Consider the following 56,509-nt stretch of genomic DNA (forward strand, 5'->3'; position numbering starts at 1 on the left):
CGGGCGCGGCGGCCGCGGTGGCCGCGCGGACCATGCCGCCGGAACGCGGGGACTGGCAGCCGCTGCTCACCGCCGCGTTCGCGCTCGACTCCCGCGCGGTGTCGGCGCAGCTGACCGCGCACCTGGCGGCCTACGGGGTCCTGGACACCTGGAATCTGTTGTGCCGCCCGGCATTCGCGGAGATCGTCGCGCGCCAGCTCGGTGGTGAGGGCTGCATCGACGTCGAGCATCTGCTGTCCTGGTCGATCGCGGCGGCACTGCACGCGGGCACACCGCCCGCCGTCTCGGGGCAGACGCCCGCCGCGGTGCTCGCCTGCACGAGCGGCGAGACACACGCCCTCGCCTTGGAAGCTCTGCGGGCCGCGCTCGTCGAACGCGGCGTGAACGCGTGGATGCTTGGCGCCGATGTACCGACTGTCGCGATCGCGGACGCGATCGCGCGTATCGACGGCCATCCCGATGTGGTGCTGTGGTCGCAGCAGGAATCCACGGCGCTGACCTCGGCCATCCGGGTCTGCGCGGAGGCGGGCGCCAGGGTGCTGGTCGGCGGCCCTGGCTGGGACGAGGTGATACTGCCGGACGGGGCGAGCGCGGTCCACACCCTCGAGGACGCGGTCGAGCGAATCGCCGGGCCCCTCGCCTGACTTACCCGACGCGGGGTGGGGCCGGAGCGACCGGCCCCACCCGCAGCGATGCGCCGCGAACTACCGCGCGGGCGGCATCAGCACCTGGTCGATGAGATAGACCGTCGCATTGGCGGTCTGGACGCCGCCGCAGACGACAGACGCCTGGTTGACGGAGATGTTGTCGCCGTTCTTGGTCACGGTGACATCGGAACCCTCGACAGTGGTGTGGGTGCCCGCGATGTCGTTCGGAGCGATCCGGCCCGGCACCGCGTGGTACGTCAGGATCGAGGTCAGTGCCGCCGAGTCGGTCTTCAGTCCTTCGACGGTGGCCGGATCGAGCGCCGCGAACGCGCTGTCCACCGGCGCGAAGATCGTGAACTCACCGCCGTCGAGGGTGGCGGCGAGATTCACCTGCGGATTGAGCTGACCGGAGACGGCCGCGGTGAGCGTTTTCAGCACCGGGCTGTCGGCCGCGGCCGCCGTCACCGGTTGCGTGGCCATCGACTCCAGGGAGCCGGGGCCACTCGGCACCTGTTCTGCGTATCCGGCGCAGCCGGGGCCGACCGGCGCGGCGGCCGTCGCGCCCTGCCCCTGCGTCGACTGCGTCGACATGGTCGTCGACGCCGCGCGGCTGCTGGTGGTGCTGCCGCTGTCCGACGTCGATGTGCCGTCGTTGCTACAGGCGGCACCGGCGATCGCGATCGCCGAAAGCGCCGCGATCAGCGCTGCGCGAGATGTACGAGTCCTCATGTCGGGCCTTTCTCGTAGGGCGGGGTCAGGAATCGATCTGCCCGCTGCATCGATTTTGCATCATTTGTCGAGTATTGTGAAGTCCGCAGGAGAAATCCGAGCTGAGCCCGAGTACCCAATCAGCACGATCCATCACAAGGAGAACGCCATGCTTCCCAGCACGACCACCCGCTCGCTCGGATCGCCGGTGAGCGCCGGAGCCGCATCGCCGGCGGCCTTCGCCGGGGATTTCCGGACCCCGCAGGGATGCGTGTCGTCGGACTGAGATCGGAAGACTCCGAGCGGCGAAAGGGGTGAACAGTGGCCCGACCCGGTCTCGACGAGGGCAAGGATGCCGAGGCCGGGCTCACCGTGAGCGCGGTGGCCCGGACGCTGGGCATCCCGGTCGCGACCTTGCGCAGTTGGAACCAGCGCTACGACCTGGGGCCGTCGGATCGGCGACCGGGCAGGCACCGCAGCTACTCACCGCGCGACATCGCGGTGCTCGCCCGGATGGTCGAGCTGGTCAGAACGGGCGTCAGCGCGGCCAACGCGGCGACAGCGGCCAGGGCCGCAGCCGACCCCGTACCCGAACTCGGCGACGTGCGGGCGGTGCTGACCGCGGCCGAGGGTCTGCGCGCCACCGAACTACTCGCCCTGCTCACCGCCCATTTCGCGCACTACGGCGTGGCGGATACGTGGAATCGGCTGTGCCGTCCGGCATTCGCCGATCTGGTGACCCGCCAGCTCCGCGAGGAAGGGCTGATCGACGTGGAGCACGTGCTGTCCTGGGCGATCACCACCGCGCTGCACCGCGCGAAACCGCCCGTGCGTGACTCCCGAGGACGCACCCCCGTCCTACTCGCCTGCACCGCGGGCGAGAACCACGTGCTGCCGCTGGAGATCCTGCGCGCCGCGCTGGCCGAGACCGAGATCCCGGCGCTGCTGCTCGGCGCCTCGGTGCCGGGCTCCGCGCTCGCCGACGCCGTGGGCAAGCAGCCACACCGCCCCATCGTGGTGCTGTGGTCGCAGAGCGAGCGCACGGCGAAGGACGTTTCCGCCCTGACCCCGGCGCCTGCGCTGCTGCTCCTGGCCGGCCCGGGATGGGCCGGGAAAGAGCCCTGCGCGGGAGCCCGCCGGGTGCACACCCTCGAAGACGCCGTCCACCGCATCGACCGCGCCGTGCGCGCCGCCCCCGCGGTCGCCGAGCGTGGCGACCGGCCACCGAGCCGCCGAACACGAAAGACGTCAAATGAGTAAATTCGACTCAGAAACGATGCAATCTGCGACGAAGTGTGTCAGGCTCGGAACTGTGAACGGACCACGAACCGCCCAACTGATCCGAACCGACCAGCCCGGCATCGGCGAACCGGCATGGTTCGACCGGGTCCGGAATTCGCTACGCGAGCACACCACCGAGTTCGTGGCCGCCCGCTGTGCGGAAGAACTCGCGCCACTCGGGTTCGACGAGCCGATCCGCGCGCTGGGCACTGTCGTCGCGGGCGGCAAGGCGCTGCGACCGACGTTCATGTATCTCGGCTGGTTGTGCGGAGCCGCAGAATCCGAGGCGGCATTACGGGCGGCCGCGAGCCTGGAGTTGTTGCACGCTTTCGCGCTGTTGCAGGACGACGTGATGGACGAATCCGACTCCCGCCGGGGCAGGCCCGCCGCACACGTCCGGCTGGCCCGATGGCATGCCGGCCAGCAGCGCTCGGGTTCGCCGTCGCGGTTCGGCGAGTCCGCGGCGGTGCTGCTGGGCGACCTGTGCCTGGTGTGGGCCGAACGAATGCTTCGCGAAAGCGGTGTGGGCGCGGCGGCAGCGGCGCGGGTGTGGCCGCACTACGACGCGATGCGCGCCGAGCTGGCGGTCGGACAACTCGCCGACCTGCTCAACGACGCGGCGCGCCTGCCCACGCTGGAGCAGGTTCTCGACATCGCACGCCGGAAGTCCGGGAACTACACCGTGCGCAGGCCGCTGGAACTGGGCGCGGCGATGGCCGGTTGCGCGGCGCCGGTGCTCGAGGCGCTGGGCGACTACGGCACGCTCATCGGCGAAGCCTTCCAGATCCGCGACGACCTGCTCGGCCTGTTCGGCGATCCCGCGATCACCGGCAAGCCCGCGGGCGCCGACCTGCGCGAGCGCAAGGCCACCACGGTCGTCGTCCTGGCGGAGCATCTCGCTTCGCCCGCCGAGCGCGCCCGGCTGCACCAACTCTGGGCACGTGGCGAATTCGACGACGAGGCGGTGACGGCGGCGCTGGCCGTGATCGTGGACAGCGGCGCACCGCGGCGAGCCGAGCAGATGATCAGCGAACGCCTGCAGCGCGCGGAATCGGTGCTCGACCGCAGCGGTATCGACCCCGTGGTCGCCTCGGCACTGCAGCGGATGGCGCTGGTGAGCACCGACCGCTGCCACTGACCGTCGCATCGGGCCATCGTCGTCCCGAAGCGGCGCGGCTCCAGCGCGTAGTCGATGCGCAGCGACGCCATCTCTACGCGCTGGCGCCCCCCGGCCCCGCAGACGACCGGGGTGCCGGCCGCGAATGGATTTCGCGGGTCGTCCACTCCGGCCGTGCGGTCGACCGAATGCCGGCGGGCGGCGCAGCGGCGCGACGCTCGCCGCGCGGTCGGGCCTCTCGGTGCCGGGGCTCTCAGTGGTGTGCAGGCACCCGATGGTCGCGTCGGTCGACGAGGTCGACGGCGCCGATGCCGGTGGTGAATTCGTGGACGCGCCACCGCCCGCCGGCGTGGGCGTCCAGCGGTGGCGTGTCGCCGCCCGCATCGGTCCGCAGCCCGAGCAGCAGTTCCCGCAGGGCCTCGTCGGCGGTGAAGCGCGGCGTCCAGCCCAGTTCGGCGCGGGCCCGGCCGGTGTCGAGCAGCGGCAGGTGCATGAAGGCGTCGAACAGTTCGGGCGGCGCGGGCACCATGCGGGCGTGCCATGCCGTGGCCAGGGCAGCGCGCACCACGCGGTACGGCAGGCGCACCGTGCGTGCGCCGAACAGCTCGCCCAGCGCGGCGGCGTCGATGACCGGTTCGGCCGCGAGGTTGACCGGGCCACGCGCATCCGAGACGATCGCGGTGGCGAAGGCGCGGCCGATATCGGCCGAGTGCACGGCTTGGAAACGCAGTCCGTCCGGCAGCGGCAGAATCGGCCCGAGCCCGGTCGCACGAGCCGGTTCGGCACCAGCGGCCCCATGAACAGGCGGCGCTGCTCGCCCGCGGTTCGCTTCCGTCTGCGTCGATACCGAGCGGCGCCGACCGGCGCGGGTTCATGCGCGTTCGACCGCCTCCGCCGGATGCCGGTAGCGCGGATAGGTGAGGTACCCCTCGTCGCCGCCCTGGTAGTAGGTGGCCTCGTCGGCGACGGCCAGCGGAAGTCCGTCGCGAAGCCGCTCGACCAGGTCCGGATTGGCGAGATAGGCCCGGCCGAAGCTGATGAGGTCGGCGCCGAGCCCGAGCCAGTGACGGGCTTCGGCCGGTCCGGCGATCGCCGGGCCCATCGGCACGACCGGATTCATGATGAGCGTGCCCGGCCAGCGCCGGCGCAGTCCGAGCAGCACGTCTTCGGGAGCAGTGGCCTCGAGGTGCACGTATGCCGGTTCCAGGCGAGCGAGTTCGGCGAGCAGTGCCCCGTAGAGGGCGGGGGTCTCGCTCTCCTGGACGCCCCAGAACGTGCCGCCCGGCGAGAGGCGGATGCCGGTCCTGGCGGCGCCCACGGCATCGACGGTCGCGCTCACGGCCTCGACCGCGAAGCGGATGCGGTTGGCGACCGAGCCGCCGTAACGGTCGGTGCGCAGATTGGCGTTCGAGGAGAGGAACTGGGAGATCAGGTAGCCGTTCGCCCCGTGCAGCTCCACGCCGTCGAATCCGGCGTCGATCGCCCGGAGTGCCGCTCGCGCATAGGATTCGGCGTGTTCGGCCACTTCGTCTGTGGTCAATGCCCGCGGGATCGGTGCGGGCCGTGGGCCGTTCGGGGTGAAGACCTCCCCGGCGGCGGGCACGGCCGACGGGCCGACCGGCTCCAGACCGGTCGTGTCGGGGTGGGAGACGCGGCCACTGTGCATGAGCTGAGCGAAGATCCGGCCGCCCGCGGTGTGCACGGCCTCGGTCACCGGACGCCACGAGGCGACCTGTTCGTCGGTGTGCAGACCCGGCGTTCCTGGGCTGGATTGCGCCACTCGGTCGGGCTGCACGCCCTCGGTCACGATCAGGCCCGCACTCGCGCGTTGCGCGTAATAGGTGGCCATCGACGGAGTGGCCCGACCGTCGGCGGTGGCCCTGACCCGAGTCATCGGGGCCATCACCACGCGGTTGGGCAGGGTCAGTTCACCGAGCCGGTAGCTGTCGAAGAGCGTCATGACAGCTACGCTAAAACCTGACATCAATGTGAGAGGCAAGTGCTATGCCGCGGATCACATCGGAGGCGGATATGCGGATCGGCGAACTCGCCGCCCGGACCGGCGTCAGCGTCCGGTCGCTGCGCTACTACGAAGAACAAGGGCTGCTCAGCAGCATTCGCAGCCCCAGCGGCCAGCGGCACTACACCGACGACGTGCTCGAACGCGTCGCCTTCATCCAGCGCCTCTACGCCGCGGGCCTGTCCAGCCGCACCATCGCCGAACTGCTCCCCTGCGTCGACTCACCGAGCGCCGAGAACACCGAGACCTCGCTCGCTCGCATGATCCACGAACGTGACCGCCTCTGCGAGCACATCGCCGAACTCCAGCGCACCCGCGAATCCCTGGACGGGCTCATCGCGGCGGCCCGCGCGCACCGGCAGCAACAGACGACAGCGAACAGCTGATCGATTCAGACCGGGACACGCGCCGCTTCGTGCGCCGGTGCGCCGCGCCGGGCGCGGGCGTGCCAGCGACCGCGGGTTCGGGTGACCTCGATGGGGTGCGCGAAGGCGCGCGTGATCGTGTCGGTGGTGACGGCTTCCTCGACCGCGCCGGTGGCGACGGCTCGTCCGTCCGCGAGGACGAGTGCGTGGCCGGTGGTCTCCGGCAGGTCCTCGAGGTGGTGGGTCACCAGGATCGAGGCGAGTTCCGGTGCGGTGCGGGGCAGGGCGTCGATGGTCTCCAGGAGTTGTTCGCGGGCGGCGACGTCGAGACCGGTGGTCGGTTCGTCGAGCAGCAGGAGCCGAGGTTCGGCGATCAGCGCGCGGGCGATCAGCGCGCGGCCGCGTTCACCTTGGGAGAGAGTCGGCCACAAGGCGTCCCGGCGCGCGGTGAGGCCGACTTCGGCGATCAGCGCGGTGGCCTTCTCGCGCTGCTCGACGGTCGGCTGCCAGCGCATCGGGGTCTCGATCGTGCCGGTGATGCCGGTCAGCACCACGGCCGGCACCGACAGCGGTGACCGCAGCGGGTGACGCGGATCGACGTGCCCGATGTCGCGTCGCAGCTCCTGCACGTCGACCCGGCCGAGGCGACGACCGAGCACGTCGACCGTGCCGGAGGTCGGGTGGGTTCGGGCGCCGCAGAAGCCGAGGATGGTGGACTTGCCCGCACCGTTGGGGCCGAGCAGCGCCCAGTGCTCACCCGCCCGGACCGTGAGATCCACGCCGTGCAAGATCTGGACGCCCTCGCGACGGAAGGTCACCTGGTGCAATTCGAGGACGGTGGCGCTCATGCGAGTCCTTCCTTCAGCGAGGCCAGGTGGGTGCGGCAGCGACGCGCGGCCGCGTCCTCGTCGCGCCCGGCGACCGCGTCGAAGAGCTCGACGTGTGCCTCGTGATCCGCATCGCTTCCGAATTCCTTTCGGATGCGCAGCATTTCGATCATCGCCTGGCGCACCCGTGGGGTGAATCCGTCGAACAGTTCCACGAGGATCGGGTTGTGCGCGGCGACGACGATGCTGCGGTGGAAGGCGGTGTCGGCGTCGACGTGCTCCTCGATGGTCGAGCGGTGTTCCGCCCGGCCGGCCAGGGCTCGGCGGATCGCGCGCAGGTCGGCGGGGGTGCGACGCCGGGCCGCGAGCGCGGCGGCCTCCGTCTCGATGGCGATGCGCGCCTCGATGACCGCGACGATATCGGCGCGGCGCAACACGGTGTCCCAGTCCTCGCGAGCGTCGAGCGCGGTGACGAACACGCCCGCGCCCTGCCGGGTGGCGAGCACACCCCGGCCCGCCAGCTGCCGGATCGCCTCGCGGACCGTGGAACGGCCGACGCCGAGCTGCGCGGCCAGCGTGGTCTCCCCCGGCAACCGCTCACCCAGACTCCATTCGCCGGACTTGATCCGCTCCAGCAGGAGATCGGCGGCCTGATCCGCCATGGAAGACCTTCGCACCTGCGCCATCGCACCACCATTTCTCTACTTGTCTGCGGAGTTATGGCAGATTCTAGCGCGTGTTCGGACATCGCTTCTTCCTCCTCCTTCGCTGCCACGGCGGGGTCTGGTCGGACCGGCTCCCGTCGTGGAGCTTGGTCGATCTGCGCGACGGCGATCAGGCGCTCGCCGAACCGATGGCCCCGGACCGCAAACGCCGCTTCTTCGAGCGACATCCGAGCGGCCGGTGATCCTGAATCTGCCCGCAACCGTGGAGGTCGCCACCCCGAACGTGTACGCCGACCAGATCGAGTACATGCACAAGAACATCGCCCGCCGCATCGAGGTGCACCCCCGGCATCCCTACGCGGGCGACCTCGTGCACACCGCTTTCAGCGGCACCCACCAGGACGCCGTCAAGAAGGGCTTCGCCGAGCACCGGGCCCGCGCCGCGGCCGAGCGCAGGCCCGAGCACGAACTGGAATGGCGGGTCCCCTATCTGCCGATCGACCCCGCCGACATCGGCCGCACCTACGACGCGGTGATCCGGGTGAACTCACAGTCCGGCAAGGGCGGCATCGCCTGCCGGCCCGCGACTACGGCATCGAGATGTCCCGTCGTCAGCAGATCGAATTCGCCCGGCACGTGCAGGCGCACACCGACACGACCGGGCGGGAAGTCACCTCGGCCGAACTGTTCGAGATCTTCCGGCGGGTGTATCCGCTCCCGGCGACCGTTACGGCGGCTCAGCCGACGTAACGGCGCGCGGGCGAGCGGCGCCGGGAATCCTCCAGCAGCACGAGTCCCGCCTCCACCTGCGCGGGCACGACGCTGCGCGCGCAGCACCCAGGGCGACCCGGCGACTGCCTCCAGCACGGCGGCGATCGCGGTCCGGTCGGTCGGCGCCGATCGCAGGACGACGGCGATCCGCCGGGCGGCGCTGCGGGCCGGGCGGCGCAACCACAACGTCCACAGGGTGTTTCGGATGCCGAGTCCGCGGCGACGGGTCGAGTCGCGGGCACGGGACGGCTCGTGGTGGATGATCATGTCCTCCAACCAGCACATCCACCAGCCGTTCATCGCGAGGTCCAAGGCGAGCAGGTCCTCTTCGCCGCCGAACCACAGGCGCGAGGAGAAGCCGCCGACCTCGCGGAACGCGCTGACCCGGAAGGCGGACAGGCCGGCCGTCACGCCGAGCAGCGCGGGGCCGGGCAGCCAGTCGGGCCCGGGGACCGGGGAATCCCGCAACTCCGGGGTGATCGGGTCCTCGACGAGATCCGGTGCCACCAGACAGCGTCCGGTCACCGACGCCAGGCCGGGATACCGGTCGAGCACGTCGGCGGCGCGGGTCAGCGCGCCGGGCTGCCACCGGGTGTCGTCGTCGCAGAAGGCGACATACGGCGTGCTCACCCGATCGACCGCGATGTTCCTGGCGACGGCGCCCCGATTGTCCAGGGAGCGGATGAGTTCGACGGACGGGAACGCCGCACGCACCGCGTCGGCCGCGCCGTCGGTCGAGCCGTTGTCGACGACGATGATCGGGGCGGCGTCCGGGAGCCCCGTCATGTGCGCGAGGGTCTCCAGCAGGTGCTCGCGCCGGTCACGGGTGATGATGACGACGGTCATCCGGTCCGTGCGCATCGGCGTCACTTCCTTTCTCCGGCGAGTTCGAGCGTCCTGGCACGGTGTTCCACCTCGGGCGGCAACTGCCTGAGTTGCGCCAGCGCCCACGGCAGGCGGGCGGTGGACACCCGGTGACCAGCACTCTCATGCCGGGGGTGCTGGTCGTAGGTGCACGACCTTCATCTGGGTCATCTCGTCCAGCAGTTCGGGGCCGTACCCGAAGCCGGATCCGCTGGCCCCGCGCGGCTGGGCGGCGCCGCCGGGCGCCCCGCCGAACACCGCGTTGATCTTCACCGTGCCGACCGGCAGTTCCCGCCACGCCCGCTGGGCATTGGCCATCGAGGGGGTCAGCACGCTCGCCGCGAGCCCGTACTCGTCGTTCGCCGCCTCGGCGAGGCCCTGCTCGAAGGTGCTCACCACCCGGACCGGCGCGACCGGGCCGAAGGTCTCCTCGCGCATGATCCGCATACCCGGATCGCAGTGCGCGAGCACGGTGGCGGGATAGTGCGCGCCCGGCCCTTCCGGCAGCACGGCGCCGGTCAACGGCTCGGCCCCGCGTTCGACGGCGTCGCGCACCTGGGCGTGCACCAGATCGCGGTGGCGGCGGTCCACCAGCGGCGCGGTGTGCCGTGCCCCGGCTTCGGCGGCCAGCGCGGTCAGGAACGGCTCGGCGATGTCGCGGTGCACGAAGATCCGTTCGACGGATACGCAGAGCTGACCGGAGTTGGCGAACGCGCCGAGCGCCGCCTGCCCGGCGGCCCACACCGGATCCACCCCGGCGTCGACGACGAGGGCGTCGTTGCCGCCGTTCTCCAGCAGCGCCTTCGCCCCCGTCGTGGCCACATTGCGGGCGATGGACCGGCCCGCGGCGGTGCTGCCGACATGCGCGACCACGGCCACGTCGGGGTGGCCGGCGAGTTGCGCGCCGACCCGTCCGTCGCCCTGGGCGATCTGCAGGACGTCCTCCGGCAGTCCCCGGCCGAGCAGTTCGGCCAGCAGCGCGCCGGTGTGGGGCGCGCGCTCGCTCGGCTTGTAGACGACGGTGTTGCCGGTGACCAGCGCCGCGCCGATCAGGCCGCAGGACACCGCGACCGGATCGTTCCACGGAGTGAGGACGACAACCACGCCGCGCGGCTCCCACACCATCAGGTCGGTCGCCTCGAAGTCGCCGTGCAGGGTCCGGCCCCGGTGCAGCGGCCCCAGTTCGGCGTATTGCTCCAGGGTCGCGGCGCCCGCCCGCACCCCTTCGACGCCCTCGGCGCGCGGACGCCCGGTCTCGCGCTCGTCGAGTTCGGCGAGTTCGTCCGCGTGCTCGCGCAGCAGTGCGGCGGCGGCACGCACAACGGCGGCGCGTCGGGCTGCCGGGGTGCGCGCCCACATCGTCCCGGCCCGATCGGCCGCCGCCACCTGTCGGTCGATCTCCGCGCGACGGGTCATCGGCACCGTGCCGACGGTGGCACCCGTTGCGGGATCGAGAATGACGATCGTGTCGGTGGCCGTGCGGTCCCCGGTCACCGTGACAGCGTTCGGTGCGCTCATGCCCCGGGTGTTGCCTGGCGCGACGGAACCAAACAGCGCGCCGTCGCGGGCACAGTACGACCTCGATTGTTTGAGTCCGGGGCGAAGGGCAAGAGCTAGGGCATGGCCGCGACGGGCGAACGGCTCACGACACTGCTCTGGCATGTGCACGGCTCCTGGACCACCTCGTTCGTCCGGGGTGCACTACGGCCTCGAAGCTTCTGCGCCGATGGGATGCCGTACTCGCCGGGCTGACCGGCCGATGACGCCGACCGGTCAGCCCGACCCCGGATGGAGGCCCGAGTATGAAGATCGCGATGGTGTCCGAACACGCGAGCCCGCTCGCCCTGCTGGGCGGTGTCGACGCGGGTGGTCAGAACGTCCATGTCGCCGAGTTGTCCGGCGCGTTGAGCAAGCAGGGGCACGACGTCACCGTCTACACCCGGCGCGAGGACCCGGACGCGCCGGAGTGCGTGCCGGCCGATCGGGGCTACCGCGTGGTCCATGTCCCGGCCGGTCCCGCCCGCACCCTACCGAAAGACGAATTGCTTCCGCATATGGGCGAATTCGGCGACTTCCTGCGTGCGCGGTGGCGCACCGAGCGCCCGGACGTGGTGCACGCGCACTTCTGGATGTCGGGGCTGGCCGCTCTCGCGGCCGCACGGCCCGCCGACATCCCGGTGGTCCAGACCTTCCACGCGCTCGGGGTGGTCAAGCGCCGCTACCAGGGGCCCGACGACACCAGCCCGCCCGAGCGGATCGAGCTGGAACAGCGGATCGCGCAGCAGGCCGCTCGCATCATCGCCACTTGCACCGACGAGGTGTTCGAACTCGCCAGGATGGGGGTGCCGCGGTCGAGTACGTGCGTGATCCCGGGTGGCGTGCATCTCGGGCAGTTCGGCATCGACGGACCCGTCGAGGAGAAGACGGCGCGGTACCGGATGATCAGTGTGGGAAGGTTGGTGCCGCGCAAGGGATTCGACACGGCGATCTGCGCGCTCACCGGCCTGCCCGACACCGAGCTGGTGGTGGTCGGCGGCGCGGACGCGGGCGAGCCCGCCGACGATCCGGAGGGCAGACGGCTGCTGGCGTTGGCCGACAAACTCGGCGTGCGCGACCGGCTGCACATGCTGGGGCAGGTACCGAGGAGCCGGGTGCCCGCCCTGCTGCGCTCGGCGGACGTGGCGGTCTGCGCGCCGTGGTACGAGCCGTTCGGCATGACGCCGCTGGAGGCGATGGCGTGCGGGGTGCCGGTGGTCGCCAGCGCGGTCGGCGGGTTGATCGATACCGTGGTCGACGGGGTGACCGGCCGGCTGGTGACCCCGCGCGATCCCGCGAAACTCGCCGAGGCGGTGCAGGATCTGCTCGCCGAGCCCGCGACCGCGCGCAGATACGGGCGTGCCGGGCACGCCCGAGTCGAGTCGCGCTACTCCTGGGATCGGATCGCCGCCGAGGTGCTGCGTGAGTATCACCGCGTCGGCGCCACCGCCGTGGGCACCTCGCGAGAGCAGGCGCAGTAACGGCGTCCCCACGGCTCCGGCCCCGACGCGCTGTTCCGCTGGACTGAATTCCTGTGGCCGCCGCCACATCCCGGTTCCTAGCCTCGTCCTCATCCGAGGAAGGGATCCGGACATTGCAGCCGCTCGCCTGTCACACCTGTGACGCACGCGTATCCGTCGCGAAGTACAGCCCCGCGCACACCAGCATCCAATGGAACGCCGAGGCATCGCGGACCTGCCGGGAGATGAACGCCGCCACGGCCGTCGGCTGCGGCGGCTATCTGCTGCGCTGCGAGGCGCTCGATCGCACGGTCGACGAGGCGGTGGCGCGCGGCGAGATCGCCATGACCACCAGGACCGAGCCCGCCGTGGCGCCCCTCGGCGCGACCGAACTCGTCGTTCCGCTCCGGTGACCACCAGTCCACGTTCAGCCCCTTCGAGTACCTACGCATCATTGGAGAAGCCCATGACCGTCGAGCAGGAGCGGATCGAGATCCGCAACATCGATACCGGAACCAACCCGACGCGTTTCGCGCGCGGGTGGCACTGCATCGGGCTGGCGAAGAACTTCCGTGACGGCAAGCCGCACCAGGTCCGGGTCTTCGGCACCGAGGTGGTCGTCTTCGCCGACTCCACCGGCACGCTGCACGTGCTCGATGCCTACTGCAGGCACATGGGCGGCAATCTCGCTCGCGGCGAGATCAAGGGCGACGCCATCTCCTGCCCGTTCCACGACTGGCGGTGGAACGGGCAGGGCCGGTGCGAGTCGGTCCCCTACGCGCGGCGCACGCCGAAGCTCGCGCGCACCCGGACCTGGACCACGATGGAACGCAACGGCGTGCTGCTGGTGTGGAATTGTCCCCAGGGTTCGCAGCCGCCCGCCGAGCTGGCGATCCCGGAGATCGAGGGCTACGAGGACGGGCTGTGGAGCGACTGGACCTGGACGACGATCCACGTCGAGGGCTCGCACTGCCGGGAGATCGTCGACAACGTCGTCGACATGGCGCACTTCTTCTACGTGCACTACCAGATGCCCGAGTACTTCAAGAACGTCTTCGACGGCCACATCGCCGGACAGCACATGCGCTCCTACGGCCGTGACGACATCAAGACCGGCGTACAGATGGATCTCCCCGAAGCGCAGACCATTTCGGACGCCTTCTACTACGGCCCCTCCTTCATGCTCGACACCATCTACACCGTCGCCGACGGCACCACCGTCGAGTCCAAGCTCATCAACTGCCACTACCCGGTGACCTCGAACTCCTTCGTCCTCCAGTTCGGCACGATCGTCAAGAAGATCGACGGGATGACCGACGAGCAGACCGCGGAGATGGCGACGCTGTTCACCGACGGGCTCGAAGAGCAGTTCAAGCAGGACATCGAGATCTGGAAGCACAAGACCCGCATCGAGAACCCGCTGCTCACCGAGGAGGACGGGCCGGTCTACCAGCTTCGCCGCTGGTACAGCCAGTTCTATGTCGATCTCGAGGACGTCACCCCGGAGATGACCCAGCGCTTCGAGTTCGAGGTCGACACCAGCCGCGCGCTGGAGTCCTGGCACAAGGAAGTCGCGGAGAACCTCTCAGCTTCCGGCGAGTGAGTTCGCTTCCCGCCCTGCCCCGCTCGGGGCAGGGCGGGGCCGCATGCCGTCGACGAACACCGAGATCACGGTGCGGGCGAGGTCGGCCAGGGTCTGCTCCGGGGACGGCCGGAACCAGCGCGAGGCATGCCAGACCGCGTCGTAGATCAGTTCCCGGAACACCTCCGGATCGATGTCGCCGCGCAGCTCGCCCGCCGCGACGCCGTCGCGGATGGCATCACGCCAGGCGACCTCCATCATGTCCGCGGTCGCGGCCATGTCGGCCTCCACCACCCGTTCGCGCATGTACTCGCCCTCGCGGCGCCAGATCGAGGTGGCGCCGTGATAGTCCTCGCTGGTCGCCAACGCGATCTCGGCGAGCGCCTCCATCCGCCGCACCGGCGGCAGATTCCGCGCCAGCACCTGGCCGCAACGCGCCGACAGGTCCTCGATGTATTCGCGGATGAGCTCGGTGACGATCGCTTCCTTGGACGGGAAGTAGTGGTAGAGCGCGCCGGAATACACCCCGACCGCGTCGGCGATCTCACGGATGGTCGTCGCGGAAACTCCCTTGCGAGCGAAGATCTCGGCCGAACGGTCGAGGATCAGTCTTCTGCGTTCCTGCGGGTCCACGGTCTTCCCCTCGTCGGATTCGGGCGCGGCGTGCCTGTGCGGGCCGATTCTGCCACACCCATTGATCAAACGCTCAATGCGCCGTCCGACCTTCCCATCCCAGGAGTATGCATGTCCGCGTCCCTTCCCCACCATCCGGCTTTCACCTCGCTGGCCGGCCACAAGGCCGTGGTCACCGGCGCGGGCCAGGGCATCGGGCGGGGCATCGCGCTGGCCTTGGCCGCGGCGGGCGCCCGGGTCGCCCTGGTCGGACGCACGGCCGCCACGATCGACGCCGTGGCGCGCGAGATCATCGCCCGCGGCGCGGCCGCCACGACATTCGTCTGCGATCTGACCGACGGCGACGCGATCGACGCGCTGGCGCCCGCGATCGCCGACGAACTCGGCGCAATAACCCTGCTGGTGAACAATGCCCAGACCCCCGCACCGGGGACACTGCTCGAGATCGACGAGCAGACCTATCACGCGGGCATGGCGTCGGGCCCCACAGCGACCTGGCGGATGATGCGGGCCTGCCATCGGCACCTGAAGGGCGGCGGGGCGATCGTCAATCTGGGTTCCGCGGCGGGCATCCGCTGGAATCCGTCCGGCACCGGCGCCTACGCGGCCGCCAAAGAGGCGGTGCGCGTGCTGACCCGCACCGCGGCCTGCGAGTGGGCCGCCGACGGCATCCGGGTGAACGCGATCCTGCCGCTCGCCGACTCGCTGACGATGCAGCAGTGGGCCCGACACGAACCGGAGGCCGCCGCGGAGTACCTGCGGACGGTGCCCCTGGGAAGGCTGGGCGATCCCGAGACCGATATCGGCCCGGCCGTGGTCTTCCTGTGCAGCGATGCCGCCCGCTACATCACCGGCCATACGCTGGCCGTCGACGGCGGGCAGGCGCTGGTGCGCTGAGCCGGGTCAGCCCGCTCGCCGGCCGCCGCCGCGCTCGCCGAGGCTGCGCCAGATCACATGCGCCGCGGCCCGGACCGACCCGGCCAGCGCCACGTGGTCCACCCTGTCGACGGGACCGGTCACCGACAGCGCCCCGGCGCAGGTGCGGCCGTTGCCGATCGTGGTGGCCACGCAGGCGATGCCCGCGAGGGACTCCTGTTCGTAGGCCACGCGCTGCTGGCGGATGCGGGCGATCTCGTGGCGCGCGAGCGGCGGGACTCCCGCACGCGATGTCGAGCCCGTGGTCGTCCCCGCGGCCGCCGGGTCGGTCCACGAATGTGCGATGAGAGCCTTGCCCAGCGCCGTCCGCAGCGCCGGCTGACGCCCTCCGATACGGGAAGGCAGCGCAACCGGGCCGTAGCCGACCTTGTCGAGGTAACGCACGTCGTCGCCGTCGAGAACGGCGAGGTGGACGATCAACCCGCTGGTCGCGTGCAGTTCGTGCAGCACCGGATGCGCGGCTCGCTGCAGGCTGTCGTGCTGCTGCGCCAGCGCGCCCCACTCGAACATCGTGCGGCTCAGGGCGTAAGCCTGACCGCGCCTGCCGACCCAGCCCAGCTCCACGAGCCGGGACAGCAGCCGGTGCACGGAGGACCGCGGCAGTCCGGTACGGCACGCCAGCTGGGACAGCGTCAACTCCTCGCCGTCACGGAACTCGTCGAGCAGACCCGCGACGCGGTGAATGACGGCCGGGGAGAAATCGTCACCGTTCTTCACGGAAACCTCCATCGGTGAGCAGGCCGGGCTGTGGCCTGGAAACGCCGGAACATTTATCAATCAAGAGCTCGATCAACAGCGCAGCGAGACAGCACAGGATTGCGACCCATCGATCAGCGAATTCGCGACTTGCGTCTCAAGCCAGGAGTTGAGCGACCACCCGGTCCACGACGAGTGCTAGGTCACGCACCGCGCTGCCCAGGGGCTGTGCCGCCGGGCCGCTCACCGACAGCGCGGCGATCTCGCCGCATCCGGCATCGAACGCGATGGTGACGCAGCGCACCGGCTGACCGGAACCGCCCGGCACCACACTCTCCCGGAGAATGCGCCCGCGCCCGGCGCGCACGGCCAGCAGGGCGGCCCCCTCGGTGGCCGTACGCGCCGGACGGCGCTGCCCGCTGCGGGTGCGCAGCGCCGCAGCGGCCCAGCGTCCGCCGACCTTCTCGAGTACGAGCACATCGTCACCGTCGAGGACGGTCAGATGAACAGCCATGCCGGTGCGTTTGTGCAAGCGGTACATGGCCGGGGCGGCGGCTCGGTGGATCCGGTCGCGATCGCGAGCTCCGGAGCCGAGCTCCACCATTTTCGGGCCGAGGTGATAGCTGGTGCCGTCGCGGCGCAACCAGCCGACCTCGACGAGTTGCGACAGCATGCGATGGGTCGACGAGCGGGGAAAACCCGCGCGATCGGCCAGCTCGGTGAGGGTCAGGCCGTCGCGTTCGCGGAAGGGCTCCAGCAGCAACAGAACCCGCCCCATGACGGTGTGAGGTCGGTCGGCGACAGCGGTCACGTGCACTCCAGAAACAACGAAATGTCGTATTGATTGATCAAGCAATCAATGAACTGAGTTCTACTGTAGCCGGGGTTTCGCTGTGAAGGAAGTCACTGGCTCGCCAGGGCCGCACGCCCGAGACCGCCGTCACACACACCCCGTGACACACAAAGAGCACCGCGACTGCCGTCGCGGTGCTCTCTCGGCGCCCTGTGCGTGCCGTGCGGGATTCAGCCCGCCTGCGGGATGAACGCCTTCAACGGCTCGGAGCCGGACTGATCGTGGCCCCAGTACGCGTCCGCGGTGATCTCCTCGGAGGTGTAGTAGCGCTCGTCCACCAGCATGCCCTCGGTGCCGAACTCGAGATCCCAGCCACCGGGGGCACGGACATAGAACGAGATCATCTTGTCGTTGGTGTGCCTGCCCAGCGTGGAGGAGATCGAGAACTTCTGCCGGTTCACCCGGTCCAGCGCCTGGCCGACCGCGTCGAGGGTGTCGACCTCGGTCATCAGGTGCACCAGGCCGGGCTCCTCCGTCGGCGGGGCCGGGCAGAGCGCGAGGCTGTGGTGGCGCTGATTGATGCCGAGGAAACGCACCCGGCTCACCCCCTCCTCGTCCAGCCGGATCGAACCGCGGGGCAGGAATCCCAGCACCCGGGTGTAGAAGTCATACGATTCGGCGAACTTCGCCGAGGGCAGCACCACATGGCCGAGGCCGTGCGCGCCGGTCACCCACCGCCCGGCGAACGGAGTCACCAGCGGACTGTGGTCGAGCACCGGACCGAAGAACACCTCCAGGCGGGTCCCGGCCGGATCGTCGAACGCGATGGCCTGCTCCACGTCCAGGTAGGCGCATTCCTCGCGCGAGAGCACCGCGACGGCGCGTCCGGACTTCTCCACCGCCTCGCGCACCCGAGCCAGCGCGAACTCGTCGCGCACTTCCCAGCCGACGGCCAGCGCCTTGTCGGAATCTCCGGGCAGCACCGCGATGCGGGCGCGGCGTTCGTCGACGCGGGCGTAGAGCGCGTCCGGGTCCGGGCCGGAGCCCACCGCCATGCCGAGACCGTCGATGAGCAGCTCGCGCCAGCGCGCGACATCCTGGCTCTGGACGCGGAGATATCCGAGACCGCGCAGTTCTGTTCTGGGGAGTTCTGTCATTTTCTCGTCCTCGAAAGTGATGGGGCGTCAGATCATCGCGCGGTACGGACCCTGCGGGTCACCGCCGAGCTGGGCGAGGGCGGCGGCGTGATAGGTCGTGCCGGGCACGTGGATGGCGTGGGTCAGGCCGACATGCGCGTCACGCCAGAACCGCTGCATCGGCGTCTTCAGGTGCACCGCCGCGCCGCCCGCCCGGGCGAAGACCTCGTCCATCGCCCGCACCGCGCGCCAGGCGGACGAGATCTGGGTGCGCCTGCCGATCGCGCGTTCCTCGAACCCGACTTCCTCGCCGCGCTCGGTCTTGTCCCAGAACCGGTCGACCGTCTCGAGCAACGCCAGGCGCGCGGCATTGATCTCCGAGGCCGCCTCGCTGATGGCGAACAAGACGTAGGGATCCTCTTTGATGGGCACGCCGGTGACCTGGACGCGCTCTTTCTGAGCCGCGATGTAGCAGGCCAGCGCACCCTCGGTCATCCCGATCAGCGACGAGGTGATGCCCAGCGGGAAGATGCACGAGAACGGGAAGCGGTAGAGCGTCTCGTCGCGACCCGCGTGCCGCCAGCCGTTGCCGCTGAGCACGATGTCGGCGTCGATCGTGCGGTGCTGCGGCAGGAACGCGTCCTTCACGATCAGATCCTTGGAACCGGTCGCGCGCAGCCCGATCACATTCCAGCTGTCGTGGTCGATCTCGTAGTCCGAACGCGGCAGCACCACGTGCAGCACCTGGCCGGTGCGGGTGCCGTCCTTGTCGCAGACGGCGGCGCCGATCATCACCCAGCCGCAGTGGTCGGTGCCGGAGGAGAACGACCAGCGCCCGTTGAGGATGTAGCCGCCCTCCACGGGGACCGCGACTCCCATCGGGGCGTACGGCGAGGCCATCCACATGTCGTTGTCCTCGCCCCAGATCTCCTCCTGCGCCCGGGGATCGAAGAAGGCCAGCTCCCACGGATGGACGCCCACGATGCCGGCGACCCAGCCCGCCGCGCCGTCGATCGCGGCGAGCGCCATGATGGTTTCGGCGGCCTCGCGGGGATGGCCTTCGAATCCGCCGTACTCCTTCGGCTGGAACGTCCGGACGATGCCCGAATCACGCAGGTGCTTCGCCGTCGCGTCGGGCAGCCGCATCAGCGACTCGCCTTCGGCGGCTCCGGCGCGGATCTCCTCCGCGTGCTGCATGATGCTGTCCAATACGTGACCCATGGTGACTCTCCCTGGAATTCGGCCCCTCGTCGGACCGAGAACTTCGTGTAGCCAGACACTTCCAGCGCAGAAGTGATCGCACATCCCGTTTACCGTTGAGCGGAACGCGCGAGGCCCGGATCGGCCGCGGCCGGTAGAACAGGACGCGGCCCCGCCCGAGCGGGCGCGGCGGAAACCTCCGGAAGGGATCGCTATGACCGACACCGCAGACCAGCTGGCCGCCTTGCTCGACCGGGTGCGGGCGCTCGAGGACAAGGCCGCCGTCCACGATGTGCTCACCGCCTACGGCCCCGCGGTCGATGCCGGTGACGCCGAGACGGTCGGCCGGCTGTGGGCCGAGAACGCGGTGTACGACATCGACATCCGGGTCATGGAGGGCCGCGAGGCGATCACCGAGATGGTCCGCACCGCACCGCATCAGGACTACATCCACGAAGGCTGCGGGCACCTGCTCGATCCCGTCCACATCCGGGTCGACGGCGACACTGCGGTGGCGACCTGCCATTCGTTGCTGTTGCGCCGCAATGCCGATGAGGATTCGTTCCGGGTGTGGCGGGTCACCGCCAACCGATTCGAACTCGCCCGTGTGGACGGCGCCTGGCTCATCACACGGCGCACGGCCCGGCTGCTGGACGGCAGCGCGGCCGGGCGTGAATTGCTGGCCCGCGCGGGCAGCTGATCCGTTCCGGCCGCGGGCCCGCGGAGGCGCCGGCGCGGGAGCGGTGCGCAACGCTCCGGCGCCGGGCGTCGGATCAGCGCAGGCTGCCTTCGTGGACAGCCCGATCGAACGGCGTCAGCGGCCCACCGGTGCGCAGCGTCGTCGCCAGATCGGGGTCGGCCAGGTGCATGCGCCCGATCGCGATCAGGTCGAACTCGCCCGATCCGATGCGACGCTGCACCTCGCCCACATTGTCGACGACCTGCGCGCTGCCCTCGCTCCTGCTCTCGCGCAACGGTTTTCCGAGACCGACGCTGCCCACGGCCATCGCGTGCCTGCCGGTGAGCTTCTTGGCCCAGCCCGCCAGCGACAGGTCACTGCCCTCGAACGCCGGTAGGTCGAAGCGGCGGCTACTCGCGTCGAAGACGTCGACTCCGGCATCGGCCAGCGCCCCGAGGACGACCCGCAGTTCGTCCGGGGTCTCGGCGATGCGGGCGGTGTAGTCCTGCTGCTTGTGCTGGGAGAACCGGAAGAACAGGGGCAGATCGGCGCCGACGGCGGCCCGGACGGCGCGCACCACCTCCGCGGGAAAGCGGCTGCGGGCCCGCGCGTCTCCGCCCCAACGGTCCTCGCGGGTATTGGTGTCGTGCCACAGGAAGGCGTCGAGCAGATAGCCGTGCCCGCCGTGCAGCGCGATGCCGTCGAAACCCAGTTCGGCCGCACTCACCGCGGCCCGCACATAGGCCGCCAGCACGTCGTCGAGATCGGTGGCGGTCATCGGTGGGGTGGGTCGCGCGGCGCGATCGATGTACTCGGCGGAGTAGGAGGTGGTGCCCGCTGTGCCCCACCGCCCGGACGGCCGCATCGGCGTGATCGCCGGGTCGGTCTCGCCCATCGCGCCCCAGAGCGGCCCGACATGCCACAGCTGCGGAATGATCCGGCCGCCCGCCGCGTGTACCTCCTCGACCACGTGCCGCCATCCGCGCAGCGCGTCCGCGCCGTACATGCGCGGCACCCGCGGGTTGTCCACCGCGGCGGGATGCTCGACGGCGACGCCCTCGGTGATGATCAGGCCGGTGCCGCCCTCGGCGCGACGCCGGTAATACCGGGCGACATCGGGCCCGGGCACTCCACCCGGCGAGGCCGAGCGCGTCATCGCGGACATGACGATCCGGTTCGGCAGTTCCAGGGAACGGATGGCCAGCGGCTCGAAGAGCGCCGGGTGATGATCGGTCGTCATGGTCACAGCGCTTTCGAGAAACGGAAGAAGTCCGCGGGGGCGTCGACCCGCAGCCGGGTGAGTTTGCGGTAGCTGATCAGCCATCGGCCCGCCACCTTGCGGTACTCCTCGTGATAGTGGCCGTACCCGTGCAGGTGCACGTCCTCGTCGCCGTCACGCCACCACAGCATGTCCTCCATCGCCCAGACGCCGCGGGCGGTGGTGGCCGAGGTCAGCTCGATCTCCGGGGTGTGCCCGTGATGCACGGTGGTCACCGGCACCGGGCCGTCGAGGAGCGTGCGGATCGTGTCGGCCAGTACCTCGTTGCCGACCACCCGGTTGGCTGTGCCGCCGCTGCGGGGCTGTTTGTCGTCGGGTAGCCCGCCCCAGGTCTCGCTGATCACGTCCTCGGTGTGCAGCGAGGCGTACCTGTGCCACTGCTTGGTGTCCATGTACCGCAGGCGGGCGGCGAACACGCGCTTGATCTCCTCCACGGCCAGTGCGGCATCGGCGGCGGAAACGCCGGGCGGCAGGGAATTCGTCGTGTGATCCGGCATGCGGGGAAAACCTTTCTAGGCGCTGAGCAGATTCGCGGGCGTGCCGATGCCGAACTTGCCCCGGAAGAAGATCATCGGAGGCTTCTCAGCGACGGTCTCGAGTTCGAGTACACGGCCGATCACCACGTCGTGATCGCCGGCCGTGTACACCTCGTGCACCTCGGCGTGCAGCCGCGCGAGCACGGCGGGTAGCGACGGAGTCGACCACTTCGACATCTCGCAGTCGAGTTCGTCGAACTTGCGACCGTCGCGCGAACCGAAGCGCGTGCACAGGTCGGTCTGGTCCTCGTTGAGCACATTGACGGTGAACCGCCCGGACAGGCGGATCCGCGGCCAGGAGCGTCCCCGGTGATCGGCGCAGAAGAGGATGAGCGGCGGGTCAAGGGAGACCGAGGCGAAGGACTGACATGCGAACCCGATCGGGCCCTGCTCGTCCATCCCGGTCACCACGGTCACTCCGCTGGCGAATTGGCCCAGTGCCCTGCGCATCTCGGCCGGTGAGACCGATTCCATGGTCATCCGACCCACCTCCGATTCGTTGTGTGGTCGAGGCTGGCGACTGCGTCGACGGCTGCGAGCGTATGGCCGCCCGATGGCGGTTCCCACTCTGCTCTCGCTCAGTGGAACCCCCGGGCCGAACGAATTCGCTGTCTCGCTCAACGGAAGCCCGGCTGTGGCGCGCGCCGCAGCCTGGCACGCTCTGCGCTCATGAGCACCGAGGTGAGCTACGCGGGCAGCCGCAGAGAACTCGAGACGAGTACGGGCGTCCTGCGCTATCACGAGGCGGGCGACGGGCCGCCGCTGTTGCTGCTGCACGGCTCCGGGCCGGGCGTCACCGGATGGCGCAACTACCGCGGGGTGCTGGGCGAACTCGCCGAGCACTTCCGGTGCCTGGTGCTGGAATTTCCCGGCTTCGGCGTGAGCGATCCGGCCGACGGCCACCCGATGGTGACGGCGGAATCGGCCGTCGGCGGCTTCCTCGACGGACTCGGTCTCGGCGCCGTCGACATGATCGGCAATTCGATGGGCGGGATCGTCGCGACGAAGGTCGCGATCGCCGAGCCGGAGCGGGTGCGCACGCTGGTCACCATCGGCGGCGTGGGCAAGACCATCTTCTCCTCGGGCCCCAGCGAGGGCATCAAGCTGCTGATGGAATTCACCGACGATCCAACGCGCGAAGGTCTGATCCGCTGGCTGCTGTCGATGGTCCACGATCCCGCGCTGGTCACCCCGGAACTGATCGACGAGCGCTGGGAACTCGCCACCGAGCCCGCCACCCTCGAGATCGCGCGCCGGATGTACAGCAGCAAAGCCTTCGCCACCACGATCGCGGCGAACGCGCTCGCCGACGCGGTGCCCTACTGGGCGCAACTACACAAGGTGCAGGCCCCGACCCTGCTGACCTGGGGACGCGACGACCGGGTCAGCCCGGTGGACATGGCCGTGCTGCCGATGCGCGACATCCCGCGCGCCGAACTCCACGTGTTCCCGAACTGCGGGCACTGGGCCATGATCGAGGCCCGCGAGGCATGGCTGTCGGCCGTGCTGGCATTCCTGACCCGCAACCGTGCCGACGCCCGCTGACCCGAGGCCCGACAAAGGAAATCCGCTGTGACGTCTACACCTTCACCTTCCGCCGAGGCCACCGCGGGCCGGTGGGCCGGCGCGGACCTCGGCACCCGCACCGTCGCCTACACCGAGCGCGACGCCATCCTCTACGCACTCGCGGTCGGCGCCAGGGCCACCGAACTCGATCTCGTCTTCGAAGACCGGCTCCGGGTGCTGCCGACCTTCGCGCTGACCGTGGCCCAGTGGGCTCCCGACGAACTCGGCGCGCGCGGCGCCTTCGACACCGCCACCGCCGTGCACGGCTCCCAGCAGCTCACCGTGCTCGCGCCGTTGCCCCGCAGCGGCGAGATCACGATGTCGGCGTCGGTCGGCGCGGTATGGGACAAGGGCGCCGCGGCGATTTTCGAGGTGGTGGTGCGCAGCGAGTACTTCGTCGCCACCTGGTCGCTGTTCGCGCCCGGCGCGGGCGGCTTCGGCGGCGACCGGGGTCCCGCCAAACCGCCCGGCCCGCATGGCGACCCGACCATCGAGGGTCTGCTGCGCACCACCGAGAACCAGGCGGCGCTGTACCGGCTGACCGGGGACCGCCACCACATCCACATCGACCCCGAGGCCGCGGCCCGGATCGGTCAGCCGCGCCCCATCATGCACGGACTGTGCACGCTGGGTGCCGCCGCGGTGGAGATCGCCCGCCTGATCGGCGCGCATCCGGCGGATCTGAGCGCCCTCGAAGGCCGGTTCGCCGCCGTCGTTCATCCCGGGGAGGCGGCCCGGCTCGTCGTGTTCGGCGCGGCGCCGGAAGTCGAGTTCGAACTGATCAGAGAAGGCACACCGGTTATTTCGGCCGGAAAGGCCGTGTTCGCCGAAGTGGAAGGGCAGCAGCCGCGATGACGACAATCGATCAGCCCGCGGTGGCGCGGAGTTCGCGTTCGGTCGTGGTGACCGTCGCCGCGGTGGTGGAGGAAACCGCCGACGCGCGCTCGCTGGTGTTCGACGTCCCCGCCGACCGCCGGGCCGAATTCTCGTACAAGCCGGGCCAATTCCTCACGCTCCGCATCCCGAGCGATCGGACGGGATCGGTGGCCCGGTGCTACTCGCTGGCGAGTTCGCCCTTCGCCGACGAACCGCCGAAGGTGACCGTCAAGCGCACCCGCGACGGTTACGCCTCGAACTGGCTGTGCGACAACGTGGCGGCCGGCGACGCGATAGAGGTCCTCCCGCCCTCCGGGATCTTCACCCCCGCGGACCTGGACGAGGACATGCTGCTCTTCGCGGCGGGCAGCGGGATCACCCCGGTCCTGTCGATCCTGCGCTCGGCGCTGACCCAGGGCTCGGGCCGGGTGCGCCTCGTCTACGCCAACCGCGACGAGCAGTCGGTCATCTTCGCCGGCGAGCTCCGGGAGCTGTCCGAGAAGCACAGCGACCGCCTGTCGGTGACGCACTGGTTGGAGTCCGTGCAGGGTCTGCCCACCGCCGCGCAACTGGCCGCGCTGATCGCGCCCTATCAGGACCACGCGGTGTACATGTGCGGCCCGAAGCCGTTCATGGACGCCGTCCACGACGCCGCCGCCCGCACGGGCATCCCCCGCAACCGGGTGCACGCCGAGACCTTCACCTCCCTGTCGGGCGACCCCTTCGCCGAGGTGACCCTGCCCGACGCCGCCGACGACGCCGAGGCCGCGACCGTCTCGGTCGACCTCGACGGGGCGACGCACGAGCTCCGCTGGCCACGCTCGGCGACCCTGGTCGACGTGCTGCTGTCCAAGGGCGTGACCGTGCCGTTCTCCTGCCGGGAGGGCGAATGCGGTTCCTGCGCGGCCACTTTGACAGCGGGCGAGGTCGACATGGGCAACTGCGGGGTACTCGACGAGCAGGACATCGCCGACGGGTACATCCTGGCCTGCCAGGCCCGGCCGATCAGTGACAACCTCAGCGTGGAGTTCTGAGCCGACCGTCGTGCTCGCCGTGTTCGACTTCGCGGCATGTCGCCGACCCGCGAAGCGACAGTGCGGGGCGGCCCGTCAGCCCACCGTCCCGATGTCGACGACCCGCGCCCAGTCCGGCGGCCGCTTCGGAACGTAGTCGGGATCGTGTTCGCTCCATGATCTCGTCCGGGAGAACAGCCCGACCACCGTCCGGCACGGCGGCCGGGCGGCGGGCCACGGTGTCCGACCGTCGGTCAGAGCGACGAGCACATCGGGACGCGGCTGTGCCCGTAGCGCCCTCGTGAAGCCGACGCGCAGGTCCGTGCCGCCGCCACCGATCAGCGGGATTCCCTCGGCCCGGCACAGCGGGTGCGCGATCCGCGCCGCCGCGTCACACGACAGCACGCTGACCAGGTCGCGGCGACCGCCCACGGCGCGGGAGATGGCGGCGACTTCGAGCAGCGCGCTGCCCAGTTCCGCGTCACCGACCGATCCCGAGGTATCGATGATCACGGTGACCCGGGGCGGCGTTCGCCGCAGGCTCGGCAACACGACGCCCGGAACCCCGGCCGAGCGCCGGGCCGGACGCCCATAGGTGTAGTCCTCGCCGGCACCCGACGCGGAGGCCGCCGACCGGATGGCCGCTCCCAGCAGATCCCGCCACGGCTGCGGCGGATGCACCGCCTCTTCCGCCCAGCGCCGCCACCCCGCGGGCGTGTTCCCCGGACGGCCGATGATGCCCTGCGCCACGCGGAACCGCACGGCATCGCGTTGCTGCTCGGTGAGTCCGTCCGCGCCGTCCGGCCCGAGATCCCATGCCCGATCGATTCCGTCGGCGCCGCTGCCGCAGTCGAGCCAGGCCAGGTCTTCGGTGTGCCGCCCGAGCCGGAACTGGCGCAGGTAGTCCTCCATCAGCTCGCCCGCGCGCAGGCCCAGCGTCGCCGGGACGACAGCGCCCTCCGGTTGGACCAACCCGTCGCCGAACGCGTCGTCGTTGATCTCGGCATCCGCCGCGATGTTCATCCGCAGCCACTCCGCCGGACCGGTCAGGTCGTTCTCGCGAGCGAATCGCTCACTGCGGCCGTGGTGGTCGCGCAGCAGATGCGACACCTCGTGCACCAGTACCGAGGCGAGTTCCTCGACGGGCGTGTACGCCACGAACGCGGGCGAGACGTAGCACCGCCAGTAGCGGTCCACAGCCATCGTCGGCACTTCTCGCGACTCGACGATGTGCAGCGCGTACAGGGCGGTCGCCAGATAGGGGCGGGCGCGCACCGCCTGCAAGCGGGCGGAGAACAGCTTGTCGAAGTCGAGCTTCGCGGTATCCGGCGTCATCGGCCCGCCCGTGCTGCGACCCGGGCCGCAGCCCGATCCGCCCCTTGCGATATCGACACCACGCCCGCGAGCCGTTCGATCGCGGCGGGCACCGTCCAGTCGTCGCGCCGCAGCGTCGCGAGGGTGGTCGCCGGGACGACCACCAGATCCGGCGCCCCGGTCTCCACCGCCTTCACCAGCAACGCCCATGCCGCGTTCCACCGGGATCGCTCCGGATGCCTGCGCACGGCCGCCACGACCGCGTCCAGCACGACCTGACGCAGGTCACCCCGTTCGGGCAGTTCGGCCGCGGCCGGGTCGGCGAGCAGCGCCTCCGGATCGGGGAGGTCCATCCGGTCGATGAAGGTCAGCAGCTCGAAGCCCGGACCATCGCCCACGGCGCCCCGGACCAGCAGGGACAGCACATCCTGGGACGAACCGGCCGCGGTGGCGAAGGCGATCAGCCGCACGGTCATGTCCCAGCTGCGTGGCGACGGCCAGGCCCCGCCACGGCGCGTCTCGGTGCTCGGCAGCCGATGAACGAGCGTCGGCCGCGCCTCGAGCAGTCCGCATACCGCGCGACGCGCGAACGCGACTGCCTCCGGCAGCTTTTCGGGATCGAGTTCGGGCAGCGTGGCGCGCGGCCACGTCCCGCCGAGACCACGCACGACCACATCGTGATCATGGGTCCATTGCAGGTGCACGAACCGATTGGCCAACGGCGGACTCAGCTCCCAGCCGTCCGCCGCCGAGGAGCGCGGGTTGGCAGCCGCCACGATCCGGACACCGGGCGGCAGCCGCAGCGCGCCGATCCGCCGTTCCAGGACCAGCCGCAACAAAGCGGCTTGCACGGCAGGGGGCGCCGTCGACAGCTCGTCGAGGAACAACAGCCCCCGCCCCGCCCGCACGAGCCGCACCGCCCAGTCCGGCGGAGCCATCGGGACGCCGTTCTCCGCGGGGTCGTCGCCGAGGACCGGCAGGCCCGAGAAGTCCGATGGCTCGTGCACGCTCGCGATCACCGTGGTCAGCGGCAGGTCGAGCGACTCGGCGAGCTGGGTCAGCGCCGCGGTCTTGCCGATGCCCGGCTCACCCCACAACAGCACCGGCAGGTCGGCGGCCACCGCCAGCGTCAGCGCCTCCAGTTGAGTGTCGTGGCGGGGTTCGGTCGTCACCTCGCCCAGCAGGCACAGCAGTTCATCGGCGATGTCGAGCTGGGAGGTGCGGGCTCGCTGCGCGACGGGAGCGTCGGGAATGAATGCATACATGTGTGAATCACCTTGTTATCAAGAGAATCGGGACGACGCCAGGTCACGTCGATGGGAGTGGAAGAGGGTCGCCGGGGTCAGCGCAGGGTTGCGTGGCGCGGGTGCGCGCGGCGGTCGCGACGACGAGCGGACGGGTCTCGGGTCGGGCCCGAGCAGGCCGAGCCCGCTCGGAACATCTCGTAGGCGGTCTGCCGTCGCGCGGACTCCTCGAGCGCGTCCAGCAACGCGCCCTCGCGCAACACGGCCTCGGGGCCGAGCAGCCCCTCGACCACGGCCAGCGCACCGGCGATATCGCCGTGGTCCAACCGCTCACGCACCCCGGCCAGGGAATCGGGATGGCGATGGGCCCGGTCGATGGCCCGCAGGCACGGCAACGGAACACCGGTCAGCGCGACCAGCAGTTCCTCCCGCCGGATCTCGGCCGGGTCGTGATCGAGCGCGGTCAGCACGCCGTCGGCCAACCCGATCCGGTGTTGTTCGCCCCGGCACTCCACCACGTACGGACCGGCGGGCCGATCCCCGATCCGGGGCGCGTCGGGCCGCGGATGGTCCGGTGCCAATGCCGCCGCGACCAGCGGGTGAAGTCGATCCGGAGTCAGCGCACCGGCTCGCAGCAATTCCAGATCGGGCAACACCCACGTCGCCGCGTCCGGCAGGACCGGCAGCGCCGGCACCGCGCCACGCGGGTACGCCTCGGCAAGGCGCAACACGGGCCGGCCGTCGCCGTCCGGCCCCGGCTCCACGAGCACCTCGCGCCGCGCCCCGAACCGCACCCGCAAAGGACCGGTCCGCCGCCCTTCGGCGCGCAACACGATGCCCGCCTCGGCGACCCATCGGCCGACGGCACAGCCCACCGGAACCATCTCCGACAGCGCGGGATCCACGCCGCCGTCCGGATATGTTCCGCTTGCGCCGCAACGCATTCGAAGTTCGCCGGCACGTCGCGCATCCCACAGGTGACGATGCAGGTCGAGACGGAAACGCCGATCGGGACGAGGATGCGGATGCGGATGCGGACCGCAGCGGGACCCGTCCCACAGGGCGAGGGCGACCCGCTGCCCGGCATCCGCCCAGGCCGGTGCCGTCCGCACCACCAGCGACACCGAACCAAGTGGGCCACAACCGGTTCGGCTATCCGGTGGTATCCCGTATCGCGCCAGCGCGATGGTCAGCCCCGGCCGCAACAATCCGTCGGGCGCGACTCTCGGCAGATGCCAACGCAACAGATCAGGCGCCAGAAAGCGCAGATCATCCTCGATCCGGCCCGCGACGTCCCGGCCGTAGGTATGCGCCGGCGCCCGCAGATCGATATCGACATCGAAACCCGCGGCGGCGCACGCCCCCGCCCAGTCCCCGGCACGACGCCGGGCAGTCGCGGTCTCGATCATGGAAGGCGGCACGGCGAACTCGCGCACGCGCAGCCAGAAGGACAGTCGGGAATCGTTCCCATTCGTGTTCGCGGTGCCCATCAGCACTCACCGCGCACGAACAGGACCCCCAATCTTTGCTCGGAATGAGTCATCACGGAATCGAGCATAACCCCTCCGCCCCCGAATCGGGCGCCGGTCTTGCCCGCCCTCAGGCCGCATGCCCTGTCCACGACGCCCGGTCAGAGCCCGCGGGCAACGCCAACGGCGGGGTTCATGCCCAGCCTCCGCCGATCGCGTACGACGTGTCCACGGCGGATCCGAGCGCCGCCTTCGATCCCGGCAGCGCGTGACATCCGCATCGCACGAGGTCCGATGCGCGGCGGCGAGATATCGAGAGGGTCTCACCGGGCCAGGTGAGCAACTTCCTCGCTATTCTGGTTCTCGGCGGCCTGGTCCCGATTGGAGGACGACATGCCCGCGAGCGATCACGAATGGAGCGAACCAGCGGCACTGGCCATCCCCGCGGAGGGCTATTTCGAGCTGGAGCGGGGCCGGTACGGCCCGGTCTATCCACGAACCCCGGCGTGCTACGGATTCTCCATCATCGCCAAGGTCAAACCGGGGCGCGAAGAGGCCGTCCGCGAGTACGGGAAGCAGATCGAGCGCGCCGTGGCCGACGATCCACATGTGCTGGCGCCGCTGCGGCTGCACTATCTGCGGTGGTTGTTGTTCGATGTCGGCTCGGGACTGCATTTCCAATATCAGGGCATCTTCGACACCGATTTCGACAAGTACACCGAGGACGCCGTGACGCTCTTCGGACAGACCGGAATCACCACCGTCTTCACCAATCTCGAGGGATTCCCGGAGGATTGGAAGGAGAATCCGGCGGCATTCGCCCGTTTTGTCCGGGAACACCAATGCCCCAGCTTCCTGGAGTACGGCGAGTATCCCTCGGTCACCTCCGAGGAGATCAAGAAGGCGCTGCGATTGAAGGCCGCGTTCTCCGACATGCTCGACCAGATGCAGTGAGAGCCTCATGCCGACGCTCGAACTCGACGATATCCAGCACATCCTGCTGACCCGCACCCCGGCGACGACCGGCCGCTACGAGTTCCTCTCCTTCGACGATCCGGCCGGCGGCCGGGCCTGGCTGGCCGCCATGGTCGACCGCGTACAGTCCGCCGCCGACGCCCGCGCCACGATGGAAAGCACCGAACACTGGATCACCCTGGCGTTCACCTGGCGCGGGCTGCGGGCGCTCGGCGTGCCGGACGAGGCGCTGGCCACCTTCCCCGACGAGTTCCGTGAGGGCATGCCCGCCCGCGCCGACATCCTGGGCGACACGGGCGCCAACCACCCGACGAAATGGGTGGGCGGGCTGGCCGGCGACGACCTGCACGCCATCGCGATCCTGTTCACCCGCACCGAAGCCGAACACCTGCGGTGCACGACAGAACACGACGAGCTGGTGGCCCGATGCCCCGGCGTGCGCGTGCTGTCGTGTCTGGATCTGAGCGCGACGCCGCCGTTCGGCTACGCCCACGACCATTTCGGGTACCGCGACCGGTTGTCCCAGCCGGTCATCGAGGGGTCCGGCGACATGCCGACTCCGGGCTCGGGGGCGCCGTTGCAGCCCGGCGAGTTCATCCTCGGCTACCCCGACGAGGAAGGGCCGCCGCACGGGCTCCCGCAGCCGGAGATACTGTCCCGCAACGGCAGTTATCTGGCCTACCGGCGGCTGCGCGAGCATGTCGGCGCGTTCCGTGACTATCTGCGCGAGCACGCCGATACTGCGGAGGGGCAGGAACTGCTCGCCGCGAAGCTCATGGGACGCTGGCGAAGCGGCGCTCCTCTCGTCCTGGCGCCCGACCACGACGACCCGGAATTGGGCGCGGATCCACTGCGCAACAACGACTTCGGCTATCAGCAGATGGACCCGCACGGCTACGCGGTGCCATTGGGCGCGCATGTGCGGCGCCTCAATCCACGCGACACGGCAGTGAACATGAACCGCCGCAGGATGATCCGCCGGGGCGCCACCTACGGCCCCGCCCTGCCCGAAGGGGTCCCCGATGACGGCGCCGACCGGGGTATCGCCGCATTCATCATCTGCGCCAGCCTGATTCGCCAGTTCGAGTTCGCCCAGAACGTCTGGATCAACGACAAGACCTTCCATGAGCTGGGCAACGAACACGATCCCATCTGCGGCGCGCAGGACGGCACCCTGCAGTTCACGGTCCCGAAGCGGCCGATCCGCAAGGTTATTCCCCGGCTGCCCGCGTTCACCACACTCACCGGTGGCGCCTACTTCTTCCTCCCCGGCATCGGCGCTCTCCGGTATCTGGCCGCTCTCCACACCGAAGAGGTGATCTCATGAGCGCCCCGTCGCCGGCACGCACCTACAACCAGACCCACGTGCCGCGCAAGCACGACGGGCACAGGCGGATGAGCATCTACTGGGCGTGGAGCTATCCGTGGGAGGCCCAGCGCGATCCCGCCGAAATCGACAACCGCTTCTCCACGATGACCGAAGTCCGCATCGCCGCATGGCCGAACTACGAGACCCCCGCCTACGACGCGGCGCACTTCCTGCAGGGCATCGCGGGCACACTGGAGCTGTTCCATCGCTCGACACTGGCGTTTCAGCAACTGGCCGGGGAGGTGACCGGCCATCGCGTCGCGGTGTTCCAGCGCATCGATCAGGCCGGCTACCCATTGCCGATCGACGAGCGGATCCTGGCCAACACCGACACGCTGATGGTGTTCGGGCTCGATCACCTGCTCTCCGGGCAGGAGGCCGCACCCGCGGAGTGCGCCGCGATCCGGGCCTGGTTGCAGCGGGAAGGCACCTGCCTGCTGTTGGCGCCGCACCATGACGTCGGCTTCACCGACGACTACGCGCAGCGGCAGATGGAATACCTCCACCACGGCGACCGGCTGACGCCCCGGCAACAGCGGTTCGGCCGATACACCCGTTCGCTGATGAAGGCCCTCGACGTCCCGGTACACAACATCTGGGGTCTACGCCCCGCGGTCGTCGACGGTACCGGCGCGATCGCTCCCCTCACCGCGTACCGCGATCTGGACACACCCCGGCTGCTGGACACGGTCACGACATTCAATTTCCACCCCCATCTGCCGCACTACGAGCTCACCGCCCCCGAAAGCGACGCGCTCCGAGTCCTGGGCCGACAACGCATCGACCTCACGCGGCCCCACCCGTTCACCGAAGCGGGCAACACGGAATTCAACGCGCTGGTCTGGATGCCACCCGCCGGCCCGCGCGCCGGTGACATCGTGCTCATCGACTCCACCAACTTCACGACGCTGTTCGGCGGCACCGAGAGCCTCCAGAACCTCTGGCGCAACTTCGCCACCATGACCTGACCACGGCATCCGCCCGGACCCGCACAGGATGTGGCCCCGTCCACGAGCAAAGGAGCAGTCATGGGCAAGGAACCGAACCACGATGGGCAGCCGGACTTCGAAGCGCTGTACCGCGAGGCGTCGCCGGAACAGGACGCTCCCGCGACGATCCCCTGGGATATCGGCGAACCGCAGCCGGCGGTGCGCCAGCTGGTGGCCTACGGCGCCCTGCGGGGCGAGGTGCTCGACCCGGGAACCGGCCCGGGACACCACGCCATCCACTTCGCGTCCAAGGGCTATGCCACCACCGGAATCGACATGTCGCCGACGGCGATCGAGCGCGCCGAACGCAACGCGGACCGTGCCGGGGTGCGGGTGAACTTCCGGGTGGCCGACGCCACCGAACTCGACGGGCTGGAGAATCGCTTCGACACCGTCGTCGACAGCGCGTTCTACCACGTGTTCCTCGACGACGAACAAACCCAGACCCGGTACCTGCGGGCCCTGCACCGGGCCACCAGAGCCGGCGCGCGACTGTTCATGTTCGAATTCGGCCGCCACAACGTCAACGGCCTGCAGCCCGAAGGTCTGCCCGCGGAGAACTTCGAACGTGTGCTGCCCGCGGCCGGGTGGCGCATCGACGACCTGGGGACCACCACTTTCCAGGCCACCTTCAGCCCGGACACCTTCACCCGTCTCACCCAGCAGATCGGCGGCGACGATTCGGGATGGGCCGAGCGGATGAGGCCGGTGCAAGAACAATTCCAGATCATCGCGCCCTTGCTGAAGAACAACCGCGTGCACCTGCCCGCGTGGGCCGTGACCGCCACCCGCCTCGACTAGCGATCCGGCACAGCCCGGTTCGACCATCGACAACAAGATCGCCGGCCGGCCGGAGTTCCATCGGGCGCGGCCTCGGCGACGTGTGTACGGAACGTCTCCGCGGCCTAGGGTGTGGTGATGGCAGACGCTGTGGTGTCGGTTCCGGATCTCATGCGGGTCCTGGATCTGACGGGGGTCCTTGCCAACGGATTGCTCGGCGGGGCGGTCGCGCGGAGGATGCGACTCGATCCGATCGGTTTCGGGGTGCTCGCCATCGTGTCCGGGCTCGGCGGCGGCATCATCCGCGACACATTGCTGCAGCAGGGCGCACCGATCGCGCTGACCGACTACGCGTACCTGACCACCGCGATACTCGCCGCCGCGGTGGCGTTCGTGGTGCGGTTCGAAGGTCGCACCTGGGACCGAACGTTCCCCTTCGTCGACGCGCTGGCTTTGGGCTGCTGGGCCGCGGTCGGAGCGCAGAAGACCCTGCTGGTCGGGTTCGGCTGGCTCCCGGCGGTGTTGTTGGGCATGGTGACCGCGGTCGGCGGCGGCGCCGTACGCGACATCGCGGTCGGCGATATTCCGGCGATCTTCGGCGGGAACACGCTCTACGCGTCGTGCGCGCTGGTCGCCAGTGGCACACTGGTGGTCATCCACTATTCCGGGCACCCCCAGGCTGCGGTGCTCACCGCCACGACGGTCGGCGCGGTGTTGTGCCTGCTCGCCCGCTGGCGGGGCTGGATGCTCCCACACGAGGTCACCTGGCGTCGTCCTTCCCCTTTCCGGCCCGGCAGGGGAAAGGAGAAGTGATGCACACACCGGGGAGAACAGCGAAGGTGTTGTCCGGGTCGGCCGATGTCCGCACATGGCAGGAGCCCTTCTACCGGGACCTGCACCAGCATCCGGAACTCTCGCATCGGGAGCATCGCACCGCAGCGCTGGTCGCGGACCGGCTGCGCGGGTTCGGCTACGAAACCCACGACGGCGTCGGTGGCACCGGCGTCGTCGGTGTACTCCGCAGCGGCGACGGCCCCACTGTGCTGCTCCGGGCGGACATGGACGCACTGCCGATCCGAGAGGCGACCGGACTGCCGTACGCCAGCACCGTCTCCGCGACCGACGCGGCCGGTGACCCGGTGCCGGTGATGCACGCCTGCGGCCACGACATCCACGTCGCCTGTCTGCTCGGTGCCGCACAACTGCTCGCCGACGGCACCGACCACTGGCGGGGCACCGTGATCGCGCTCTTCCAGCCGGCCGAGGAGACCGGTGACGGGGCCCGCGCGATGATCGACGACGGACTGGCCGAGCTGGTGCCGAAGGTCGATGTCGCCCTGGCCCAGCACGTGCTTCCCGCACCGGCGGGCACGGTCGGCACCCGTCCTGGGCCGGTGTTGTCCGCGGCCGACAGCATGCGCATCACCGTCCACGGACGCGGTGGGCACGGCTCCATGCCCCAGGCCACGATCGACCCCGTGGTGCTGGCCGCGATGATCGTCGTCCGGTTGCAGACCGTCATCTCCCGGGAGACCGCACCCGGCCGGGCGGCGGTGCTGACCGTCGGCCGGATCGCTGCCGGCAGCAAGAGCAACATCATCGCCGAACACGCGGTTCTCGAACTGAACATCCGAACCTACAGCGACGAGGACCGCGACACGATCCTGGCCGCCATCCGCCGAATCGTCGTCGCCGAGTGCCAGGCCTCGGGGTCGCCCGAAGAGCCCGAGTTCGAGATGTTCGACCGGTTCCCGCCCACTGTCAACGACCCCGAGGTCACCGCACGGGTGGCGGCCACCTTCACCGAGCACTTCGGCGAGCACGCCACGACACTGCCTCCGCAGAGCGCCAGCGAAGACTTCAGCGACCTGCCCACCGCCCTCGATGTGCCCTACACCTACTGGGGAATCGGCGGCATCGACCCCGACACCTATCGCCGAGCCGAGCAGGCCGGACGCATCGCACAGGACATCCCCGTCAACCACTCCCCCACCTTCGCGCCGGTGATCCAACCCACCCTCGCCACCGGAACAGCAGCCCTCGTCGCCGCCGCGCTCACCTGGCTGTGATGAACAATCGGACACCGTATTTCCCTGTCACGACGAGGCGGGCCGACACGGCGCGCGCAACAGGTGGCGTTCGAACCGAAGCAGTGTCCATCGATCACCGGAGGTAGTGATGACGACAGATTTGCGCGGCAGGCTGATCGGCTCGTGGAAGCTGGTGTCGTACAGAGAGATTCCCGTGGACGGGTCCCATCCGTTCGAACCGCTCGGACACACCCCTCGCGGCCTGATCATCTACACACCGGACGGCTACATGTCAGCACAGTTGGCCGCACCCGACCGCCCGAACTTCGCTTCGGGTGACTGGTTCGACGGGACAGCAGAGGATTACAGCTCGGAGGCATCCTCCTACATCGCGTACTCGGGGCCGTTTCATGTCGATGAGGACGCACAGACACTCACTCATTCGATGTTCGTGTCCCTGTTCCCCAACTGGACCGGCCAGACCCAGCCACGGCGGGTCACGCTCGACGGCACCACCCTCACGCTCGGCACCACATCACCGATCCGATCCGGCGGCACGACGGTCGACTCGGTCCTGACCTGGCACCGCGCCGAACCGAACTGACCGACAAGACCATTCCGACCTCTGCACTCGAAGGAGTAACACATGGGCACCGGGCGACGCGTGGTGGTGACAGCAGGGGCAGGCGGTATCGGACTCGCAATCGCACAGCGGTTCGCGGCCAACGGGGACCGAGTGCACATCTGCGACATCAACGACAAGGCTCTGCAACAGGTCACCCGCGAGAACCCGTCGATCAACGGCACCGTCTGCGATGTGTCGGATCGGCACGCGGTCGAGACATTCATCGCGACCGCAGCCGATGACCTCGGCGGCATCGACGTGCTGATCAACAATGCCGGCATCGCCGGGCCCACCACCTCTGTGGAAGACATGGACCCCGACCGGTGGGATGCTGTCCTCGCGGTCAATCTGACCGGCACCTTCAACGTCACGCGACTGTCCATCCCGCATCTGAAGAAATCCGATGCCGGTGTCATCATCGTCATGTCCTCACTCGGTGGACGATTCGGATACCCAGAACGCAGCCCCTACGCGACCACCAAACGCGGATTGATCGGCTTCGCGGAAACACTGGCCATCGAGCTCGGCGGCGACGGAATACGGGTCAACACCATCGCCCCCGGCGCCGTCGACGGCGACCGCATCCGACAGGTCCTCGCCGGACGCGCCGCATCCACCGGGCGCAGCCTCGAAGAGGTGACAGCCGATGCTTTGAGCATCCAATCCATCAAGCGGTTCGTCGACCCCGACGACATCGCCGCACTCGCGGTCTTCCTCGCCTCCGACCACGCCACCTCGATCTCGGGGCAGACCATCCCCATCGACGGTAATTCCCGCGCCGCCCAACAAATGAGATAGCCGCACGACGGCACAGCGATGATCTGGCCCCTGTGGACGAGGCCATCGTTGTCGCGCTGGATCTGGTAGTGGCCGATATGGCCGACCTGCAGGCGACGCAGCGAGTTCTCGACCGCTGTCACGAACCAGCGCCGCGAGGCGCCCTGCTGGGGTCTGCCGGTCGACGAGCCACCCGCTGCTGGTGCTTATCCAGGTCGCGAGGAAGGTCGGAATTTGTGCAACGCAAACAGCCCGAGGGCGCAGCCGATAGTGAGAGCAAGCTCGGCGAATGCCGACTCGGTATTCGTGGTCGGGTGCTCGCGGTCCCACACCCTCGACGCGACAGGCGACGCCGACACCACTGTGGGGAGGTACAGCGTGGCGATGGCCAGCACCCCGCTGGATGGGTCGTTCGGCCGAGGTGTGATTGTCGTCAGAAGTGTCGTCAAATGAGAAAAGGTCCGACATGATGTCGGACCTTTTCCCTGGTGGAGCTAAGGGGACTCGAACCCCTGACTCCACTGCGAGAAAATGCCAGGTCAGCAATCTGGTGCGGGGCTCTCACCGCAGGTCAACAGCCGTTTCGCGACCGTTCGTGCCATTTCAGGACCAAAGCTAACCTCCAGGTGGTGACGGCGTCAACGTCGCAGGTCATCCAGCCCCCCCTTTGAGTGGTGGTGACCGCGTCACCACCACCGAACCCGGCTACAACATCCACACCCGACGTGAGGTTCTCGCCAGCCGTTACCGAGGGGCGTCGATCGTCGCAGGTCACCGAAGCCACCTACTACCGGGAGGCGTAACCAATTCGGCCGGTTGAAAGCTCACTCCACCAAACCGCTCAGAGACCTCGAATGGAGAACTCGGCCCTGAAGCGAGTGCAGCAGTCGGGCGGCGGGCTCGTTCCCGGTCAGAGCGTCGGCCACTCCCTGCACGGCAACGCCGGACGCCATGGTCATCGAGGGCCGGGTCGACGGGCCGACAGTCAGCACCGTTCCGACAGGCGCAATCGGCCAGTCCCCGATGAAGAAGCGAGACCAGGTGGACGCTTTCGAGGACTCGGCATTGCGATGCTGCCGTGACCATCGCCCTCATCGTGCTCCGCGCTGCCCAACGTGTCGTGCTCGAGGAGAAGATTCGAGCTGCATCAGTCAAGAGCATGGTCGACAAACGAGGCCTCCAGTCGACATCTGGCCCCACTGTTAATTGAGGAGATGAAATGTCCGAAGAGTTTCGCCTTGTGCATTTGCCGCTGCGACTGTTGGTGCGCAATGAGTTCAATACTCAGTGGAATGCGTTCGGCCCGTACTTCGACGATTTCCACGACCTAGTCCAGTACATGAGAGAGTCCCAGATCTCCCGGGCACGGAAGCGAATTGTGCAGGTCTGGATTCGCGACCGACGGGAGCACGGCGAAGTGCGATACCGAATGACGACCGTATGGGAAGGCACCCGTATTTCTTCCGGCATGGGCAAGCGCTTCGCCGTAGAGACTCCCGAGTACCCCCGAGACTACGATTCCCGTGACTGACAGCGGAAGCTGGACCCACACGCCCAGCGGGCGAGTGCTCGATCACTCATCCGCCCAATCTGTCTCCTATGACGGCAAAATCGCCGTCACGCCAGTTCTCTTCCCGGCCGGATCTCCCATGTCTCGACATCGGTGTAGAAGCTGCCGAAGTGCCGTAACCACGCAGCGATCGTTTCGGACGCTCTCTTTGCCAATTCGCCGGTCATGCCGACCGTTTCCTGCAGTGCAATTTGCAGCTCGACATTGGTGAGGGAGCCGCCTTCCACCAACGTCTTGAGGACAGGGATGGCGTGCAACCGAGCCTCAATCCAAGCTGAGAACTCCTCCTCGGATAGCCCGGGAGGGATGCCGAGGCACGCAAGATCTCGGAGAATGGCCGCCTCAACCGATCGACTGTACCGAACCCGCCCGCAGTAGTATCCGTAGACGACCTGCGGACGGCGTGTTACCGGGTACCATTCCTGCCGAGGGCTAGATACTGACTCATTCTTCAGCAGGTCCGCTTGCTTTCGAGCCATCTCTGCCATGTGTGATGATGCCTCGACAGCTTGTCTCTGGATCTCCGTGAGTACCCGATCTACTTCGGAGTGGTTTGCGGGGATTTCGACCAGGATTTCGATATTCGAATATGCAGCCAGACCTGTCGCCTTGCCGGTTAGGTTTGCCGACCCGAGCAGACAATGGTCGTCGGCGAGATAGAGTTTCGCATGCAGTCGCGGGCACAGCGCAATATGCAGCCGTTTGTCCTCCGCAGCGAGTTCGATGATCTCGGGGTCAGAGACACCGGCTGCGACCTCCTCGGGGACCCACCTAGTTACACACTTGATGCTATCGACGACGTCAGGAACCACGGCGAGCGTAGCGGCCAGGACGTCTCTCTTGATGAACGGCGCAACCAGCGTGACCTGCTCACGTGCCCCGGCCATAAGTTCTGAGACCTGCCGCCAAATATGGGCGGACTCGGTCACTAGTCGGCCCCTCCGTCTACGAAGTCGCGAGCATATCGGCCCCACTCTCGTCGGGCGTCGGCGATCCGTTCACGCTCTTTGTCTGGATAGGTTTCGTCTTCCATGCGAGCCCAGGAAAAGAGGAGGAGCTTGAAGGTTTCTGCTGCTTGTTTGAGCCGGTCGCGCAGATCGTACTCGTCGGCATCCTTGGGTACTTCTTCGAGGACGGCCATCAATTGGTCATGGACCGGGTGCCTCTTGTTGAAGATCACCTGAAGCATGCCGGCCATCAGGTCGATGCCGAAGAAAGCGGACGTGTCCTGGAAACCGGAGATCCACCGGGCCCGCGAGTCCTGTTCGAGGGCCTCTTCGACCATGGATTTGGCGGTATCTTCGTCGAGATGGTGCGTCTTCGTGAGGGACTCGACCTGTTCATGCCGCTTGCTCTCTTCGGTAGCATCTTTATCCAGGTCATCGGTCTTACCGGTGTGCCCCTCCGCTCCACGGCGTTTGACAGTGTCGGTTGCCCTGGATGCGACGTCATCGCTGTAGCGCTTATTACCCTTGCGATTACCCACAGTTTGCTGCTTCAGCTTGTTGCGCATGCTCTTGAGCAGCTTGTTTTCCAGGTATTCGACCAGGTCGATCAGTGGAAGCCGAGGGTCTCCGAGGTCTTTGAGTCGCTGTCTGAATTCTTTCGGGGATTCGCCAGCTTCGGCGTGGGCCCGCCAATCGAAGTGCGCCAAAGAGGAAAACACTGTGGCGCTCTGTTTGTTATTCGTCACCCCAAATACCGAGTCAAGTTCCGGCGGAAACTCGATCTCGATGCCCCACCACCGCTCCGTTGGCTCGTATCCGATTGCCCATGAAGTGTCGAGTTCCAGTTCGCGCCCCTGACGCACCAACGAGATACCGATATTGCGGCCAGCGTGCTTCCCCCAAGGCAACCGGCCGGCGTCGCCCGTGGCACTGATTCCCGCAGGCCAGGGGTGTCCATCCACATCGCCGCGGCGAGCCTCTGGCCGGGCAATCGATGCTCGAACCGTGATGTTGTACTTCTTGCCGTTGTAGGTTACCGGGATCTCGCGGAAACCTGGCTCGGCTTCGTTGCCCATCGAGTGCGGCATGAACATCGGTTTGCCCGAAAACGGCTCCGGAACAGAATTCGAAGCCATCAGGTAGAGCGGGTCATTGGGTTCTACCCTCTTGAGGGCGCTGTCCACGACCTTCCCGTCGCGGACGGGCGCCAGACGGATGTCGACACGTCCATCATTGATGTAGTACCGGTATATCCGGCCGATCAGGTCGGCGGTGTTCCGCAAGGTGGCGGCAGCGCCGTACCAGTTGACCCTGTCTAGTTCGCTCCACACAACGAGGGTGCCAGTGGGGCCGAGTCCTTCACTCAGGTCTTGCCAATAGTCCGGCAGTGGCTGGTGTGTGGGTTCGGGTACATCGTCGACCTGGCCTTTCTCTATCTCTTCGAGGCTGAGGTAAGTGTGCATGGCGTTGGCCGGCCCGTTTGTCCAGGACCAGACGTCAAGTCGGGTGCACTGTGACATGCTCGAGTTAGGCAGGCCCATGCCGAAGCGGCCGATGCGAGTGGGATCGGTGCCGTGCCCGTCTCCATATTTGAGCGCGCGACGCAGCGTCGGAGGGGCCATGCCCTCACCGTTGTCGAGAACCGCGATTCGCTCGACACGGTAGCTGGTGCGCGACTCGACCATCACGGGCGCTTCGCAGGCGAAGACCTCGACGAGTTCGGCCTTTGCATCGATGCTGTTGTCGATCAGTTCCGCGAGGGCATATGCGGTGTTCTTGTAGCCGCTGTCTCGCATGGCTTTAACGGTCAGCGTGGGGCTGACGATCCGGTAGTTGCCGTCTTCGCTGGTCACGTTGTCTCCCATACGTCTTCCCAGTTCGTGAATGCTTCTGCCACATCGCCGAATCCGGGGAGTTCCGGGTTGACGACGGTGACGATTTCGCAAGTGGCGGTCCCGCCGGCCTTCGGTCCACGTATCACGCGGCCTACCATCTGGCTGTAGAGAACCAAAGATTTGGTGGGCCGGGCTATCACGGCCGCGCTAGCGGCCGGTGCATCGAATCCGGTTGTCAGGACGCCGAAGTTGCACAGAACCATGGGGCGCCGACCGGCTCCTTTGAACCGAGAAATGACCTGCCCCCGGTGCCGAGGGGAGGACTCACCCGTGACGAATTCTGCATCGACCCCGGCAGCGGACAACACCGCTGCAATCAGTCGGCAGTGCTCGACTGATGCAGCGAACACCAGAATCCGATTGTGCTGCTGAAGTAGGTCGGTGATCGTCTCAATGATCTTGAGGTTCCACTGCTCGTCTTGGGCGAGCTCGGCCAACATGGCAGGTGGAATATCGAACGACTTCGCCAACAGCTGCTGCTCACGTGCGGACAAGTGCGTTCCTGCTTTGGCGGCCACGGTACGCATCAGTGGTCTCGCCAGGTATCCCTGTTCGATGAGGGCCGTGACCGGGTTGGTGAAGCCCTCGATCTCCAGCATGACTTTCTGCCGGGAAAAGTAGTCGGAGAGCTCCTCATCTTTGGATATATCAGCCCACGTCCGCCCAGGGGTGGCGGTCAACCCGAGAAGGCTGGCGTCGTAGCGGATCGTCAGGTCATCGACGACGGCTTGGTAGGTCGGTGCAATGATCTGATGTGCCTCATCGAATACCGTCAGCGTGCTGCGGGCTGCCAGGGTGGTCAGGAATGCAGGGTCGGTTTTGGCGGCGGATACGGCCTTCTCCAAGCCGAGGACCACAAGGCCGTCGGTGAGGTCGTCCAGAGTCGTCGGGGTCGTCCCCCACAGACGGACTGCGGACAGAGGTCGATCCCCGAGATTTTTCCAAGCTTTGTCGAACTCGGCGGCGGCCTGCTCCAGAAGTTCACGCCCGTGCGCCAGCCACACCACCACGGTCGGTTCGTTTTTCCGCAGATGATCGCAGATCAGGCTCATGCCCGTCCGGGTCTTGCCGACGCCGGTAGGCAGGTGCAATACCACCCGTCTCGGGCTGTCGTAGAGAAGCTCCTTCACACGGGCGGCGGCGCGGCGCTGATGCGGGAATAGAGCGTAGTCCGGCGCGGTGCGTGCGCTGTACAGCGGAGGAAGAGAGGGTGCTCGATCGACCGCAAGTCCTAGGAACTCAAGGAGCTCGCGCCGCTGCTCCGCTATCCAGTCGAGCTCGCGCAGGCAATCCAGCGGTGACTGACCGTCGACGCGCGCGCCGAGCCTCTGCACCAGTTCGATCTGCTTCGGCTCCGGAAGCAATCCGAGCAGCGTAGCGCGCTCGGCACCGTCGGCCACCAACCGCTCCACGTCGATGTTGATCGAGGCGACGGCCCGGAGTCGATCACTGTCGGCCGCACCGCCGTTGAGCAAATCGAGAAGTGCACACAGCCGATCCCCAAGCTGCTCCCGGATGTACGGCATCGGCGCCATCTCGACAAGTTTCTTGAACGAGATGCCCGGTGACCACACTGTCACAGACCCTCCCACCCCCTTCGTGGATAGCAGTGCATACACACACCATCCGACGCCACCGTCGTCATCGAACTCCCACCTCTGGTCGAGCGCGCCGAGCACACCATCCCATGCGCCTGCGGCGCGCCTCAGCGCGCACGCCATCCTAGTAGCGCTCACCGACAGTGGGTGTGGCTCAGCCGAATGAGCCAGATAGAGAGCGCTTTTCGAGCCTGACGGACAGCCCCATGAGATCCTCCAACAGGTCACGTTGGCGGCGCCCTCTAGCGGTGAGATAGAGATCTCCCCGACCTCCATGCAACGCCCTCGCAGAGTCACACCCTGAGACTAGGATCGCCTTATGCTCCTGGCGGAACCCCGACAGCGGAGAGAGGGATTCACCAGGAGTAGATTGATCTACATAGCGACCGGAAAGGGGTAGCCACAATGGGCGGACCAATCGAGGTAGATGAGTGCTACCTCGACTACAATGCCACCGCGCCACTCCGTCCTGAGGCGCTCGCCGCAATCACCGACGCCATGCAGGCAGTTGGGAACGCGTCTAGCCTGCATCAACCGGGACGCCGTGCTGCCGAGAGGGTCAGCAAGGCTCGTCAGCAGGTAGCGGAGCTCCTCAATTGTTCACCTGGTGAGGTCATCTTCACCTCTGGAGCCACCGAAGCGAACAATCTGGCCCTCCAGGTCTCCTACACCCCCGGAAGACCACTGGTGACAAGCCCTGTGGAGCATCCGGCAGTGCTGGAGACCGCACGGACTCTGACCATCGACCACCCGAACGACCTCGTGCTACTGCCAGTCGCCACGGACGGCCTGGTGGATCTCAGCGCTCTCGATCAGGTCCTCGCCGCAGGCTCCGGCGGCACGGTGTCATTGATGTCCGCGAATAACGAGACCGGCGTTCTCACCGATATCCGGATCGCCGCCAAGTCCGCCCATGAGGCCGGTGCCATTGTTCATACTGACGCCACGCAGGTCATCGGGCGACTCCCCGTTGATGTCGCCGAACTCGATGTGGACTTCCTGTCGCTGTCTGCTCACAAGTTCGGCGGCCCGCAAGGCGTCGGCGCCCTCTATGCCCGCCGCGGAGCGTCCGTGCCCTATCGTCCGCTGCTCCGCGGCGGAGGACAGGAACGGGGCTGGCGGCCGGGCACTCTCAACGTTGCAGGGATAGCGGGACTGGGCGCTGCCGCCGAGGCGGCTCGCATCGGCATGGAACAAGAGGCGGCGCGGACCGCCGTCCTGCGGGACCGACTCGAGGGCCAACTGATCCGTAACGTTCCCGGGTGCCGAATCAACGGTCGGCTCGACCAACGCCTCCCCGGAGTAACAAACATCACTTTTCCAGGTGTTCCCGCTGACGCCGTTTTGGCCGCCATGCCAGATGTCGCCGCCTCAGACGGCAGCGCCTGCGCCTCCGGCGCCCCGACTCCCAGCCATGTCTTGCTAGCGATGGGGCTGTCCCGACAAGACGCTGATTGCACCATCCGCTTCTCGCTGGGGCACGCCACCACCAGTGCAGAGATCGAGCATGCAGCACAGGCCGTCACGCAGGCCGTCACGCGGGTCCGGATCGCGATGGAATAGTCCGACTTTCGGATCGCGCGACGGCCGCACCAATTTTCAGAGCACTACCATTGGACTACAGAGAGGTTCGGATGTCGGACGGTCGACTTGCGGACGCTGCCCATTTCGCCTTCGCGCGCCATGAAACCTTCGCGCCGCGCTTCGGCTGGTTACACAAGTCGTACATGCAGGTCAGAGATGACCCAAGCGCATTCCTCGCCGAGGACGCACCCGTGTTGTTCGGTGTGGGCAAGAACATGGTCTATGCGATGCGGTATTGGTCGCGCGCTTTCAAGCTAACTCGGGAGCACTACCCGGCTCCCGGCGCCCGTTCGAAGTTCTCCTACCCGACGTGGGAGGCGCGCTGGCTCCTCGACGAGGACGGCGCCGACCCGTATCTGGAGGAGCACGGCAGTCTGTGGCTGCTGCACTGGTGGCTGGTGTCGTCTCGCCCCGGGGCCAAGAGTCACGCACCGACCTGGTACACCGCCTTCCACCTTGCTCCGTTCTCACGGTTCACGGTGGCAGACCTGACGCAGGTCGTTGTCCGGCATGTCAACTTCTCCTACAAAGAGAGTCCTGTCGAAGCCTCGATCGTCCGTGACATCGACTGCCTGACCAAGATGTACGCTCGCACCGCTCCGGAGAAGGCAGGATCCCCCGGCAATTACGAGGATCTGCTGGCATGCCCCTTCCGGGATCTCGATCTCCTCACGTTCGTCGGGACACGCGGGAAACCCGAGTGGCAGTTCACCAGCGGGCACCGCACCACCCTGCCAGCACCTGTTTTGGCCTACGCCTGTCTTGATTATGCAGCTACGTTCACCCGTCAGGCCAATTCGATCTCGGTAGCCCGACTCGCGAACGAACCCGGCTCTCCTGGGCGCGCGTTCCGCGTCCGGGAGAACGAAATCGTCAATGCCCTGAAGAAGGTCACCGCAAACCATAGGCAGCTCAACCTCACCGAAACCGTTGGTCAACGCAGCCTCACCTTCGCCGATGATCCCCTCGACTTGGCGTGGGAAGTTTTGGACGAACAATACGGCGGAGTCACACGCCGCCCGGGGTTTCCCAGCCGTGCCGAATGGACCGCACGATTCCCCCAACTGACCGAAGCTGAGCACAGGGAACGCACGGCCACCACCGCTTCCGACAACACCGAACTGCTCTTCGAGGAGACCGCGTGACCACCGCATCGCCCACGCGCCCCCAGATGAGCGTGACCAGTTCTACGCCACAGTTCCCTGCGGGCATCGAGCTTGTCGGCTCGCACATGCGCTCGACCAATCTGGAACGCGACATCCGGGACTCTCTGCACGACCCCTACGTCGGCGCTCAAGCCGTCGACGTCATCGAGAGGGTCGCCAGTGCATTAGCCGACAGTCGACGTACCAGGGCATGGTCTTTTACTGGGCCGTACGGGTCCGGAAAATCCACTTTGTCCAACTTCGTCGACGCGCTGTTGGGCCAAGACCTCGAGCGACGCAAAGAAGCCGAGCGCATACTCATCGAGGCCAGCCCTGCACTCGCGCAGCGGCTCGGCACGGCGCGCGACGCCTTGACAGCAAAGGGTTTTCTCGGCGGTGTAGCCACCGCTCGGCGTGAACCTCTGGTGGCGACTCTCGGTCGCGCCTTGCACACCGCCGCGGAGCGGCGCTGGGGCAAGCGCATACCCAAACCGGTCGCGGTGGCACTCAATGGGTGCGCTGACCCGGATACCGCAGGCTCCAAGGAAATCCTTGAAGCGGTCACTCTGCTGACCGCCGATGGACAGCCCCTTCTTCTCATCATCGACGAGTTCGGCAAGACGCTGGAACACCTCGCCGGCCACAACGAGTTCACCGGTGCCCAGCACGACCTTTTCCTGCTACAAGAACTCGCCGAGAAGGCCGCTGGCGCCAAAGGTCTGCCTGTCTACTTGATGACCTTGCAGCACTTGTCGTTCATGGACTACGCCTCACGGTCGAGCGAGCTCATGACCCGGGAATGGGCCAAGATCCAGGGCCGCTTCGAAGACATCACGTTCGTCCCACACCACGGGGACTCCCTGCAGCTTCTGCGCCGTGCTCTCGACCATTCGAACGTCGGCCGGTCCGGTCACGCCTTGATCGCCAAGGCAGCGGAGGCATCCGCAGATATCTGGACTCAGCACGGCCTCGGCGTCCTCGCTGATCTCGGGCCCGAGCATTTCGCGGACCTGTACCCGCTGCACCCTCTCACCGCCCTCGCCGCGCCGATCCTGGCCGCGCAGATCGGACAGCACGACCGCAGCCTCACGGGATTCCTCAACAGTGGCGAGCCCAACACCGTCCGATACACGCTGGCGCGTTACTCCAAGCAGAAGCCCGACACCGCCAGTACGGTGCAGCTGCCACAGCTCTACGACTACTTCCTGAACTCCGGTCGCACGACACTTCTCGCCTCGGTCAACGCGACCAGGTGGATCGAAGTTGATATGCGCATTCGCGAAGCGAACGGCCTTCCGGAGGCTGACCAGGACATCGTCAAAACCGTCGGAGTCCTCAACCTGATCGACTCCGACGGAGTCCTCAGCGCAACCGCCCCGATGATCCACTTCGCCCTCCACAACCCGACCGAGGTGGCCGACCCGGACGCCTTCCTTGCTCTCCAAGAGCGACTCGCGGACCTCGTCGGGCGAGGTCTCCTCGTCCATCGCGAATTCAGCGGCGAGTACCGCGTGTGGCAGGGCACCGACGTAGATATCGATGGGCGGCTCAAAGAGATCGTCGCCCACCTCGACGAGGCGTCAGTGATTCGCCGTCTCGGCAACTTCGTCCCACAAGCATTTGTCGCAGGACGCCATAGCCAGGTCACCGGGATGATGCGCGTATTCTATTCCGCGGTCAGCGGACCGGAGACCAACCGTGTCACCGCGCCCGACAATCTGAGAGAGCCCGCCGATGGTCTCCTCATCTTCCACCTCGGTACCGATGCCGACCGACCGACCGTCGACTCCTCCCTGCCGGTGCTCGTAGGTACCACCCCTGACCCGAAAACGGTAGTGGCAACAGCGACATATCTGGTCGCGCTGAAAGAGCTCAGCAACGAGCACGATCTCGACCATGTTGCCCGGCGCGAGATCACCGAACGAATCGTGCAGGCCGAAGCCGAACTACTCGAACTCGTTCAAGAGGCGTTCTATCCGCCTTCCTCTCAGGCAACGTGGTGTTTGTGGCACAGCGGAATCGCACCCGCCGAAGAGCCTGCCGCCTCCGGTCTGGTCGCGCGCAGTCTCAATGGGCTGGTTTCCTTGGCCTGCGAGGCTGTATATCCGCATACGCCGCATATCCGCAACGAGATGCTCGGCCGTCATGTCCTGACCAGTCAAGCTGCCCAGGCCCGCGGCGTACTGCTCGCGGCCATGCTCTCTGCGTCCGCGCAGAAGAATCTGGGCTTCAACGACGGATACCGCGCCGAACGTGCGATGTACAGCGGTGTGCTCGCCTACCTGGGCCTGCATCGTGAAAACGGCGTGACGCAAGCCGAAACCCAGCACGACAGTCTCCTCCCCTACGGTTTCTCACCCCCAGGCCAAGGACACGAACACGCCCAGCCGGCCTGGAATGCACTGAACGAAACTCTGACAGCAGCCACCAAACAAACCAACCTCGAGCAGACCATCCGCGTATTGATGAGTCCGCCATTCGGGCTGAAAGCTGGCGTCGTTCCGGTCTTTCTGATTCCGGCACTGATCATTCGTCAGCACGATGTCGCCCTGTTCGAGGAGGGCACCTACCTTCCGCGGCTTGCTCCTGAGGTGGTTGAACGTCTCGTCAAAGCCCCGGCGCGCTTCTCGATCAAGTGCACTCCGGCTGGAAAGGGACAGCGCGGTAGTGTCCTTAAAAAGCTGGCGACCTCACTCGGCGTCGAAGCCACACGTTCTAAGGCCGTGCGCAACCCCGATATTCTTCCTGTCGCCCGGGCCTTGATCTCGCGGGTAGCCGGCCTCAGTAAGTACGGCCGGACAACCAAGAACATCTCGGCAGATGCTCAAGCTGTGCGTGCAACCATCGCCAAGGCGCTCGATCCCGACGATCTGATCTTCAGCGCTCTGCCCAAGGCGTTGGGGCTGTCCGAAATCGCCGTTGACGCGCGAGTGAACGCCGAGGCTGCGAAAACGTATGTGGACCGTCTCACGGCAGCAGCCGATGAGCTTGTCGCTATCAACAGCCGACTGCGGACCGATGTCGTGAGTTCTCTGGCTGAGGAGTTTCGGCTGCCCGCGACGCTACCGACTCTTCGCTCTGAGCTCGCTGCCCGGCTCCGGGGATTCAGTGACGCCCCCCTGACCTCGGAACTGCGAGGCTTTGTCGACTTCGCTCTCAGCGAAAGCCTCGAGGATGACGACTGGCTCGATCCGATCGTCGTCCGGCTGACCAACTCTGCACTCGGCGACTGGGACGACCGCGAGGCCGAAGCCTTTCCACAGAAGGCCCGGGCCATGGCCTCGGCACTCGACCGCGTTGGGCATCTCCATCATGCCGGTCAGGAGCAGGACGGTCGGGAAGAAAAGCTCGACGCACAGTTGTTGACCTTGACCGACAGCAGCGGCGTCGAGCAGCGCACCCTGATCTACATACCAGCGCAGGTTCGCAACGATGCACACAATTTGGCCGCTGACGCCGTGCAACAGGCCGAGAAGCTGCTCGGCCCGGACGGAGCACGCATCCTGCTCGCCGCCCTGGCACAGCGCGTTGCCGACGTCGCCACCGCCGCAAGCGAACGAAAGGGAGGGGAATGACCGACACAGAGAACACCCGGAAGGTCAGGCACGTACTCGGCATCTCCGGCGGCAAGGACTCCTCGGCGCTCGCCGTCTATATGCGCGACCGCGTCCCTGAGATGGAGTACTTCTTCTGCGACACCGGCGCCGAACTGCCCGAAACCTATGAGTACCTCAACCGCCTCGAAGCCGCGCTGGGCAAATCCATCGTTCGCCTCAACGCCGATCGCGACTTCGACCACTGGATGCAGGTCTACCAGGGAACTCTTCCCAGCCCCCAGATGCGCTGGTGCACCAAGAACCTCAAGATCAAGCCGCTGGAGGAATGGGTCGGCGAAGACAGAGTCATCTCCTACGTCGCGATCCGAGCCGACGAGAACCGACTCGGCTACGTCAGCACCAAACCGAACATCGAGGCAGTCTTCCCCTTCCGCGAGGACGACATCGACAAAGACGGAGTGATGCGCATCCTCGACGAGGCCGGCATCGGCCTGCCCGCATACTACGAATGGCGCACCCGCTCCGGCTGCTACTTCTGCTTCTTCCAGCGCAAGCACGAGTGGGTAGGCCTCAAGGAACGACACCCTGAGCTATTCGACCGAGCAGTCGAATACGAAGAAAAAGTCCGATACCGCCACACCGCCATGAAGGGCCGCAACTACACGTGGTCCCAAGGCGAGTCGCTACCAGAGCTCATCGACCGCAAAGACGAAATCGAGGCCAAACACCAAGCAGCTCTAGAACGCGCCGCCCGGAGAATCAAACCCAACCGCCCCCTCCTCGAAGTGCTCAACGACGCGCTCGATGAAGACGATGACGAAGCAGGCTGCTCGGTCTGCCATTTGTGAGTGACGGCACGGGCACGATGAGGAACCCGAGTGCCCACACCGCGGGCTCCACGACCGGCCAGCCGGCTGCAGAGAACAGCTACAGCAACCGTCTGTTCGATGTACGCCCCTCGATGCGCCTTCGTAGCGTGCCGCATGGCCGCCGCGAGTTAAGTTGATCACTCAAATCCTGACCAGGTACCAAAACCCGCTCGACAGCGCGTTGGCGAGGGTGTTGGATAGCGTGCAGAGTTCTCTGCACGCACCAGCACCACAAGCACACCGCAAGAGCGGCTTTGGGAGGTGGATCCCAGCGTGAACATCAACATCAGCTGCCCCGGTTGTGGTCTGCTCGACTGCGTCCAGAGTGTCCCCGCATTATGCGCCGGTGGCACCTCGACTTCTCTCGCGACGGGCTCGTACTCGGGCGTTACTTTTTCGTCGGCTGGGTTCATGCCGGTCGTCGGGACCATGACCGTTGACCGCACGCACACGTCCTCCCTGGCGGCCAGCTTCGCCCTCTCTCCGGCCATGCGTGCGACGAGTCGGTTGACTCGGATGGGCTGGCTGTTGATGATTCCGGCAGTGCTGGCATTGCCACCGTCGATCGGGTCCGTGGTCATGGAGGACCCTGATGTTCCTCGCTGGGCAGCGGTAGTCGTTGCACTGTTCTTCGTAGGTGCGCTCGCCTCCCCCGGACTGCTGACCTTGGCCGTAGCCAGCGGTCGACGTCGCATCAATCGTCGGATCGCTCGTGGCCGCGGTCGTGCGCGCCCGGTGTGGCAGGCCGGGTTCTATTGCCATCGATGCGGCTCCGGATTCTGGCCGCACTCGCCCGCTCCGGGTATCCCTGCCCGTCAGGCGCTTGCGCCTCAGCACTTTCGGCGGCATGTGTGGCAGGCCGGTGGCTACGCCGCGTACTGATCTCCTCGTTTCTCCGTTGGACCACTCACGCTGATCAGCGGGTATGTCCCACGTGGACTTCAGGCCCATGGCCGGCCGAGTATCGCCCGTCGCCGCCGCCGCGATACCTGCAGCTCACTTACAGCAAATACATACCGTCCGGTGTGATCAGCTAGTGTTCAACGGGTGAATTTCGAGGTCGGGTCGTTGATCAAGGTCGTCGCTGGCGGTGTCAGCGTGTTCCGGGTACTCGAGATCGGTGTCGATGGCAACCCGGATATGGCGTTGGTGCAGTCCGTGGAAGACCAGCCCGGTGTCTACCCGTGGCGAACCGAATTGTCTCTGGCGGTGCCCGCCGATCTTCCACCCTCGCCGAGGTAGTCGGGCGAGCTGCCAGCGGACCCGCCGGGAACGAGTGAACCTTCTTCTCCTCCTCCGCCGCCGCCGTTCGTGCGTGCGGATCGATCGCCGCTCTGCAGGGGTACTCCCGGGTCGCCGGACGGGGCTTCAGAATCGGATACTGCGATCGCCGCTCGAGGGTGCGCTGCCGAGGGCTGCGGCTGTTCGGCCCGCGCGAGGGCGAGGAGTTGGCGGACCTGCTTGGGGGTGATTTCGAGCAGGTTGGCGACGTCGTCATCGGTGTGGCCGGGTTGGTCTCGAATCGTTCTAGCCGCGGCGGCTTGCTCTGCGCGTAGCTGCACGATGCGCGCATCAGCCGCGTTTTCGACGACGCCGATTTGGCGGCGTAGTTCCGCGATCTTGTCATCGCGTTCGGTCTCGCACAGGGTGATCGATTGCCACGCAGCGAGATAGCGCCGCACTGCGGCCGTGGTGGCACGTTCTCGCTCACGCATCTGTTCACGGCGCTGGCGCACGCGCGTTCGTGACCGTTCCAGTCGTTGAAGGAGTTCTGGTGATCGACCGGCTCGTGGTCGTGATGTGCGTGGCGGGCGTCGTGAAGTCATAGCTGACCTCCAAAGGGCGTTCGGCCAGCCCGCTCGATCCTCCTCCGACGATCTTACCGCAGCTCGATACCTGAGCACCGCCCCTTGATTGCTACTCCCGCTACCTTGTCCTGCTTTTCCCTCGCCCCTCGAACGCCGGCCCGGAGTCCTGCTCCGGGTCGGCGTTCTTTCATTTCCGGAAGGTGCTGTCATGCCTCATCCCGTTCTCGCGGCGAATCCGGCGTGCGCGCTGTGTCGCCGCGCCCGCGCCGGCGACTTTTACATGCTCGACGAAATCCCTGATCAGTGGCTGTGCCAGACCTGCGTGTCCGAGGTGCCGCGCTGTGATCGGTGCCGCGGATTCACGCGCGAACCGATCACCACCTCGGAGGATCAGCGACTGTGCCGGTCGTGCGCGGCGGGGCTGGTGGGGTGTGTGTCGTGCCGGGCGTTGACCGACCCGTCGTTGCGCACCGACACCGGCGAGTTCGTGTGTGCCCGGTGCGCGATGGTGTTCTTCGATCGTTGCTTCAGTTGCGCGCGCTACAGCGACGCCAGCCGCTATCTCTCCGGCGGCCAGCGGGTGTGCCGACGATGCGTGAGCGGGTTCGAATCCTGCACGGCCTGCGGCACGCTGGTGCGTGCGGGCCGGGGATGTGATTCATGCGCGCGCCCGGATCGGGTGTGGAACTACAGCTACAAGCCCGATCCCCAATTCCACGGCGAAGGGCCGCTGTTCCTGGGGCTGGAGCTCGAGATCATTGTCCCCGAGCATTCCTACACCGAGTGCGTCGCCCTCGCGGCCGAAGAACTGGGTGGTCTGGGCTATTTGAAGCAGGATTCCTCGATTCGGCCCACCGGGTTCGAGCTGGTCACCCATCCGATGTCTTACGGGTACGCGATCGAGCGTTTCCCGTGGTCGCTGCTGGAAGCGCTGGCCGAGCGCGGGTGTGAGACCGACTCCACGGTCGGGTTGCATGTGCATGCCAGCCGCACCGGGTTCGTCTCCCCTGCGCACATCTATCGCTGGTTGAAGCTGTTGTACCGCAACGAATCCGCGGTCTCCCGGTTGGCGCGGCGGCGGTCGCATTACGCGCCGTTCGACGTGCTCGCCCGGGCGAAGGCTCGCGATACCGCCAAGAGCCACCAGCACGCGCTCGGGCTGGACCGGTATCAGGCGATCAACCCCTACCCCCGTCACACCCTCGAGCTGCGCGTGTTCGCCAGCTCCTTGGACGTGCAGTGCGTGCAAGCGGCGCTGGCCTTCACCGCCGCCTCGATCCACTACACCCGCAACCTGCTGGTCACCGACGTGCGTGCCGGAGCCTGGGAATGGACGCAGTTCGCTGCCTGGGCCGCCGCGCAACCCGCCTATCGGCCGCTGGTCGCGGAGATGGAGGACCTGGCATGTGCCTGCTGACCTACTACCCACCCACCGTCGTCCCGGATCCGGTCGCCTTGTCCTATGGCGCGGCGGTGAACCCGCACGGGCACGGCTACGCCGTCGTCACCGACGACGAGGTCATCGTCGGCCACGGCATGGCCGCCGAGCCGGTGATCGAGGAGTTCCTCACCGTGCGGGCACGTCACCGCCACGGCGCAGCGCTGTTCCATTCCCGTTACGCCACCAAAGGAACCCGTGAGCTCGGCAATTGTCACCCCTTCCCGCTCGGCGATGACAGGCGAACAGTGTTGGCGCACAACGGGACTCTGCCCAAACGGGTGCATCCCCGGGCCTACGATCCGCGCTCGGACACCCGGATCGCCGCCGAGGACTATCTGCCTGGTTCTCCGTTCGGGTCGATCGACACCCGACGCGGGGCACGCGGACTGTCGCAGTGGCTGGGCCGCAGCAAGCTGGTGATCCTGACCGTCGATCCTGCCTATCAGCAGCAGGCGTACCTCTTCGGTGAGCACGCCGGCACCTGGGATGACGGGGTCTGGTACTCCAACACCAGCTACCTCCCGCCGACGCGGCGCTGGCCGGAAAAGTACCGATACCTGTGCGGATACTGCCGGCGTTTCGACGCCTACCGCACCAGCCGCTACTGCCGTGACTGCGGCTGGTGCTTCGCCTGCAGCACCCCCGTCCCTGACTGCTCCTGCCGACCGCCACGGCCCGGCGAACCCGGCGCAGACACCCCAGCGCGACTGCCGGAAGACATCGTCGCGCCGCTGCCTCCTCGCTGACCCACCCCTGATCTTTCCGTCCCTTGCAGAGCCCCGCACCAGCTGATTCTCGCTGGCGCGGGGCTCTTTTCTGTCCCCTTGTCCGAAAGGTCGTGATCATTCATGCCTGCTGCCACCCTGGCCGACACCGCGTGCGAAGAGTGCTCCCGTCCCGTTGCAACGATCGCACTGACCGAGACGATCGAAGGCGACCGACTGTGCCCGCCCTGCCTGTCCGAGGTCACGTGCTGTGACGAGTGCGCCACTCCTGCCCGGGAGCGGCACCTGACGGTGGATGGCACGTGGTTGTGCAGTGAATGCCGTATCGGCTGGCATCGCTGTCAGGACTGCGACCACTACACCCGCGACATCACCGCGATCATCAGCGGCAACGACGTGTGCGAGGACTGCCGCGACCGCTACGGCACCTGCGACGACTGCGGCGCCTACGCCGCGGACACGGTCTACGTCGATGACGGCGACCAGGTGTGCTCGACCTGCGAATACGACAACTACCACGAGTGCGCCGACTGCACCACGCTCATTTCCCGCACCGATTCCTACTGCAGCTCGTGCGAGCACTCCCCCACCGGCCATCCCCACATCCACGACTACGACTACAAGCCCGACCCCGTCTTCCATGGGGACGGCCCGCTGTTCCTGGGACTCGAGCTGGAACTGAAGACCCCACGCCACGTTCTCGACGAGGCCGCCGACACCGCCGTCGAACACCTCCGAGGGCTCGGCTACCTGAAGGAAGACGGGTCGATCCACCCCTGTGGTTTCGAACTCGTCACCCACCCGATGTCGTATACCTTTGCCCGCGAACAGTTCCCATGGTCGCTGCTGACCCGGCTGCGTCTGCTCGGCGCCTACACCGACGACGGTGTAGGCATCCACATCCACCTCTCCCGAGCGGGGTTCACCGGCGCCGGGCACATCTATCGGTGGCTGAAGTTCGTCTACCGCAACGAAACCCCGGTCACCGCCCTGGCTCGGCGCAGTTCCAGCCAGTGGGCCGAGTTCAGTCCCGACGCCCGGGCACGTGCGGCCGACGACGCGAAAAGCGCCTATCGCCGCGACGTCTTCATTCCGCGCTACGAGGCGGTCAACGTCCGCCCCACCACCACCCTCGAGCTGCGCATGTTCGCCAGCTCGCTCAGACCGCAGCAGGTCAAGGCCGCGCTTGCTTTCGCAGCCGCGTCGGTGGAATACACCCGCCACCTCTCCGCTGCTCAGATCGCGCGTCGCCGCGGCTGGGAATGGCCCGCGTTCTGCGCGTGGGTCGCCAACCGCCGCCCCGCCTACGCCCCGCTGCTCGCCGAAATGGAGGCCCTGCGTTGTGCATCCTGACCTTCCTCAAACCCGGCCACGCACCTGACTTCGATGCCCTGCACCAGGGTGCGTTGGCCAACCCCCACGGCCACGGCTACGCCATCATCACCGGCGCTACCATCACCGTCGGACGCGGCATGGACGCCGCCGACGTGCTCACCGAATTCACCACCGTCCGTGAGCATTTCCCTGATGGTCCGGCGTTGTTCCATTCACGGCTGGCCACCCACGGCCTGCGCACGATCGACAACTGTCACCCGTTCCGGGTCGGTGGTGACGAGCGGACCGTGCTCGCCCACAACGGGATCCTGCCGGCCCACGTGCACCCGGCCCCGGGAGACGACCGCTCCGATACCCGGATCACCGCCGAGGACTACCTGCCGGGCCAGCCGTTCGGGTCGCTGGACTCCTGGGCCGGACGCGAACGGCTCGAACGCTGGCTGGGCAGCGACAAGATGGTGCTGCTCACCACCGATCCCGCCTACAAGCACTCGGCGTACATCTTCAACGAACACGCCGGAATCTGGGACCAGGGCTCCTGGTACTCCAACACCAGCTACCTGCCCCACCCCTACGACGGCTGGTACGACATCGCGGGCTACTGCCTCAACTGCGCAGAACCCACCGACACCGCAGACGACGGCACGGAGATCACCGGCCCGCACTGCCCGTGGTGCGGATTCTGCGCCGACTGCAGCCGCGTCTTCCCCCGATGCGCCTGCCCCGCCCTCGACAGCACCCACCGCTACGCCGACATCCTCGACCTCGAACACACCTGATCCCTTCCCCGGCCGCAGCGCACGAGACGGCCGTGGGGTGACCGGATAACGCCGCCAGCGGATGTGTACTTCGCTGCTCGGCATCCCCGCCTCGCGCGCCGCCAGCCGTTCGCCATCCCGCCTCGACAGTCTTCCTTTCCCCGATTGCAGGAGTAGACGATGACCGACCCCCTCCAGCCTGATCCCACAGCCGTTGCCGAGGGCCCCGAACAGCGGTTCCTGCAGCAGGTTCTGCATCACCTCGACCGCTGGTTCGGCGACGACAAACACCTCGAGCACCTCGGACACGCCCGCGACCTGCTGCGCCGAAGGATCACCGTCCTGGCCGAGACCGATGCCGACACCGTGCGGGAGTCGGCGGTAGCGGTTCTCGGGGCCGAACTGCATCGCGCGCGACGCACCGGCGCACTGGTCTCGATCCGCACGCGCGGCGGCCACCGCTACCGGGCGGTGCGGGTCGAGGCTGTGCACCGCCACCACGCCCGCCTGAGCAGCCAC

Annotated in this window: 54 protein-coding genes and 2 pseudogenes (1 of these 56 cut by a window edge); 33 read left to right on the forward strand and 23 right to left on the reverse strand. The window is 67.6% G+C overall.

The features are described 5' to 3' along the window. On the forward strand, positions 1–644 hold a 644-nt coding region (locus ON26_RS30440; protein WP_040801693.1), incomplete at its 5' end, for a cobalamin-dependent protein. A 60-nt stretch (positions 645–704) separates the two neighbouring features. On the opposite strand, the gene ON26_RS30445 is transcribed toward ON26_RS30440, so the two are convergent. Further along, a complete protein-coding gene (locus ON26_RS30445; RefSeq protein ID WP_245546135.1) occupies positions 705–1,349 on the reverse strand; it encodes a fasciclin domain-containing protein in 645 nt (214 codons plus the stop codon). Between ON26_RS30445 and ON26_RS34830 the strand changes: the two genes are divergently transcribed. The 3 genes from ON26_RS34830 to ON26_RS30455 are packed head-to-tail and all read left to right on the forward strand — an operon-like array spanning position 1,237 to position 3,774. Further along, positions 1,237–1,641, forward strand: coding sequence for a hypothetical protein (locus ON26_RS34830; protein WP_245546136.1), 405 nt, complete (start codon positions 1,237–1,239; stop codon positions 1,639–1,641). The genes ON26_RS30445 and ON26_RS34830 overlap by 113 nt on opposite strands. A gap of 35 nt (positions 1,642–1,676) precedes the next feature. Next, positions 1,677–2,615: a MerR family transcriptional regulator gene (locus tag ON26_RS30450; RefSeq protein ID WP_245546128.1), complete on the forward strand. Its 939-nt coding sequence runs from the start codon at positions 1,677–1,679 to the stop codon at positions 2,613–2,615. Between the two features lie 52 nt (positions 2,616–2,667). Beyond that, entirely contained in the window at positions 2,668–3,774 is a 1,107-nt protein-coding gene (locus ON26_RS30455; protein WP_245546129.1) for a polyprenyl synthetase family protein, read from the forward strand. A gap of 232 nt (positions 3,775–4,006) precedes the next feature. On the opposite strand, the gene ON26_RS30460 is transcribed toward ON26_RS30455, so the two are convergent. Together ON26_RS30460 and ON26_RS30465 are read right to left on the reverse strand one after the other, a co-directional pair. Then, positions 4,007–4,468, reverse strand: a complete 462-nt coding sequence (locus tag ON26_RS30460) for a Rossmann-fold NAD(P)-binding domain-containing protein (protein WP_051027955.1) — start codon at positions 4,466–4,468, stop codon at positions 4,007–4,009. Positions 4,469–4,624: 156 nt separating this feature from the next. Then, positions 4,625–5,713, reverse strand: coding sequence for an alkene reductase (locus ON26_RS30465; RefSeq protein ID WP_245546130.1), 1,089 nt, complete (start codon positions 5,711–5,713; stop codon positions 4,625–4,627). Positions 5,714–5,757: 44 nt separating this feature from the next. Between ON26_RS30465 and ON26_RS30470 the strand changes: the two genes are divergently transcribed. Further along, positions 5,758–6,159, forward strand: coding sequence for a MerR family transcriptional regulator (locus ON26_RS30470; protein WP_306307265.1), 402 nt, complete (start codon positions 5,758–5,760; stop codon positions 6,157–6,159). A 5-nt stretch (positions 6,160–6,164) separates the two neighbouring features. Here the strand turns inward: ON26_RS30470 and ON26_RS30475 are convergent, their stop codons facing one another. Beyond that, positions 6,165–6,986 (reverse strand): ABC transporter ATP-binding protein, encoded by an 822-nt coding sequence (locus ON26_RS30475; RefSeq protein WP_040801701.1) that lies wholly within the window; start codon positions 6,984–6,986, stop codon positions 6,165–6,167. Then, positions 6,983–7,627: a FadR/GntR family transcriptional regulator gene (locus ON26_RS30480; RefSeq protein ID WP_373280976.1), complete on the reverse strand. Its 645-nt coding sequence runs from the start codon at positions 7,625–7,627 to the stop codon at positions 6,983–6,985. The genes ON26_RS30475 and ON26_RS30480 overlap by 4 nt, the downstream gene beginning before the upstream one ends. Before the next feature lie 74 nt (positions 7,628–7,701). Between ON26_RS30480 and ON26_RS33750 the strand changes: the two genes are divergently transcribed. Next, positions 7,702–7,872: a hypothetical protein gene (locus tag ON26_RS33750; protein ID WP_157172087.1), complete on the forward strand. Its 171-nt coding sequence runs from the start codon at positions 7,702–7,704 to the stop codon at positions 7,870–7,872. After that, positions 7,836–8,380, forward strand: a pseudogene (locus ON26_RS34835) (hypothetical protein); the annotation flags it as partial. The gene ON26_RS33750 and the pseudogene ON26_RS34835, both read left to right, overlap by 37 nt. Before the next feature lie 594 nt (positions 8,381–8,974). Here ON26_RS34835 and ON26_RS34840 read toward each other — a convergent pair. Beyond that, positions 8,975–9,262, reverse strand: a pseudogene (locus tag ON26_RS34840) (glycosyltransferase family 2 protein); the annotation flags it as partial. A 126-nt stretch (positions 9,263–9,388) separates the two neighbouring features. After that, positions 9,389–10,783: an aldehyde dehydrogenase family protein gene (locus ON26_RS30490; RefSeq protein ID WP_040801706.1), complete on the reverse strand. Its 1,395-nt coding sequence runs from the start codon at positions 10,781–10,783 to the stop codon at positions 9,389–9,391. 284 nt (positions 10,784–11,067) lie between these two features. On the opposite strand from ON26_RS30490, the gene ON26_RS30495 reads away from it, so the two are divergent. From ON26_RS30495 to ON26_RS30505, 3 genes are all read left to right on the forward strand, one after another. Further along, complete coding sequence (locus tag ON26_RS30495) at positions 11,068–12,282, forward strand: glycosyltransferase (RefSeq protein WP_040801708.1); 1,215 nt, start codon at positions 11,068–11,070, stop codon at positions 12,280–12,282. Between the two features lie 224 nt (positions 12,283–12,506). After that, positions 12,507–12,674, forward strand: a complete 168-nt coding sequence (locus ON26_RS34845; RefSeq protein ID WP_245546131.1) for a hypothetical protein — start codon at positions 12,507–12,509, stop codon at positions 12,672–12,674. Between the two features lie 53 nt (positions 12,675–12,727). After that, positions 12,728–13,864 carry a 3-ketosteroid-9-alpha-monooxygenase, oxygenase component gene (locus ON26_RS30505; protein ID WP_040801712.1) on the forward strand — a complete coding sequence of 379 codons (1,137 nt, stop codon included), beginning with the start codon at positions 12,728–12,730 and terminating at the stop codon, positions 13,862–13,864. Here ON26_RS30505 and ON26_RS30510 read toward each other — a convergent pair. Next, a complete protein-coding gene (locus ON26_RS30510) occupies positions 13,847–14,476 on the reverse strand; it encodes a TetR/AcrR family transcriptional regulator (RefSeq protein WP_051027957.1) in 630 nt (209 codons plus the stop codon). The genes ON26_RS30505 and ON26_RS30510 overlap by 18 nt on opposite strands. A 111-nt stretch (positions 14,477–14,587) precedes the next feature. Here ON26_RS30510 and ON26_RS30515 point away from each other — a divergent pair, with 111 nt between their 5' ends. Continuing rightward, the gene (locus ON26_RS30515; RefSeq protein WP_051027959.1) at positions 14,588–15,373 is read left to right on the forward strand and encodes an SDR family NAD(P)-dependent oxidoreductase; all 786 of its coding nucleotides are present in this window, start codon (positions 14,588–14,590) and stop codon (positions 15,371–15,373) included. Positions 15,374–15,379: 6 nt separating this feature from the next. Here ON26_RS30515 and ON26_RS30520 read toward each other — a convergent pair whose 3' ends face one another. From ON26_RS30520 to ON26_RS30535, 4 genes are all read right to left on the reverse strand, one after another. Beyond that, complete coding sequence (locus ON26_RS30520; RefSeq protein ID WP_040801842.1) at positions 15,380–16,129, reverse strand: IclR family transcriptional regulator; 750 nt, start codon at positions 16,127–16,129, stop codon at positions 15,380–15,382. Between the two features lie 136 nt (positions 16,130–16,265). Continuing rightward, positions 16,266–16,919, reverse strand: a complete 654-nt coding sequence (locus ON26_RS30525) for an IclR family transcriptional regulator (RefSeq protein ID WP_245546132.1) — start codon at positions 16,917–16,919, stop codon at positions 16,266–16,268. A 212-nt stretch (positions 16,920–17,131) separates the two neighbouring features. After that, on the reverse strand, positions 17,132–18,058 hold the full coding sequence (gene bphC / locus ON26_RS30530) for a biphenyl-2,3-diol 1,2-dioxygenase (protein ID WP_040801714.1): 927 nt from the start codon (positions 18,056–18,058) through the stop codon (positions 17,132–17,134). A 27-nt stretch (positions 18,059–18,085) separates the two neighbouring features. After that, positions 18,086–19,258 (reverse strand): acyl-CoA dehydrogenase family protein, encoded by a 1,173-nt coding sequence (locus ON26_RS30535; protein WP_040801716.1) that lies wholly within the window; start codon positions 19,256–19,258, stop codon positions 18,086–18,088. A gap of 193 nt (positions 19,259–19,451) precedes the next feature. On the opposite strand from ON26_RS30535, the gene ON26_RS30540 reads away from it, so the two are divergent. Continuing rightward, positions 19,452–19,937: a nuclear transport factor 2 family protein gene (locus ON26_RS30540; RefSeq protein WP_040801719.1), complete on the forward strand. Its 486-nt coding sequence runs from the start codon at positions 19,452–19,454 to the stop codon at positions 19,935–19,937. Positions 19,938–20,010: 73 nt separating this feature from the next. Here ON26_RS30540 and ON26_RS30545 read toward each other — a convergent pair whose 3' ends face one another. Genes ON26_RS30545 through ON26_RS30555 form a run of 3 tightly spaced genes read right to left on the reverse strand, consistent with a single transcriptional unit; the run spans position 20,011 to position 22,211 of the window. Continuing rightward, positions 20,011–21,156, reverse strand: coding sequence for an NADH:flavin oxidoreductase (locus ON26_RS30545; RefSeq protein ID WP_040801721.1), 1,146 nt, complete (start codon positions 21,154–21,156; stop codon positions 20,011–20,013). Between the two features lie 2 nt (positions 21,157–21,158). Continuing rightward, positions 21,159–21,692: a nuclear transport factor 2 family protein gene (locus tag ON26_RS30550; protein WP_051027963.1), complete on the reverse strand. Its 534-nt coding sequence runs from the start codon at positions 21,690–21,692 to the stop codon at positions 21,159–21,161. Positions 21,693–21,707: 15 nt separating this feature from the next. Continuing rightward, entirely contained in the window at positions 21,708–22,211 is a 504-nt protein-coding gene (locus tag ON26_RS30555; protein ID WP_040801723.1) for a flavin reductase family protein, read from the reverse strand. A gap of 189 nt (positions 22,212–22,400) precedes the next feature. Here ON26_RS30555 and ON26_RS30560 point away from each other — a divergent pair, with 189 nt between their 5' ends. The 3 genes from ON26_RS30560 to ON26_RS30570 are packed head-to-tail and all read left to right on the forward strand — an operon-like array spanning position 22,401 to position 25,207. Further along, positions 22,401–23,276 (forward strand): alpha/beta fold hydrolase, encoded by an 876-nt coding sequence (locus tag ON26_RS30560; protein ID WP_040801724.1) that lies wholly within the window; start codon positions 22,401–22,403, stop codon positions 23,274–23,276. A gap of 27 nt (positions 23,277–23,303) precedes the next feature. Continuing rightward, positions 23,304–24,152 carry a MaoC/PaaZ C-terminal domain-containing protein gene (locus ON26_RS30565; protein ID WP_040801726.1) on the forward strand — a complete coding sequence of 283 codons (849 nt, stop codon included), beginning with the start codon at positions 23,304–23,306 and terminating at the stop codon, positions 24,150–24,152. Beyond that, positions 24,149–25,207, forward strand: a complete 1,059-nt coding sequence (locus ON26_RS30570) for a ferredoxin--NADP reductase (protein ID WP_040801728.1) — start codon at positions 24,149–24,151, stop codon at positions 25,205–25,207. Before ON26_RS30565 ends, ON26_RS30570 begins: the two co-directional genes overlap by 4 nt. Positions 25,208–25,282: 75 nt before the next feature. On the opposite strand, the gene ON26_RS30575 is transcribed toward ON26_RS30570, so the two are convergent. From ON26_RS30575 to ON26_RS30585, 3 genes are all read right to left on the reverse strand, one after another. Then, positions 25,283–26,521 carry a vWA domain-containing protein gene (locus ON26_RS30575; protein WP_040801730.1) on the reverse strand — a complete coding sequence of 413 codons (1,239 nt, stop codon included), beginning with the start codon at positions 26,519–26,521 and terminating at the stop codon, positions 25,283–25,285. Further along, positions 26,518–27,765, reverse strand: a complete 1,248-nt coding sequence (locus ON26_RS30580; RefSeq protein WP_051027965.1) for an AAA family ATPase — start codon at positions 27,763–27,765, stop codon at positions 26,518–26,520. Before ON26_RS30580 ends, ON26_RS30575 begins: the two co-directional genes overlap by 4 nt. 77 nt (positions 27,766–27,842) lie before the next feature. Then, entirely contained in the window at positions 27,843–29,234 is a 1,392-nt protein-coding gene (locus ON26_RS30585; protein WP_040801851.1) for a hypothetical protein, read from the reverse strand. Between the two features lie 372 nt (positions 29,235–29,606). On the opposite strand from ON26_RS30585, the gene ON26_RS30590 reads away from it, so the two are divergent. The 9 genes from ON26_RS30590 (at position 29,607) to ON26_RS30630 (ending at position 38,289) form a co-directional block, all read left to right on the forward strand. Beyond that, positions 29,607–30,167, forward strand: coding sequence for a hypothetical protein (locus tag ON26_RS30590; RefSeq protein WP_040801732.1), 561 nt, complete (start codon positions 29,607–29,609; stop codon positions 30,165–30,167). Between the two features lie 7 nt (positions 30,168–30,174). Then, positions 30,175–31,515 (forward strand): Dyp-type peroxidase, encoded by a 1,341-nt coding sequence (locus ON26_RS30595; protein ID WP_040801735.1) that lies wholly within the window; start codon positions 30,175–30,177, stop codon positions 31,513–31,515. Further along, positions 31,512–32,525, forward strand: a complete 1,014-nt coding sequence (locus ON26_RS30600; RefSeq protein ID WP_040801737.1) for a hypothetical protein — start codon at positions 31,512–31,514, stop codon at positions 32,523–32,525. Before ON26_RS30595 ends, ON26_RS30600 begins: the two co-directional genes overlap by 4 nt. 60 nt (positions 32,526–32,585) lie before the next feature. Beyond that, positions 32,586–33,347: a class I SAM-dependent methyltransferase gene (locus tag ON26_RS30605; protein ID WP_051027967.1), complete on the forward strand. Its 762-nt coding sequence runs from the start codon at positions 32,586–32,588 to the stop codon at positions 33,345–33,347. Positions 33,348–33,464: 117 nt separating this feature from the next. Next, positions 33,465–34,139, forward strand: coding sequence for a trimeric intracellular cation channel family protein (locus tag ON26_RS30610; protein WP_040801855.1), 675 nt, complete (start codon positions 33,465–33,467; stop codon positions 34,137–34,139). Next, on the forward strand, positions 34,139–35,395 hold the full coding sequence (locus ON26_RS30615; protein WP_245546133.1) for an amidohydrolase: 1,257 nt from the start codon (positions 34,139–34,141) through the stop codon (positions 35,393–35,395). Before ON26_RS30610 ends, ON26_RS30615 begins: the two co-directional genes overlap by 1 nt. Positions 35,396–35,504: 109 nt before the next feature. Beyond that, positions 35,505–35,960, forward strand: coding sequence for a lipocalin-like domain-containing protein (locus ON26_RS30620; RefSeq protein ID WP_040801741.1), 456 nt, complete (start codon positions 35,505–35,507; stop codon positions 35,958–35,960). 42 nt (positions 35,961–36,002) lie between these two features. Continuing rightward, complete coding sequence (locus ON26_RS30625) at positions 36,003–36,779, forward strand: SDR family oxidoreductase (protein WP_040801744.1); 777 nt, start codon at positions 36,003–36,005, stop codon at positions 36,777–36,779. Between the two features lie 1,198 nt (positions 36,780–37,977). Further along, positions 37,978–38,289, forward strand: coding sequence for a hypothetical protein (locus tag ON26_RS30630; protein WP_040801746.1), 312 nt, complete (start codon positions 37,978–37,980; stop codon positions 38,287–38,289). Between the two features lie 86 nt (positions 38,290–38,375). Here ON26_RS30630 and ON26_RS30635 read toward each other — a convergent pair whose 3' ends face one another. From ON26_RS30635 to ON26_RS30645, 3 genes are read right to left on the reverse strand one after another with little or no spacing between them, the layout of a single operon-like run. Further along, complete coding sequence (locus tag ON26_RS30635) at positions 38,376–39,257, reverse strand: phospholipase D family protein (RefSeq protein WP_040801748.1); 882 nt, start codon at positions 39,255–39,257, stop codon at positions 38,376–38,378. Continuing rightward, positions 39,257–41,128, reverse strand: coding sequence for an ATP-binding protein (locus ON26_RS30640; RefSeq protein ID WP_051027971.1), 1,872 nt, complete (start codon positions 41,126–41,128; stop codon positions 39,257–39,259). The genes ON26_RS30635 and ON26_RS30640 overlap by 1 nt, the downstream gene beginning before the upstream one ends. Beyond that, positions 41,125–42,750, reverse strand: a complete 1,626-nt coding sequence (locus ON26_RS30645) for a DEAD/DEAH box helicase family protein (RefSeq protein WP_218000661.1) — start codon at positions 42,748–42,750, stop codon at positions 41,125–41,127. The genes ON26_RS30640 and ON26_RS30645 overlap by 4 nt, the downstream gene beginning before the upstream one ends. A gap of 423 nt (positions 42,751–43,173) precedes the next feature. Here ON26_RS30645 and ON26_RS30650 point away from each other — a divergent pair, with 423 nt between their 5' ends. The 4 genes from ON26_RS30650 to ON26_RS30665 all read left to right on the forward strand — a co-directional run bounded on the left by ON26_RS30650 (position 43,174) and on the right by ON26_RS30665 (position 49,902). Further along, entirely contained in the window at positions 43,174–44,331 is a 1,158-nt protein-coding gene (locus ON26_RS30650) for a cysteine desulfurase family protein (protein ID WP_040801752.1), read from the forward strand. A gap of 71 nt (positions 44,332–44,402) precedes the next feature. Further along, positions 44,403–45,497: a DUF4007 family protein gene (locus tag ON26_RS30655; RefSeq protein WP_040801859.1), complete on the forward strand. Its 1,095-nt coding sequence runs from the start codon at positions 44,403–44,405 to the stop codon at positions 45,495–45,497. After that, positions 45,494–49,072 (forward strand): P-loop NTPase fold protein, encoded by a 3,579-nt coding sequence (locus ON26_RS30660; RefSeq protein WP_040801755.1) that lies wholly within the window; start codon positions 45,494–45,496, stop codon positions 49,070–49,072. Before ON26_RS30655 ends, ON26_RS30660 begins: the two co-directional genes overlap by 4 nt. Next, a complete protein-coding gene (locus tag ON26_RS30665) occupies positions 49,069–49,902 on the forward strand; it encodes a phosphoadenosine phosphosulfate reductase family protein (RefSeq protein ID WP_040801756.1) in 834 nt (277 codons plus the stop codon). Before ON26_RS30660 ends, ON26_RS30665 begins: the two co-directional genes overlap by 4 nt. A gap of 158 nt (positions 49,903–50,060) precedes the next feature. On the opposite strand, the gene ON26_RS33760 is transcribed toward ON26_RS30665, so the two are convergent. Both ON26_RS33760 and ON26_RS33765 read right to left on the reverse strand, forming a co-directional pair. Then, positions 50,061–50,504, reverse strand: coding sequence for a hypothetical protein (locus ON26_RS33760; protein ID WP_157172089.1), 444 nt, complete (start codon positions 50,502–50,504; stop codon positions 50,061–50,063). A gap of 597 nt (positions 50,505–51,101) precedes the next feature. Further along, positions 51,102–51,659, reverse strand: a complete 558-nt coding sequence (locus ON26_RS33765) for a hypothetical protein (RefSeq protein WP_157172090.1) — start codon at positions 51,657–51,659, stop codon at positions 51,102–51,104. Positions 51,660–51,939: 280 nt separating this feature from the next. On the opposite strand from ON26_RS33765, the gene ON26_RS34850 reads away from it, so the two are divergent. The 5 genes from ON26_RS34850 to ON26_RS30695 all read left to right on the forward strand — a co-directional run. Next, positions 51,940–53,148 (forward strand): amidoligase family protein, encoded by a 1,209-nt coding sequence (locus tag ON26_RS34850; protein ID WP_245546134.1) that lies wholly within the window; start codon positions 51,940–51,942, stop codon positions 53,146–53,148. Beyond that, on the forward strand, positions 53,136–53,918 hold the full coding sequence (locus tag ON26_RS30680) for a class II glutamine amidotransferase (protein ID WP_157172091.1): 783 nt from the start codon (positions 53,136–53,138) through the stop codon (positions 53,916–53,918). The genes ON26_RS34850 and ON26_RS30680 overlap by 13 nt, the downstream gene beginning before the upstream one ends. A gap of 102 nt (positions 53,919–54,020) precedes the next feature. Next, positions 54,021–55,250, forward strand: a complete 1,230-nt coding sequence (locus ON26_RS34855; protein ID WP_040801760.1) for a hypothetical protein — start codon at positions 54,021–54,023, stop codon at positions 55,248–55,250. Next, positions 55,238–56,011 carry a class II glutamine amidotransferase domain-containing protein gene (locus ON26_RS30690; RefSeq protein ID WP_040801762.1) on the forward strand — a complete coding sequence of 258 codons (774 nt, stop codon included), beginning with the start codon at positions 55,238–55,240 and terminating at the stop codon, positions 56,009–56,011. Before ON26_RS34855 ends, ON26_RS30690 begins: the two co-directional genes overlap by 13 nt. A 159-nt stretch (positions 56,012–56,170) precedes the next feature. After that, positions 56,171–56,509, forward strand: partial view of a hypothetical protein gene (locus ON26_RS30695; protein ID WP_040801764.1) — the 5' portion only. 75 nt of this gene lie beyond the right edge of the window; 339 of the gene's 414 nt are visible here — the first part of the coding sequence; it begins with the start codon at positions 56,171–56,173; the stop codon falls past the right edge of the window.

Origin of the sequence: Nocardia higoensis NBRC 100133 (genome assembly GCF_000308595.1) — a bacterium.
GTDB lineage: Bacteria > Actinomycetota > Actinomycetes > Mycobacteriales > Mycobacteriaceae > Nocardia > Nocardia higoensis.

What these genes read in the sequence shown, in the direction of transcription:
- ON26_RS34830 (WP_245546136.1), top strand. Translation starts at nt 1,237, where the DNA reads ATGGTCGTCGACGCCGCGCGGCTGCTGGTGGTGCTGCCGCTGTCCGAC.
- ON26_RS30465 (WP_245546130.1), bottom strand. Translation starts at nt 5,713, where the DNA reads ATGACGCTCTTCGACAGCTACCGGCTCGGTGAACTGACCCTGCCCAAC.
- ON26_RS30470 (WP_306307265.1), top strand. Translation starts at nt 5,758, where the DNA reads ATGCCGCGGATCACATCGGAGGCGGATATGCGGATCGGCGAACTCGCC.
- ON26_RS30475 (WP_040801701.1), bottom strand. Translation starts at nt 6,986, where the DNA reads ATGAGCGCCACCGTCCTCGAATTGCACCAGGTGACCTTCCGTCGCGAG.
- ON26_RS30480 (WP_373280976.1), bottom strand. Translation starts at nt 7,627, where the DNA reads ATGGCGGATCAGGCCGCCGATCTCCTGCTGGAGCGGATCAAGTCCGGC.
- ON26_RS30490 (WP_040801706.1), bottom strand. Translation starts at nt 10,783, where the DNA reads ATGAGCGCACCGAACGCTGTCACGGTGACCGGGGACCGCACGGCCACC.
- ON26_RS30495 (WP_040801708.1), top strand. Translation starts at nt 11,068, where the DNA reads ATGAAGATCGCGATGGTGTCCGAACACGCGAGCCCGCTCGCCCTGCTG.
- ON26_RS34845 (WP_245546131.1), top strand. Translation starts at nt 12,507, where the DNA reads ATGAACGCCGCCACGGCCGTCGGCTGCGGCGGCTATCTGCTGCGCTGC.
- ON26_RS30505 (WP_040801712.1), top strand. Translation starts at nt 12,728, where the DNA reads ATGACCGTCGAGCAGGAGCGGATCGAGATCCGCAACATCGATACCGGA.
- ON26_RS30515 (WP_051027959.1), top strand. Translation starts at nt 14,588, where the DNA reads ATGTCCGCGTCCCTTCCCCACCATCCGGCTTTCACCTCGCTGGCCGGC.
- bphC (WP_040801714.1), bottom strand. Translation starts at nt 18,058, where the DNA reads ATGACAGAACTCCCCAGAACAGAACTGCGCGGTCTCGGATATCTCCGC.
- ON26_RS30535 (WP_040801716.1), bottom strand. Translation starts at nt 19,258, where the DNA reads ATGGGTCACGTATTGGACAGCATCATGCAGCACGCGGAGGAGATCCGC.
- ON26_RS30540 (WP_040801719.1), top strand. Translation starts at nt 19,452, where the DNA reads ATGACCGACACCGCAGACCAGCTGGCCGCCTTGCTCGACCGGGTGCGG.
- ON26_RS30545 (WP_040801721.1), bottom strand. Translation starts at nt 21,156, where the DNA reads ATGACGACCGATCATCACCCGGCGCTCTTCGAGCCGCTGGCCATCCGT.
- ON26_RS30550 (WP_051027963.1), bottom strand. Translation starts at nt 21,692, where the DNA reads ATGCCGGATCACACGACGAATTCCCTGCCGCCCGGCGTTTCCGCCGCC.
- ON26_RS30555 (WP_040801723.1), bottom strand. Translation starts at nt 22,211, where the DNA reads ATGACCATGGAATCGGTCTCACCGGCCGAGATGCGCAGGGCACTGGGC.
- ON26_RS30560 (WP_040801724.1), top strand. Translation starts at nt 22,401, where the DNA reads ATGAGCACCGAGGTGAGCTACGCGGGCAGCCGCAGAGAACTCGAGACG.
- ON26_RS30570 (WP_040801728.1), top strand. Translation starts at nt 24,149, where the DNA reads ATGACGACAATCGATCAGCCCGCGGTGGCGCGGAGTTCGCGTTCGGTC.
- ON26_RS30575 (WP_040801730.1), bottom strand. Translation starts at nt 26,521, where the DNA reads ATGACGCCGGATACCGCGAAGCTCGACTTCGACAAGCTGTTCTCCGCC.
- ON26_RS30580 (WP_051027965.1), bottom strand. Translation starts at nt 27,765, where the DNA reads ATGTATGCATTCATTCCCGACGCTCCCGTCGCGCAGCGAGCCCGCACC.
- ON26_RS30585 (WP_040801851.1), bottom strand. Translation starts at nt 29,234, where the DNA reads ATGGGCACCGCGAACACGAATGGGAACGATTCCCGACTGTCCTTCTGG.
- ON26_RS30590 (WP_040801732.1), top strand. Translation starts at nt 29,607, where the DNA reads ATGCCCGCGAGCGATCACGAATGGAGCGAACCAGCGGCACTGGCCATC.
- ON26_RS30595 (WP_040801735.1), top strand. Translation starts at nt 30,175, where the DNA reads ATGCCGACGCTCGAACTCGACGATATCCAGCACATCCTGCTGACCCGC.
- ON26_RS30600 (WP_040801737.1), top strand. Translation starts at nt 31,512, where the DNA reads ATGAGCGCCCCGTCGCCGGCACGCACCTACAACCAGACCCACGTGCCG.
- ON26_RS30605 (WP_051027967.1), top strand. Translation starts at nt 32,586, where the DNA reads ATGGGCAAGGAACCGAACCACGATGGGCAGCCGGACTTCGAAGCGCTG.
- ON26_RS30610 (WP_040801855.1), top strand. Translation starts at nt 33,465, where the DNA reads ATGGCAGACGCTGTGGTGTCGGTTCCGGATCTCATGCGGGTCCTGGAT.
- ON26_RS30615 (WP_245546133.1), top strand. Translation starts at nt 34,139, where the DNA reads ATGCACACACCGGGGAGAACAGCGAAGGTGTTGTCCGGGTCGGCCGAT.
- ON26_RS30620 (WP_040801741.1), top strand. Translation starts at nt 35,505, where the DNA reads ATGACGACAGATTTGCGCGGCAGGCTGATCGGCTCGTGGAAGCTGGTG.
- ON26_RS30625 (WP_040801744.1), top strand. Translation starts at nt 36,003, where the DNA reads ATGGGCACCGGGCGACGCGTGGTGGTGACAGCAGGGGCAGGCGGTATC.
- ON26_RS30630 (WP_040801746.1), top strand. Translation starts at nt 37,978, where the DNA reads ATGTCCGAAGAGTTTCGCCTTGTGCATTTGCCGCTGCGACTGTTGGTG.
- ON26_RS30650 (WP_040801752.1), top strand. Translation starts at nt 43,174, where the DNA reads ATGGGCGGACCAATCGAGGTAGATGAGTGCTACCTCGACTACAATGCC.
- ON26_RS30655 (WP_040801859.1), top strand. Translation starts at nt 44,403, where the DNA reads ATGTCGGACGGTCGACTTGCGGACGCTGCCCATTTCGCCTTCGCGCGC.
- ON26_RS30665 (WP_040801756.1), top strand. Translation starts at nt 49,069, where the DNA reads ATGACCGACACAGAGAACACCCGGAAGGTCAGGCACGTACTCGGCATC.
- ON26_RS33760 (WP_157172089.1), bottom strand. Translation starts at nt 50,504, where the DNA reads ATGACCACGGACCCGATCGACGGTGGCAATGCCAGCACTGCCGGAATC.
- ON26_RS34850 (WP_245546134.1), top strand. Translation starts at nt 51,940, where the DNA reads ATGCCTCATCCCGTTCTCGCGGCGAATCCGGCGTGCGCGCTGTGTCGC.
- ON26_RS30680 (WP_157172091.1), top strand. Translation starts at nt 53,136, where the DNA reads ATGTGCCTGCTGACCTACTACCCACCCACCGTCGTCCCGGATCCGGTC.
- ON26_RS34855 (WP_040801760.1), top strand. Translation starts at nt 54,021, where the DNA reads ATGCCTGCTGCCACCCTGGCCGACACCGCGTGCGAAGAGTGCTCCCGT.